Below are 51430 nucleotides of genomic sequence, written 5' to 3'. Positions count from 1 at the left end.
CCACCTGGTACGGCACCTCCTGCGTGGTGGCACCGGCCGGCCGGCGCAGGGTCAACGAGGCGATCTCGGCGACCGGTGCGCCCGACTGGTCGGCGAGGCCGATCGCGCAGGTGTCCTGGCCTGTCATGGTCAGCCGGACCCTGGCGTGCTCGGCGCCGCGCCACCAGGAGATCCCGGCGAAGGAGAACGGCATCTTCGCCCGGTCGTCGGCGACGGTCACGATCTGGATCGCGGCGTCGAGCAGGGCGGGGTGCAGGGCGAACCGGGTGTCGCCGGAGGGTACGGCCACCTCCGCGTAGAGGGTGTCGCCGTCGCGCCAGGCCGCTCGCAGGCCTTGGAAGGCCGTGCCGTAGGCGAATCCGGCGTCGGCCAGGTTGTCGTAGAAGGCGTCGAGGTCGACGGCTTCGGCCTGCGGCGGCCACTGCCGTGCCCAGGGCTCCGGTGGTGCGGCGGGTACGGCGGGTACGGCGCCCAGGGTGCCGGTGGCGTGCCGTACCCACTCGCCGTCCGCGCGCGAGTGGATCGAGACGCTGCGCCGGCCCGCCCGGTCGGGGCCGACGGTCACGGACACCTGCACACCGTCCGCGACCACCAGCGGTGTCTCCAGCGTCAGGTCCTCGACCGCCGGGCGGCCGACGTGTTCGCCGGCCCGGAGCGCCAGGTCCACGAACGCCGCGGCGGGCAGCAGGGGCGAGCCGGAGATGACGTGTTCGGTGAGCCACGGCTGCGCACCGGTGGCGAGGTGTCCCGTCAGCACCACGCCGTTGTCGTCGGGGAGTTCCATGGCGTCCCGCAGCAGCGGGTGGTCGATCCGGCCGTCGCCGGTCGGTGCCGGGGTGGTGGGGTGGAGCCAGTAGTGCTGGTGCTGGAAGGCGTACGAAGGCACGCGCACGTCCGACGTGCCCGCCGTCGTGGTCGCGGTCGTAGTCACCGGCGGCGTCCAGCGCACCGCGCCGTCCGCCCACAACCGCCCCAGCCCCGCGAACAGCCGCTCCGGAGAATCACCATCACGCCGCATCAACCCGGTCCCCACCAGCAGCGGATGCGGACCCACCTCCACGAATCCGGTCACACCCTGGCCCGTCAGCCATTCCACGGCATCGGCGAACCGGACCGGTTCCCGCACCTGACGCACCCAGTACCCGGGCTCGCCCATGTCCACCGGACGCCCCGCCACCGTCGAGACCACCGGGATCACCGGCTCACCGAACGACAGGCCCGCCGCCACCCGGCCCAGCTCCTCCAGCACCGGATCCATCCGCGCCGAATGGAACGCGTGACTGACCTCCAACCGCCGCACCCGGCGCCCGCGGCCACGCCACACCTCAGCGACCGCCTCGACCGCGGCCTCGTCCCCCGACACCACCACGCTGTCCGCCGAGTTGACCGCCGCCACCTCGGCCCCCGGCACCAGCGACCCCAGCACCTCCTCCGCCGACGCCCGGAGCGACACCATCACCCCACCACCGGGCAACTCCTGCATCAACCGGCCGCGTGCCCCCACCAGCACACACGCGTCCTCCAGCCCCAGGACCCCCGCCACATGGGCCGCCGCCACCTCACCGACCGAGTGCCCCACCACGAAGTCCGGCCGCACCCCCAGCCACTCCACCAACCGGAACAGCGCCACCTCCAGCGCGAACACCCCGGCCTGCGTGAACTCCGTCTCCCCGAGTACGCCTTCCTCGTCCTCGAACAGCACCTCCACCGGCAGGCCCAGCAACCCGCACACCTCGTCCAGCGCCCGGGCGAACACCGGGAACTCCCGGTACAGACCCCGCCCCATCCCCGCCCACTGACCACCCTGACCCGAGAACACGAACGCCGACCGGCCCTGGGAGGCAGTGCCCGTGACGATTCCGGGCTGTCCGTCGATCAGCGCGTCCAGGCCGGCCGGGTCCGTCAGCACGGCACGGTGCGGGAACCGGGCCCGCGCGGCCAGGTCCGCGGCCACCTCGGCCGGCGTGACCTCGGGGTGCTCGGCGAGGAACCCGCGCAGCCTGCGGGCCTGGTCGCGCAGGGCCTGCTCGGACTTGGCCGACAGCAGCCACGGCACCGGCACGACGGCTGCGGGCACGGAAGCGGCGGGGGACTCGGGCGACGTCTCCTCGGCCGGTTCCGGGGCCGGTGCCTCCAGGATCACGTGCGCGTTCGTACCGCTGATGCCGAACGCCGAGATGCCCGCGCGGCGCGGGTGGCCACTGTCGGGCCAGGGCCGGGCCTCGGTGAGCAGCCGGATGTTGCCGGACTCCCAGTCGACGTGCGAGGTCGGCGCGTCGACGTGCAGCGTCGGCGGCAGTTGACCGTGCCGCATCGCCATGACCATCTTGATCACGCCCGCCACACCGGCGGCGGCCTGGGTGTGGCCGATGTTCGACTTCACCGACCCCAGCCACAACGGCTCCACCCGGTCCTGACCGTAGGTCGCCAGCAGCGCCTGCGCCTCGATGGGGTCACCGAGCGTCGTCCCCGTTCCGTGCGCCTCCACCGCATTCACCTCGGACGGCTCCAACCCGGCATTGGCGAGGGCCTGACGGATCACCCGCTCCTGCGACGGACCGTTCGGCGCGGTCAGCCCGTTCGACGCCCCGTCCTGGTTCACCGCCGAACCCCGCACCACCGCCAGCACCCGGTGCCCGTTGCGGCGGGCGTCCGACAACCGCTCCAGCAGCACGACACCCGCACCCTCACCCCACGCCGTACCGTCAGCGGCCTCGGCGAACGCCTTCACCCGGCCGTCGGCCGCGAGCCCCCGCTGCCGCGAGAACTCGACGAACCCCGCCGGCGTCGCCATCACCGTCACACCGCCGGCCAGGGCCAGCGAGCACTCCCCCGAGCGCAGCGCCTGCGCCGCCAGATGGATCGCCACCAGCGACGACGAGCAAGCCGTGTCCACCGACACCGCCGGACCCTCCAGCCCCAGCAGGTACGACACCCGCCCGGAGGTCACACTCGTCGCCGTGCCCGTCGAGAGGTAGCCCTCCAGGTCGGGCGGCTGTGCCCCGGCGCCGTAGCCGGAGGCCCAGATGCCGGTGAAGACGCCGGTCCGGCTGCCCCGCAACGACGTCGGATCGATCCCCGCGTCCTCGAACGTCTCCCAGACCGTCTCCAGCAGCACCCGCTGCTGCGGATCCATCGCCAGCGCCTCACGCGGCGAGATCCCGAAGAACGCCGCGTCGAAGTCGCCGGCGGCGTCGAGGAAGCCGCCCCACCGCGTGTACGACCTCCCCGGACCACCGGCCGGGTCGTAGAGACGACCCACGTCCCACCCACGGTCCGACGGGAACTCACCCACCGCGTCCACGCCACCCGACACCAGGCGCCACAGCTCCTGCGCCGAGCCCACCCCGCCCGGATACCGGGCCCCCAACCCCACGACCACGACGGGGTCGTCCGACACCGGAACCCCGACCGGCACGGACACGGCAGGGGCCTGGCGCCGGGCACCGACCAGGAGGTCGCGCAGGTGGCCGGCCAGAGCGTCGGGGGTCGGGTGGTCGAAGACCATCGTCGCGGGCAGCCGTACCCCGGCGACCGCGGACAGCCGGTTGCGCAGTTCCACCGCGGTGAGCGAATCGAAGCCCAGGTCCTTGAAGGCCCGCTCGGCGCCGACGGCCGCGGTGTCGGGGTGGCCGAGGACCGCGGCCGTCTGGCCGGTGACCAGTGCCAGGACGCGGCTGTGCTGCTCGGTCTCGGGCAGGGCCGCCAGTTCCCTGCCCAGGCCCGGCCGGTCCGTGCGCCGGGCGGGCCGGGTACGGGCGAGGCGGCTGAGCAGGGGGCGGGTGGACGCCGCCGACAGGTCGAGGTGTGCGGGGACCAGCGCGGGATCGGCGGCGCCCAGGGCCAGGTCGAACAGTGCCAGCGCCTGGTCCGTGGGCATCGGCAGCACGCCGGCGCGGGCGAGGCGCCTGCGGTCGGTGTCGCTGAGGTGTTCGGTCAGCCCGCTGGCCTCGGCCCACTGTCCCCAGGCCAGCGACACGCCCGGCAGACCCAGGGCACGCCGGTGCACGGCGAGGGCGTCCAGGAAGGCGTTCGCGGCTGCGTAGTTCGCCTGGCCCGGGCCGCCCAGCACACCGGCGGCGGACGAGAAGAGCACGAATGCGCTCAGGCCGAGGTCCTTCGTCAGCTCGTGCAGGTGCCAGGCGGCGTCGGCCTTGGGCCGCAGCACCCGGTCGATCCGGCCGGGCGTCAGGGATTCGACGACGCCGTCGTCGAGCACACCGGCGGCGTGGACGACCGCGGTCAGCGGGTGCGCGGCCGGGATCGAGTCCAGTACGGCCGCCAGCGCGTCCCGGTCGGCCACGTCGCAGGCCACCACCTCGGCGTCGAAGTCCACCTCCGCCGCGGTCCTGCCGAGCAGGATCAGGTGCCGGATGCCGTGCCGGTCGCGCAGGTGCCGGGCGACGAGGCGGCCCAGCGTTCCGGTGCCTCCGGTGATCAGCACGGTGCCGTTCGGGTCGAGCGGGCTGGACGCCGCGGCCGCTTCGGCCCGTACCAGGCGGGCGGCACGGGCGGCGCCGTCGCGGACGACGAGCTGCGGTTCGTCCCCCGCGACGAGGACGCGGTCGTCGGTGTCGACGAGCACGAACCGGTCGGGGTGTTCCGCCTGGGCCGCGCGGACCAGGCCCCAGACGATGCTGGACGGCAGGTCGACGGGGTCCGGCCCGACCGCCCCGCGGGTCACTACGGCCAGCCGGCCGTCCCCGTCGCGCAGGAAGTCCTGGAGCACGCCCAGCGTCTCGGCGGCGACGGTGTGCGCGGCCGCCACGGGGTCTCCCGCCGGGGGCGTGACGTGGTGGACGGCCGGGGGTTCGCCAGTGCTCTCGACGGGCACCCAGTCGAGGCGGAAGAGCTGGTCGGTCCCGGCGACCGGCATGCCCGGCGGCCGGTGGCGCACGGTCAGCGCGTCGATCACCGCCAGCGGCCCGGATTCGTCGGCGAGCGCGACCCGGAAGGTGTCGGGGCCGGTGGGTGTGAGGCGGACCCGGGCCGTGGAGCCGGCTTTCCGCATCGACACCCCGGCGAAGGAGAACGGCAGCCGGCCGGCCGCCAGCAGGGTCAGCGGCTGGAGTGCGGCGTCGAGCAGCGCGGGGTGGAGACCGAAGCGGTCGCGGGTGTCGGCGGGCAGCGCCACCTCGGCATAGAGCTCGTCGCCCTGCCGCCGGATCTCGCGTACGCCCGCGAACACCGGCCCGTACTCGTAGCCCTGGGCGGCGAGGGTGTCGTAGAAGTCGGTCAGGTCGACGGGCTCACCGGCCGGCTGCCAGGGCTCGCCGGTGTCGTACGGGTGGGGGCGGCCGCCGGTCGCCAGCATGCCGGTGGCGTGCCGCAGCCAGGTGCCGCCCGTCCGGGAGTGCACGGTGACGGGGCGTCGGCCCGTCCCGTCCGGTGCGCCGACGACGACCTGGACCGGCACGGAACCGTCGTCCGGCAGGATCATGGGGGCTTCCAGCACCAGTTCGTCCAGGACGTCGCAGCCGGCCTGCCGGCCTGCGTGCATGGCGAGTTCGACGAACACGGTGCCGGGCAGCAGCACGGAGCCCAGGACGACGTGGTCGGCCAGCCAGGGCCGGGTGGCCGTCGAGAGCCGCCCCGTGAGCAGCACGCTCTGGTCCCCGGCCAGTTCGACGACGGCCCCGAGCAGCGGGTGGCCGGCCGATTCCAGTCCCGCCGCCGACACGTCGCCCTTCGCGGCGGCGGGGTCCAACCAGTACGGCCGGTGCTGGAAGGCGTACGTCGGCAGCGGGACGTGGTGGGGCTCGCCGGGGAGGACCGGCGTCCAGTCGACGGCCACGCCTTGCGTGTGCAGGCGCGCCAGGGCGAGGTGGAACTCCTGCCTGCCGCCGCCGCGGCGCAGCGTGCCGGTCGCCACGCCGTCCATCACCGGCACCAGTACGGGGTGCGGGCTGACCTCCACGAACACGCCGTGCCGGTCCCGCGCAAGGGCCTCGACGGCGAGGTCGAAGCGTACGGGTTCGCGGAGGTTGCGGTACCAGTAATCGGCGTCGAGGGCGGAGGTGTCGACCGGCTCGCCAGTGACGGTGGAGTAGAAGGGGACGTCCGCGGTCCTCGGCTCGATCCCGGCGAGGTCGGTGAGCAGTTGCTCGCGGATCGCCTCGACCTGGACGGAGTGGGCGGCGTAGTCGACGGGCAGGCGGCGGGCGCGGATGCCGTCGGCCTCACAGGCCGTCAGCAGTTCGTCCAGCGCGTCCAGGTCGCCCGATACCACCACGCTGTCCGCCGAGTTGACCACCGCCACCGTCAGCCGGCCGTCCCAGCGGGCCACGAACCCGGCGGCCCGCTCATGCCCGAGGCCTATGGAAACCATGCCGCCCTGGTCGGCCAGCACCGCCAGCGCCTTGCTGCGCAGGGCGACCACCTTCGCGGCGTCGTCCAGGGACAACGCCCCGGCCACGTACGCCGCCGCGATCTCCCCCTGCGAATGCCCCACGACGGCATCCGGTTCCACACCATGGGCACGCCACAACTCCGCCAGCGCCACCATCACCGCGAACAGCGCGGGCTGCACGACGTCGACCCGCTCCAGCGACCCACCACCGACCAGCACCTCCACCAACGACCAATCCGTGTACGGCGCCAACGCCGCCCCACACGCATCGATCGCCTCCCGGAACACCGGCTCCGAGCCGTACAACTCCCCACCCATACCCACCCACTGCGCCCCCTGCCCCGGGAACACGAACACCGACCGACCCGGCGAACCGGCCACCCCCGTGATGACGCGGGGGTCTCCGTCGGCGAGGGCGGCCAGTTCCGCCATGAGGTCGGTCCGGGTGCTGCCCACCAGGGCCGCCCGGTGGGCGAGCATGGTGCGGGTGGTGGCGAGGGCCCGGCCTATCGCGGCCGACCGGAGTCCGGGGTGGGCGGTGAGGTGGTCCGCGAGCCGTCGGGCCTGGGCGCGGAGGGCGTCGTCCGTCTTGCCGGACAGCAGCCATACGGTGGGCTCCGCGGAGTCGTCCGCGGCGGGTTGTTCGGGGGTTTCTTCCAGGAACTGTTCGATGACGACGTGGGCGTTGGTGCCGCTGGCCCCGAAGGCCGAGATGCCCGCGCGGCGGGGCCGCCCCGTCTCCGGCCACGGCCGGGCCTCGGTCAGCAGCCGGATGTCACCGGTGTCCCACTCGACGTGCGGCGTGGGCTCCTGGACGTGCAGCGTCGGCGGCAGTTCGGCGTGCCGCATCGCCATGACCATCTTGATCAGGCCGGCCGCGCCGGCCGCCGCCTGGGTGTGCCCGATGTTCGACTTCACCGACCCCAGCCACAACGGCTCCACCCGGTCCCGGCCGTAGGTCGCCAGCAGCGCCTGCGCCTCGATGGGGTCACCGAGCGTCGTCCCCGTACCGTGCGCCTCCACCGCGTCCACCTCGGACGGCTCCAACCCGGCATTGGCGAGAGCCTGCCGGATCACCCGCTCCTGGGAGAGGCCGTTGGGCGCGGTCAGGCCGTTGGACGCCCCGTCCTGGTTCACCGCCGAACCCCGCACCACCGCCAGCACCCGGTGCCCGTTGCGACGGGCGTCCGACAACCGCTCCAGCAGCACCAGCCCCGCACCCTCACCCCACGCCGTACCGTCGGCCGTCGACGAGAAGGGCTTGCACCGGCCATCAGGGGCCAGGGCACGCTGGCGGGAGAACTCCGTGAACTGCAGGGGCGTCACGCTCACGGTCACCCCGCCGGCCAGGGCGAGTGTGCACTCCCCCGAGCGCAGTGCCTGCGCGGCGAGGTGGATCGCCATCAGTGACGAGGAGCAGGCGGAGTCGACGGACACGGCCTGGCCCTGGAGGCCCAGCAGGTAGGAGACCCGGCCGGAGGTGATGCTCGGCGAGATGCCGGTGGCGAGGTAGCCCTCGGTGTCGGGCGGTGCCTGGTCGGGGCTGCCGACGTAGCCGGAGGACCAGATGCCGGTGAACACACCCGTCCGGCTGCCCCGCAACGACGTCGGATCGATCCCCGCGTCCTCGAACGTCTCCCACGCGGTCTCCAGCAGCACCCGCTGCTGCGGATCCATCGCCAACGCCTCACGCGGCGAGATCCCGAAGAAATCCGCGTCGAACCCCGCCGCGTCCGCGAGAAAACCACCCGACCGCGTGTACGACGTCCCGGGATGATCCGCGTCCGGATGGAACAACCCCTCGACGTCCCACCCGCGATCCGACGGGAACGCCCCGATCGCGTCCACCCCACCCGACACCAGGCGCCACAGCTCCTCGGGCGACCCCACCCCACCCGGCAACCGGCACCCCATGCCCACGATCACCACCGGATCGGCCTCACCACCCGCCGACACCTCCGGCGCCACCGGCACCACACTCTTTGCCGCACCGGAGAGTTCGGCCGTGAGGTGGTCGGCGAGGTCGGCGGGGGTGGGGTGGTCGAAGACGAGGGTCGCGGGCAGCCGCAGGCCGGTGGCGCCGGCAAGGCGGTTGCGCAGTTCGACGGAGGTCAGGGAATCGAAGCCGAGGTCGCGGAAGGCGAGTCCGGGGCTGATCGCGGCGGCGTCGGAGTGGCCGAGGACGGTGGCGGTGTGGGCGGCGACCAGGGACAGCAGGTCCGACGCGGGGGCCTTCGGCGTCGGCAGGGTCTGCGGCATCGAGAGGTCGGCCGTGGTCAGCGCGGGACGTCCGGAAGCCAGCGCGGTGTCGAACATGGCCAGGGCGCGTTCGGTGCTGATGGGGCGGATGCCCTGGCGGGCGAGGCGTTGGCGGTCGGCCGCGGTGAGGTGGGCGGTCATGCCGCTCTCCTGCTCCCAATAGCCCCAGGCCATCGACACGGCGGGCAGTCCGAGGGTCTGCCGGTGTGCGGCGAACGCGTCGAGGTAGGAGTTCGCGGCCGCGTAGCCGGCCTGGCCGGCGTTGCCGAGTACACCCGCGGCCGCGGAGAACAGCACGAAGGCGGCGAGGTGGTGCTCGCGGGTCAGCTCGTGCAGGTTCCAGGCGCCGTCGACCTTGGGACGCAGCACCCGGTCGAGCTGCTCTGCGGTCAGCCGTTCCACCACGGTGTCGTCGAGCACGCCGGCCGCGTGGACGACGGCGGTGAGCGGGTGCGCGGCCGGGATCGAGTCCAGTACGGCCGCCAGCGCGTCCCGGTCCGCGACGTCACAGGCCACGACCCGCACGTCGACGTCCCCTTGCGGCTCCAGGTGCGGCACCGCGCCGCCGCCGCGGCTGACGAGCAGCAGGTGCCGTACCCCGTAGCGGGACACCAGGTGCCGGGCGACGGCCCGGCCGAGGGTGCCGGTGCCGCCGGTGATCAGCACGGTGCCGTCGGGGTCGATCGGCCGGGGGACGGTGAGGACGATCTTGCCGGTGTGGCGGGCCTGGCTCATCAGCCGGAAGGAGGCGACGGCCTGGCGGAGGTCCGCGGCGGTGACCGGCAGCGGCTCCAGTGTCCCGTCGGCGACCATCGCCACGACCTTGGAGAGGATGTCGCCCTGCCGCGCGGGGTCGACGTCGTTGAGGTCGAAGGCCCGGTAGATCAGGCCCTCGGGTGAGCGGACGTCCGTCCTGCCCAGCTCGACGAACCGTCCGCCGTCGGCGAGCAGCCGCAGGGAGGCGTCGGTGAGTTCTCCCGCGAGCGAGTTGAGGACGACGTCCATGGCCGGGAACCGCTCGGCGAACCGGGTGTCGCGGGACGAACCGATGTGGTCGTCCGCCAGTCCGAGGCGCCGCAGGGTGTCCCACTTGGCGGGGCTCGCGGTGGCGAAGACCTCCGCGCCGCTGTTCAGGGCCAACCGGATGGCGGCCATGCCCACACCGCCCGCGCCGGAGTGGACCAGGACCCGGTCGCCGGGGCGCAGTTCGCCGAGGTCGAACAGCCCGTACCAGGCGGTGGTGAACGCGATGGGCACCGACGCCGCCTCGGTGAAGCTCCAGCCCTCGGGGATCGCCGTCAGGAGCCGGTGGTCGGCGACCGCGCGCGGCCCGAAGGCGCCGGGCATCATTCCCGTGACGCGGTCGCCGGGCCGCCAGGCCGTGACGCCGGGGCCGACCTCGATGACGGTGCCGGCCCCTTCGCCGCCCAACGGGGGCCGGTCCGGGTACATGCCGAGGGTGATGAGCACGTCGCGGAAGTTCAGGCCGGCCGCGCGTACGGCGACCCGTACCTGTCCGGGTTCCAGCGCGGCCTCCTGCCGGGGCAGCAGGGCCAGGTCGTCCAGTTGCCCGCTGCCGGCCTCGCTCAGCCGGTACGCGCCGTCGGGGGCGGTCGGTTCCGGCGCGTACCTGGCCTGCCGCGGCACCAGGACGCCTTCCCGGCGCAGGGCCAGTTCGGGTTCGTCGCCGGCCGTCATGGCGGCCAGGACCGCGTCCTCCTCGGACGCGTCGCCCATGTCGACCAGGACGAACCGGCCGGGGTGCTCGGCGGCGGCGCTGCGGATCAGGCCGCGTACGGCCGCGCCGGCCACGCCGCGGGTCAGGACGGCCAGGCGTGCGGCCGCCCGCTCCGGCTGCCCGGCCAGGAAGTCCTGGACGAGCGCGCGGGCCCGCTGGACGAGGGCGTGCACGGAGTCCGCGTCGGCTTCCGCGGCGAGTACCGGGCTCGGCACCACCTCGGTCGGTGGGCCCGCGATGAGGGGTACCCACCGGGTGTGCAGCACCGTGGCCCGGGCCTCGGCGGCCGGACGGACGGTCAGCGCGGTGATGTCCGCGACCGGGTTGCCGGACAGGTCGGTCAGGGTCGCGCGGTAGGTGCCGGTGCCCGTGCGGGCCAGGTGGACCCGGGCGGACGACACACCGGTGGTGTGCACGGCGACGCCGGAGAAGGAGAACGGCAGCCGGACCCGGGTGTCGGGGCTGAGCAGGATCAGCGGCTGGAGTGCGGCGTCCAGGAGCGCGGGGTGGATGCCGAAGCGGGCGCCGTCGGGGACGGACACCTCGGCGTACAGTTCGTCCTCGCCCCGCCACAACTCCCGCACGCCCCGGAACGCGGGTCCGTACTGGTATCCGAGTCCGGCGAGGTGGGCGTAGAACCCTTCGGGGTCCACGGGTTCGGCGTTCCTCGCGGGCCGGTCGGGGCGACCGGCCGTCACCTGGCCGCCGAGGGTTCCGGACGCGTGGCGGACCCAGCCGTCGCCGCCCTTGGCGTGCACGGTGACCGGTCGGCGGCCGGCGTCGTCCGGGGCGCCGACCGAGACCTGGATGTCCGTGGGTCTGTCCGAGAGCGCGAGGGGCAGGTGCAGGACGAAGTCGTCGAGGGTCCCGCCGGCCAGGGTGGCGAGTTCGAGGAAGGCGGTGCCCGGCAGCAGGACGGTGCCGTCGACGGCGTGGTCGGCCAGCCAGGGGTGGGTGCGGGTGGAGACGCGCCCACTGTGCACGGTGCTCCCGTCGGGCAGTTCGACCGTGGTGCCCGCCAGCGGGTGCCCGGTGCCGTGGTCGTCGGCCGCGGGGGTGAGCCAGTAGGTGCTGCGCTGGAAGGGGTAGCGCGGCAGCCTGACGCCGTGCGGGCGCTCGTGCGGCCAGGTCACGGCGACGCCCTGGACGTGGAGGCGGGCCAGGGCGGTGTGGAATTCCCCGATGGCGCCGTGGTCGCGGCGCAGGGTGCCGGTCGCCACGCCGTCCAGGTCCTGCACCAGCACCGGGTGCGGGCTGACTTCCACGAGCACCTCGTGGCCGTCGGCGGTGAGCCGGGCGGTGGCCAGGTCGAACCGTACGGGTTCGCGGAGGTTGCGGTACCAGTAATCGGCGTCGAGGGCTGAGGTGTCGACCGGCTCGCCGGTGACCGTGGAGTAGAACGGGATCGCCGCCGAGCGGGGCGTGATGTCGGCCAGTTCGGTGAGCAGTTGCTCGCGGATCGCCTCGACCTGCGCCGAGTGGGCGGCGTAGTCGACGGGGATGGCGCGGGCGCGTATGCCGTCCCTGGCGCAGGCTGCCAGCAGTTCGTCCAGGGCCCCGGGTTCGCCGGACACGACGACGGTCGAGGCGGAGTTGACCACCGCGACGGTGATCCGGTCGTCCCAGGGGCTCAGGTAGCCGGCGGCGTCGTCCGCGGACAGCGCGACCGAGACCATGCCGCCGTGTCCGGCCAGGGCGACCAGGGCCTTGCTGCGCAGGGCGACCACCCTGGCGGCGTCGTCCAACGACAACGCCCCCGCCACGTACGCCGCCGCGATCTCCCCCTGCGAATGCCCGACGACGGCATCAGGCTCCACACCATGGGCACGCCACAACTCCGCCAGCGCCACCATCACCGCGAACAGGGCGGGCTGCACCACATCCACCCGCTCCAGCGAACCACCGCCGGTCAGCACCTCCACCAACGACCAATCCGTGTACGGCGCCAACGCCGCGTCACACGCATCGATCGCCTCCCGGAACACCGGCTCCGAGCCGTACAACTCCCCACCCATACCCACCCACTGCGCACCCTGACCCGGAAACACGAACACCGACCGACCCACCGGGCGGGCGGTCCCGGTGACCAGACCCGGCGCCGTGCCGCCCTCGGCCAGGGCGTCCAGGGCCGCGGCGGTGCCCACCACCACGGCCCGGTGCTCGAACACGGTGCGGGCGGCCAGAGCGCCCCCGACCGCCGCCGGGCTCACCTCGGGATGCGAAGCGGTGAAGGCGCCCAGCCGGCGCGCCTGCTCCCGCAACGCCGCCTCGGACCGGGCCGACAGCGGCCAGAGGACCTGGTCGTCCGCGCGGCCCCGGGGGGAGGGTGCGGCGGAGTCGGCCTCGGCGGGCTGTTCGGGGATGCTCTGCTCGATAATGACGTGGGCGTTGGTGCCGCTGATGCCGAAGGCGGAGACGGCGGCCCGCCGTGGCCGCCCGGTCCCGGGCCAGACGACCGGTTCGGTGAGCAGGCGGACCGCGCCGGAGGCCCAGTCGACGTGCGGGGTGGGCGCGTCCACGTGGAGGGTCCGAGGCAGTTCGCCGTGCCGCATCGCCATGACCATCTTGATCAGGCCGGCCGCGCCGGCCGCCGCCTGGGTGTGGCCGATGTTCGACTTCACCGACCCCAGCCACAACGGCTCGTCCCGGTCCCGGCCGTACGTCGCCAGCAGCGCCTGCGCCTCGATGGGATCGCCGAGAGTCGTCCCCGTACCGTGGGCCTCCACCGCGTCCACCTCGGACGGCTCCAACCCGGCATTGGCGAGGGCCTGACGGATCACCCGCTCCTGGGAGGGGCCGTTCGGCGCGGTCAGGCCGTTGGAGGCGCCGTCCTGGTTGGTGGCAGAGCCCCGGACGACCGCCAGCACCTCGTGGCCGTTGCGGCGGGCGTCGGACAGGCGTTCCAGCAGCAGCAGGCCCGCGCCCTCGGCCCAGCCCGCCCCGTCGGCCGCGGCGGCGAAGGACTTGCTGCGGCCGTCGGGCGCGCTCGCCCCCTGCCGGGACATCTCGGTGAACAGCGTGGGTGCCGCGTTGACGGTGACGCCGCCGGCCAGGGCCAAGGAGCATTCTCCCGAGCGCAGCGCCTGGGCGGCCAGGTGCAGGGCCACCAGGGACGACGAGCAGCCGGTGTCCAGGGACAGTGCCGGGCCGAGCAGGCCCAGCTGGTACGCCAGCCGGCCGGACCCCACGCTCGACGCGGTGCCGGTGACCTGGTAGCCCTCCAGGTCGTCGGGGACCGGCCCGGCGGCGTAGCCGGTGGACCACATGCCGGTGAACACGCCGGTGGGTGTGCCCTCCAGCGCGGTCGGGTCGATACCGGCGTACTCGATGGTCTCCCACGCGGTCTCCAGCAGGATGCGCTGCTGCGGGTCCATGGCGAGCGCCTCGCGGGGCGATATCCCGAAGAACGCCGTGTCGAAGTCTCCGGCGGCGTCGAGGAAGCCGCCCTGGGACGTGCTCGACGTGCGGGGGCGGCTTCCCGTCGGGTCGTACAGGCGGTCGATGTCCCATCCCCGGTCGGCCGGGAAGTCGCCGACCGCGTCCACGCCGTCCGCGACCAGCCGCCACAGGTCCTCGGGGGTACCGACGCCTCCGGGGTAGCGGCAGCCCATGCCGATGACCGCGATCGGCTCGTCCGTCGCGGCCGGGGCCGGGGCCCGCGGCGCGTCCTGCTCGCCGGACCCGCCGGACAGGTGGGCGGCCAGCCGCGCCGGGGTGGGGTGGTCGAAGACGAGGGTGGCGGGCAGCTGCGTCCCGAGCGCGGCGGTCAGGCGGTTGCGCAGTTCCACCGCGGTCAGTGAGTCGAAGCCCAGGTCCTTGAACGCCCGCCGGGGGTCGAGCCGCTCGGGGGTGGCGTGTCCCAGCACCCCGGCGACGTGGGTGGTGATCAGCTCCAGCAGGTCGGTGCCGCCAGCGGGGGGCACGGGTCGGGGGGCCTGCGGCCGGCTGTGGGCCTCGGGCAGGTCCCGCAGCAGCCGGCTCGGCCGCGCGTGGGTGTAGGCGCGGGCGAACTGTGCCCAGTCGGCCTCGGTGACGACCGCGAGGGCCTCGTCGTGGTCGAGGACGTCCTGCAGCGCGTCGAGTGCCCGGCCCGGGTCCAGTTCGCCGAGGCCGAGCAGGGCGCGCTGGTGCCGCACGGGCTCCAGGTCCGCCATGCCGCCTTCGGCCCAGATGCCCCACGCGACGGAGGTCGTGGCGCGGCCCTGGGCCCGGTGCTGTGCGGCCAGGGCGTCGAGGAAGGCGTTGCCGGCGGCGTAGGCCGCGCCGTGGCCGTCGCCCCACACGCCCGCGGTGGAGGAGAACAGGACGAAGGCGTCGAGGTCGGGCAGGAGTTCCGCCAGGTTCGCCGCCCCGGCGACCTTGGCCGTGACGACCTCGGCGAACTCCGCCGGTGTCGTGTCGGCCAGCCTGGTCGCCCTGATCACGCCGGCGGTGTGGAAGACCGCGCGGATGCCGCCGACGCGCGCGACGAGGTCCCGCAGGGCGTCCCGGTCGGCCACGTCGCACGCCGCCACGGTCACCCGCGCCCCGGCTGCCTCCAGTTCGTCGCGCAGGCCGGCCGCGCCGGGTGCGTCGGGGCCGCGGCGGGAGGCCAGCACGATGTGCTCCGCGCCCTGCCGCGCGAGGCGGCGGGCCAGATGACCGCCGAGCGCGCCGGTGCCGCCGGTGACCAGCATCGTGCCCCGCGGCCGCCAGGGCCGCGCGGCCGGGCCCGATGAGGCCTTGCGGCGCAGCCGCTTGGCGAAGCGCCGGGTGCCGCGGATCGCCACCTGGTCCTCGCCCGTGCCGGCGAGCACGACGAGCAGCGCGTTCACGCTCTCCTCGTCGGGCACGGCGGGAAGGTCGACCAGGCCGCCCCAGCCGTGCGGGAACTCCAGCGCCGCGGACGCGCCGGTGCCCCACGCCAGGGCCTGGGCCGGGCTGGTGACCGGGTCGGTGCCCGAGGTGCTCACGGCGCCGCTGGTCGCGCACCACAGCGGGACGGCCGCCGTCCTCACCGGGTCCGGGCTGCGCACCGGACCCAGGGTGCGGACCAGGTCCAGGGTGCGGACCAGGCCCGCCGGGAGCACCGGGTGGTCGGGGTGCGGCTCCTCGTCCAGCGCCAGCAGCGACAGCACACCGTCCGGCCCGGGCCGGGCGTCCCCGGTGCCGGCCGCGTCCCAGGTGTCGGCCGCATCCCAGGTGTCGGCCACCGCGAAGCCCCGTTCGCGCAGGGCCTCGGCCCACGGGTGCCCGGTCGTGGCCAGGACGAGCCAGCGATCCGGGTCCACCGGGGCCGCGGTACCGCTCGTCGGCGTCCATGCCACCTCGTACCGCCAGTCGTCACGGGGCACCGGCGGGGTCGCGGTCACCCAGTAGGGCTCGCGCTGGAAGGCGTACGTGGGCAGGTCCGCCCCGGGTGCGGTGCGGGGCAGCACCGGCTTCCAGTCGACGTCGGCTCCGGCGGCGTAGAGGCGTCCCGCCGCGGCGAGGAACTCGGTGAGGCCGCCGTGGTCGCGGCGCAGTGTTCCGGTGGCGGCGACATCCAGCGCGGGCAACAGCACGGGGTGCGGGCTGACCTCCAGGAACAGGTCGTGGCCGTCGGCGGTGAGCCGGGCGGTGGCCAGGTCGAACCGTACGGGTTCGCGGAGGTTGCGGTACCAGTAGCCGGCGTCGAGGGCGGAGGTGTCGACCGGTTCCGCGGTGACGGTGGAGTAGAAGGGGACGTCCGCGGTTCTCGGCTCGATCCCGGCCAGTTCGGTGAGCAGTTGCTCGCGGATCGCCTCGACCTGGACGGAGTGGGCGGCGTAGTCGACGGGCAGGCGGCGGGCGCGGATACCGTCGGCCTCGCAGGCGGCCAGCAGTTCGTCCAGCACGTCGAGGCCGCCGGACACCACGACCGCCGCGGGTCCGTTCACCACGGCGGTGGTCAGCCGCTCGCCCCAGCGGGCCAGGTAGCCGGCGGCCTGTTCGACGGACAGCGCGAGGGACACCATGCCGCCCCGGCCGGCGATGACGGCCAGCGCCCTGGACCGCAACGCCACGACCTTGGCGGCGTCGCCCAGCGACAGCGCGCCGGCGACGTACGCGGCGGCGATCTCCGCCTGGGAGTGGCCGACCACGGCGTCCGGCTGCACGCCGTAGGACCGCCACAGGTCGGCCAGCGCCACCATGACGGCGAACAGGGCCGGCTGCACCACGTCGACGCGGTCCAGCGAGCCGTGGCGCAGTTCGTCGACCAGCGACCAGTCGGTGTACGGGGCCAGGGCGGCGGCGCAGGCGTCGATGCCGGCGCGGAAGACCTCGGACTGCTCGTACAGGTCACGGCCCATGCCCGCCCACTGCGCCCCCTGTCCGGGGAAGACGAACACGGTCCCGCCGGTACGGGCAGGCAGGCCAGGCACGCCCAGCAGTCCCGGCAGTCCCGGCGGGAGCGCGGCCAGGCCGGACAGCAGGTCGTCCCGGTCGGCGCCGACCACCGCGGCCCGGTGCTCGAACCGGGTGCGGGCGGCCAGCGCGCGGCTGATCGCGGCGGCCGGGACGTCGGGGTGGGCGGTCGCGTACGCGTACAGCCGCTCGGCCTGGGCGCGCAGCGCGGCGTCGGTCTTCGCGGACAGCAGCCAGGCGGTGGGGGCGGCCCGGTCGGCGGCTTCGGGAAGGGGGCCGGGGTCCGGGTCGGAGGACTGCTCGATGCTGCTCTGCTCGACAATGAGGTGGGCGTTGGTGCCGCTGATGCCGAAGGCCGAGATGCCCGCGCGGCGCGGGTGCTCGTGCTCCGGCCACGGCCGGGCCTCGGTCAGCAGCCGGACGCCGCCGGAGGCCCAGTCGACGTGCGGGGAGGGGGCGTCCACGTGCAGGGTCCGAGGCAGTTCGCCGTGCCGCATCGCCATGACCATCTTGATCAGGCCCGCGACGCCGGCGGCGGCCTGGGTGTGGCCGATGTTCGACTTCACCGACCCCAGCCACAACGGCTCCACCCGCCCCTGACCGTACGTCGCCAGCAGCGCCTGCGCCTCGATGGGATCGCCGAGGGCGGTGCCGGTGCCGTGGGCCTCCACCGCGTCCACCTCGGAGGGCTCCAACCCGGCGTTCGCCAACGCCTGACGGATCACCCGCTCCTGCGACGGACCGTTCGGCGCGGTCAACCCGTTGGACGCGCCGTCCTGGTTCACCGCCGAGCCCCGGACGACCGCCAGCACCCGGTGGCCGTTGCGGCGGGCGTCCGACAGACGTTCCAGCAGCACGACACCCGCGCCCTCGGCCCAGCTGGTGCCGTCGGCCGCGGCGGCGAAGGGCTTGCTGCGGCCGTCCGCCGCGAGGCCGTGCTGGCGGGAGAACTCGGTGAAGCCCAGCGGTGTCGCCATGATCGTGACGCCGCCGGCGAGCGCCAGCGAGCACTCGCCCGCGCGCAGGGCCTGGGCGGCCAGGTGGACGGCGACCAGGGAGGACGAGCAGGCGGTGTCCACGGACAGCGCCGGACCGCGCAGCCCGAGGTGGTAGGCGACCCGGCCGGACGTGACGCTGGTCGCGACGCCGGTGAACAGGTAGCCCTCCAGGTCCTCCGGCAGGCCCGGCCCGGTCGCGTAGCCGGACGACCAGACGCCGGTGAACACGCCGGTGTGGCCGCCGCGCAGCGAGGCCGGGTCGATTCCGGCGTGCTCGAACGTCTCCCAGGCCGTCTCCAGCACGAGCCGCTGCTGCGGGTCCATGGCGAGCGCCTCGCGGGGCGAGATGCCGAAGAACGGAGCGTCGAAGCCGGCCACCGCGTCCAGGAACCCGCCCCGGTTGGTGTACGTGGTGCCCGGGCCGCGCAGGTCCGGGTCGTACAGGCCGCCCAGGTCCCAGCCGCGGTCGTCCGGGAAGTCGCCGATCGCGTCCACGCCCTCAGCGACGAGCCGCCACAGGTCGTCCGGCGAGGCCACCCCGCCGGGGAGGCGGCAGCCCATCCCCACGATGACGACCGGGTCGTCGTGGGCGGCCGCGGCAGCGGGGGCGGCTTGGGCGGCGGAGGCCGGCCGGTCGCCGGGGCCGGTGCGCAGCCAGTCGATCAGCTCCGCGGGCGTCGGGTGGTCGAAGACGAGACCGGAGGGCAGTTGCCGGTCCAGGGCGCCGGCCAGGCGGTTGCGCAGTTCGAGCCCGGTGACCGAGTCGAAGCCGAGGTCCTTGAAGGTGAGCGCGGGATCGATGTCCGCGGGGTTCTCGTGGCCCAGCACGAGCGCGATCTGCTCGGTGACCACGGCGGCCGCGTCGACCGTGCTGCCCGACTCGGGGTCGCCGGTGTCCGTGCCGCCCGTGTCCCTGCCGCCCGCGTCGGTGTCGCGGGTCTCCGGGCCGCCGTCCGGCCGGCCGGGCGCGGCGGTCTCCGCGGCGTGCGTCCCCGGGGCGGCCGGGGTCCGTCCGCTCTGCCCGGCTGTCGCTTCGGGCAGCCAGTACGAACGGCGTTGGAAGGCGTACGTGGGCAGGTCGACCGGCGCGGCCCCGGCGACGGCCGGGGACCAGTCGACCGGCACGCCGGCCACGAACAGCCGGGACAGCGCGGTCAGGAAGACGTCCGGCCCGCCCCGGTCACGGCCCAGCGTGCCGGTGGCGACGCCGGGCACGCCGGTCCGCTCGCGGGCCTGTTCCAGGGTCTGTTCGAGGGCGGGCAGCAGCACCGGGTGCGGGCTGACCTCGACCACGACGTCGTGCCCGTCCGCCAGCAGTGCGGCGGTGGCCAGGTCGAAGCGGACCGGCTCGCGCACGTTGCGGTACCAGTAGCCGGCGTCGAGCTCCGTGGTGTCGTCGAGGAGGCCACCGGTGACCGCGGAGTAGTACGGGATGGTGCCCTGCCGCGGCCGCACACCGTCCAGTTCGGTGAGCAGCCGCTCGCGGATCGCCTCGACGTGCGCGGAATGGGAGGCGTAGTCCACCGGGACGACGCGTGCGCGGACACCGTCCGCCGCGCAGGACTCGACCAGTTCGGACAGGGCCTGCGGGTCGCCGGACACCACGACCGAGCCGGTGGCGTTGACCACGGCGACCGTCAGCGCGCCGCCCCAGCGCGACACGTGGTCCTCGGCCCGCTCGGCGGACAGGGCCACGGACACCATGCCGCCCCGGCCGGTCAGCGCCACCAGCGCGCGGCTGCGCAGTGCCACGATCCGGGCCGCGTCGGACAGCGACAGCGCGCCCGCGACGTATGCCGCGGCGATCTCGCCCTGCGAGTGCCCGACCACCGCGTCGGGCTCGACGCCGAAGGAGCGCCACAGTGCCGCCAGGGACACCATCACCGCGAACAGGGCGGGCTGCACGACGTCCACCCGGTCGAGCGGAGCGCCGTCCAGGACATCGGCCAGGGACCAGTCGGTGTACGGGGCCAGGGCCTGGGCGCACTCGTCCATGGCGGCCCGGAAGACGGGGTACGCGGCGTACAGCTCCCGGCCCATGCCGACCCACTGCGCACCCTGGCCGGGGAACACGAAGACGGTACGGCCCGGGGTGCCGGCCCGGCCGGCGGCGGCCTGGACGGAGTCGAGCAGGACCGCGCGGTGCGCGAAGCGGGTTCTGGTGGTGGCCAGCGCGTGCGCGACCTCGGCGCCGGTCAGGTCCGGGTGGCTGCGCACGTGCTCGCGCAGGCGCTCGATCTGCGCTCGCAGCGCCTGCTTGGTCCGCGCCGTGACGATCCACGGCGCCGGCCGGGCCTCGGGGGCGGGCCGCCGGGCCGGCGGCCCGGCCGCATCGGGCGCCTGCTCGACGATCACGTGCGCGTTGGTGCCGCCCATACCGAACGACGACACGCCGGCGAGCAGGGGCGCGTCCGGCCGCGGCCAGGGGGTCAGAGCGGTCTGGACCCGCAGCGCCAGTGCGTCGAGAGGGATGCCGGGATTGGGGGTTTCGTGATTCAGGCTCGGCGGCAGTGCGCGGTGGTACACGCTGAGGACGGCCTTGAGCAGACCGACGATGCCCGCGGCGCCTTCCAGATGGCCGACGTTCGTCTTGGCGGATCCGACCCGCAGGGCGCCGTCGGCGTCGCCGGACCCGGCCGGGTCGCGGTAGGCCGCCGCGAGGGCGGCGGCCTCGACGGGGTCGCCGACAGCGGTGCCGGTGCCGTGCAGCTCCACGTACTGCACATCCGCGGGACGCACGCCGGCGCGGGCCAGTGCCTCGCGGATGACCTGTTCCTGGGCCTGCGCGCTGGGCACGGTCAGGCTCCGTGTGGCGCCGTCGTTGTTGACCGCGCTGCCCCGGACGACACCGTAGACGCGGTCCCCGTCGGCCAGGGCCCGACCCAGCGGTTTCAGGACGAGGAAGGCGCCGCCCTCGCCGCGGACGAAGCCGTTGGCCCGGGCGTCGAAGGTGAAGCAGCGGTCGTCCGGGGACAGACCGCCGAACTCCGCCGCTCCCTCCTCTCGGGCGGCGGTCAGGTTGAGGTTCACCCCGCCGGCCAGGGCGAGCGCCGACTCGCCGCGGCGCAGGCTCTCGACCGCCAGATGCACCGCGACCAGCGCCGACGACTGGGCCGTGTCGACCGTCATGCTCGGTCCGCGCACACCGAGGAAGTGCGAGACGCGGTTGGCGATGACGCCCCGGCTGGTGCCGGTCAGCGTGTGCGGCGTGATGTGACCGGGGTAGGCCAGCGACGTGTAGTCCTCCCACATCGAGCCGACGAACACCCCCGTCGGACTGCCCGTCAGCGTGCCCGGCACGATCCGGGCGTCCTCCAGGGCCTCCCAGGCGAGTTCGAGCATGAGCCGCTGCTGCGGGTCCATGCCGGCGGCCTCACGGGGGGACACACCGAAGAACGCGGCGTCGAAGCCGTCCACCCGGTCCAGGTAGCCGCCGTGCCGTACGCCCTGTCGGCCCGCGGGCGGCGCGGTGATCGCGTCGGACCCGTCGCACAGCAGTCGCCAGAACGCCTCCGGATCCGGGGCTTTCGGCAGCCTGCCCGCCATTCCGATGACAGCGACACGATCAGCGTCCGAATCCAAGGGGAAACGCATCACATCGACACCTCGTGAGCCGTGGAATGAAGGAAGGCAGGGGGGGTGTTTCCGTAGCAGTCCCGATGGTGCGGCTCCGGCCGCGCCGGCGGCCGGAGCATCGAGCGAGCGGGCAGCCCGGCGGCCCGGTGGTATCCGAACCCGGACTCGACGGCGCTTCGGGCGCCTGGATCAGTGGAGCGGTCCCTCGAAAGCGACAGCGCCGGCGACGCTCTCCGAGGAAGATGCACTGGTGAGCTGAGCGTGGGGGCCGAGGCGATGATCGCCCCGCCGCGCAGACGAGCATGGCAGCAACATCACGCCGTCGCCATAGGCCATGCGGAGGCTGTCTCAAACGAGGCACATCACAACGTCATATGCCTGCACGACCAAGGCGCCGTGGCGAAATCCGTCCCGTGCCCCAGGAAACGCGCCGATTCCTGACGACGGCCCGCCACAGTGTCCGCCGGCGGACCCGCCGGCGAATCTGCCGGTGAACCTGCCGGTTCGGTCACAGTAGTTCGTCCACACCCCGAACCGCCACGACCGGGCCGGGTTCACGGGCACCGTCGACGCCGCCGGTGACAACGCCCTAGAATCCCCTTCGCACTCGCGTAGAAGAACGTCCTCGACCGCCATCCGCCCACGCGGGAAGACCTCCGCACGGCGATCACCACCCGGATCGAGCGAACCGACCACCGGCGCCACCGACGGCTCCGACCGAACCGTTCGACCCCCTCGACGTCGAGACGATCGCGAAGCGCCACCGCCCCCCGGCGGCACACAACCCAGCTGTCACCGATCCGTGCATCGGCCCCGGCCGTTCGCGCCCGGCACCCGGCGCCCGGACCTGGTGACATCCAGTCAGGAGGCAGCGATGCGAGCCACGTTTCCCCTCACCACACCGCACCACCTCGACAACGAGCCCGAAGCCGAGGCCCTGCTCGCGAAGGCTCCGGTCGTCCTCGCGTCGATGGGTACGGCGGACGTCTGGCTCGCCCTTTCCTACAAGGCGGTGCGCCAGGTTCTGAGCGACAGCCGGTTCAGCCGGGAGGCGGCCACACTTCCGGGCAGCCCGCTGAAACTGTCCGTCGCCGCCGACCCGCTACTGGTCTCCAGCCTGGACGGCGAGCGCCACGCCCGCCTGCGCAAACTGATGTCGCAGGCGTTCAGCCCGCGCATGGTCGATCAGCTCGAACCACGCGTGCAGTCCATCGCGGACTCCCTGCTCGACTCCCTCGATCCAACCGCGGATCTTGTGGCAGGCCTCTGCGCTCCACTGCCGTTGATGGTCATCTGCGAGCTGCTCGGCGTGCCCTACTCCGAGGCGGAGGCCATCCGCAGGTGGACCAGGCGGCTGTTCGTCACGAACATCACTCCGGACGAACTGCGGGCCGCACAGGGCGAGATGCAGGACTGGCTCGCCGATCTGGTGCGTCAGAAGCGGGCGCAGCCGGACAACGGGCTGATCTCGGCGATGGTCGCCGCCAACGACGAGGGCGACCACCTCACCGAACCCGAGCTGCTGGCCAACCTCGAAGGCCTGCTGATCGCCGGCCACGAGACGACCGTCAACCAGCTGGGCAACTCGTTCCTGACCCTGCTGCGCCACCCGGACCAACTCGCGCTGCTGCGGTCGTCACCGGACCTGATCGGACCGGCGGTCGACGAACTACTGCGCTACAGCAGGCTCTTCACCTCGGCCGAGGTCCGCGTCACGACCGAGCCCGTCGATCTGGAGGGCGTCGAACTGGGGGCGGGCGCACCGGTGTTGCCGGTCATCGTCGCGGCCAACCGCGACCCCGGCGTGTACCCGGATCCCGGCCGCTTCGACATCACGCGCGAAGGACCGGCAGCGCACCTCGCCTTCGGGCACGGGCCGCACTTCTGCCTCGGCGCGATACTGGCCCGCCGGGAGATGCGGGTGGCGATCGGCTCCGTGGTGAAACGGTATCCGGGACTGCGCCTCGCCGTTGACGAGTCCGAGCTCGCCTACGTGCCGGAACTGGTCTTCCGCGGCCTGCAGGCGTTGCCGGTCACCTGGTGATCCACGGACTCTCGTACCGCAGGCGCGGGAACCGGTCGGGGCACGGCAGACCCGACAGCGCTTCCACCACCACCGCACCGCGTCCGCGCCCGTCATCCGCGGCCGGCTCAGCGGTGCTCGGGGTTCTCGAAGTCGAAGCGGCGGCCATCGTCTCGGTTGAGCCGGGGCCGGGTGGGTGAGGCCCCGGCGGGCAGCAGTAGGGTGCGGCGCTGACGGATTGATCATGTGTCGGCGGACGGGCACAGCGCGCGTGAGGAACTCGGCGTGAGGTACGGAGATCAGGAGCACCTGCGGCGGGCCCCCTACCGGGAGGGGTCCCACCAACCGCAGCAGCCGGGTGGTGTCCCGCTGTGGCAGCGGTTCCGGGGCGAGGAGTGGCCGACCCTGCGGGAGGTGCTGGCGCCCGTGCGGCGGACGGTCGGGGGCTGGGTCCTGGTGCCGCTGATGTTCTGCCTGTGGCCGTTGCTGGTGCTCCTGGGGCTCTACCCGATGGCCAGGACGGCGCGGCGGCAGGCGCGGCGGGTGTTCGCGGTGCCGGGGCCGCCGGGGATCACCGACGAGGCGGTGCTGCGGGTGCAGCGGATCCGGGGGTGGCTGGCGCTCGCGGCGGCGTTCTGGGTCCTCGTGGTGTACGGGTCGGCGGACGACTGGGGCCGGCTCGACGAGCAGTTCGAGGTCCGGCTGGCGGTCACGCCGGTGCTGGTGCTGGTGACCACGCCGGTGGTGGTCGGGGTCCTGTTCCGGCTCGCCGGGCCGGCCGCCCGACCGGCCATGCGGGCGCAGGTGCGGCCTGCGGTGCTGATGGCCCTGAAGTACGTTGGCGCGTGCACGGCGGTTCCGGCTCTGCTGTGGCTGGCCTCGCAGGCGCGGGGGTCGGTCCAGGGCCTGTTCCTCGGGCCGCTGTTCGACCTGCTGGTCATGACGGCGCCGATCTGGGTGCTGATGTTCGTGGCCTTCGCCTCACCGACGGTGGCCCGTACGGCATTCACCATGGACCGGGTGCACGCGACGTTCCCGCCCATCCTCACCGGCATCGTGGTCTGGGAGCTCGCCGGGATCGGGCTGCTGTTCGGCGGCCTGCCGCCCGGCCCGCCGCCCGTCCAGCTGTGCGCCGTGGTCGGCGGACCCGCGACGGTGACGGCGGTGGCCTGGTGGGAGGTGCACCGGCTCCGTACACGCTTCGGGGTCTCCTTGCGCGGGCGGGCGACGGCCGCGAACGGACGGTAGTCCGACCCCGTTCGGGAGGCGTGCCCCTGCCCCAGCCGGCCTCCTCTGCCCGGTAAGCGATCACCGGTCTCCTGCCACGCTCCCTCCCGGTCTCCTCCCCTCCCGTTGACGGCCCTTCGGGAAAGCGCTTACCGTCGTCCCGCCCGGCCCCCACCTCCAGGGAGGACCTCCCCTCGTGCCCGCCGCACCGAACCCCGCCCTGCTCTCCCGCCGCCGCCTGCTGCAACTCGCCGCCATCGGTACCACCGCCCTCACGCTCGGCGCCCTCCCCACCCCCGCCACGGCCGCGGCCGACGCCTACGACACCCTCCGCCTCCGCTGGCGCGACCTGCTCACCGGCACCGGCTTCGACCCGGCAACCGCCCCCTACGCCACCACCCTCGCCGCCCTGGGCGACCGGGCCCGCACCCAGCTCCAGGCCATGGCCCCGGCCTCCGCCTCCCTCTGGCCGGACCTCCCCCTGGGCACCAACTCGGCGAACGTCACCGCCTCCCACACCCGCCTGCGCACCATGGCCATGGCCTGGGCGCAGCCCGGCACCGGTCTGACCGGTGACCAGACCCTCGCCACCGCGATCACTACCGGCCTGAACCACCTCAACACCACCACCGGCGCCTACACCCCCACGGCCACCGCCTACGGCAACTGGTGGGACTGGCAGATCGGCACCCCGCAGGCCCTCCTCGACATCTGCGTCCTGGTCCACGACCTCCTGACGCCCACCCGGCTCTCCGCCCTGCTCGCCGCCGTGGACCGCCAGGTCCCCGACTCCCAGGTGTCGAGCTACACCGGCACCAGCACGGGCGGCAACCGGGTGGACCTCTGCCGCGTCCTGGCCCTGCGCGGCGTGCTGGGTCGCACCTCCGCCAAGCTCACCACCGCCACCACCGCGCTCTCCCCGGTCTTCCCGTACGTACTGACCGGCGACGGCCTGTACGCCGACGGCTCCTTCGTGCAGCACACCTGGGTGCCGTACACCGGTTCCTACGGCGAGGTGCTGCTCGGCGGCCTGAGCAGGCTCTTCGCCCTGTTGGCCGGTTCCGCCTGGCAGATCTCCGACCCGTCCCGGCAGAACGTCTTCGACGCCGTCACCGACGCCTACGCGCCCTTCCTCTACAACGGCCTGGTGATGGACTCCGTCAGCGGGCGGGCCGTCAGCCGGGGCCGCCAGAGCGGCGACCAGTTCCAGCTCCAGCAGGACGACCACACCCGGGGCCACACCCTGATCGGCCACATCCTCCGCCTCGCCGACTCCGGTGCCGCCCCGGCCGCCCAGTCCGCCGCCTGGCGCTCCGCCGTGAAGGGCTGGCTCACCCGTGACTACTACCTCCCCTACCTCTCCAACGCCTACCTCGACGTCCCCGAGCTCGCCCGCGCCCAGGCGCTCCTGAACTCCGCCACCGCCGCCTCCCCCGAGCCGCTCGGCGCCCGGGTGTTCGCGATGGACCGCGCCGTGGTCCGCCGCTCCGGCTGGGCCGCCTCGCTCAGCCTCTGCTCCGCCCGCACCACCTTCTACGAGACCGGCAACGGCGAGCACCTGCGCGGCTGGCACACCAACAACGGCATGCTCTCCTGGTGGGGTGCCACCTCCGGCAACGGCCAGTACTCGGACGCCTTCTGGCCCACCGTGGACCCGTACCGCCTGCCCGGCACCACCGTCTCCGCCAAGCCGCTCGCCGACGCTGCCGGCGGCGCCTGGGGCGCACCCCGCCCGGACTCCACCTGGGCCGGCGGCGCCACCGACGGCACCTACGCCGCCGTCGGCCAGGACCTGCGCGGCCTCTCCTCCACCCTGACCGGACGCAAGTCCTGGTTCCTGCTGGACGATTCGGTGGTCTGTCTCGGCGCGGGCATCGGCTGCACCGACGGCACCCCGGTGGAGACCGTCGTCGACAACCGCAACCTCGGCCCCGCAGGCACCCACGCCCTCACCGTGGACGGCGCCGCCCAGCCCACCACCCTCGGCTGGTCCCAGCGCTTCGACGGCGCCCGCGCCGTCGCCGTCGCGGGCTTCGGCGGCTACGTCCTGCCCGCCGGCACCACCCTCCAGGCGAAGCGCGAGGCCCGCACCGGCAGCTGGCACGACATCAACACCAACGGCTCCAAGGAGCAGCTCACCCGCCGCTACCTCACCCTCTGGTTCGACCACGGCACCGACCCCACCGACGCCGGGTACGAGTACCAGCTGCTGCCCGGCGCGACCGCCGCGGCCACCGCGGCCCGGGCGGCCGCCCCCACAGTCACCACCCTCGCCAACTCCCGTACGGTCCAGGCGATATCCGACTCCGCCTCGGGTGTGACGGCCGCCAACTTCTTCGCCGCCGGCACGGCCGGGCCGCTCACCGCCTCCGCCCCCTGCTCGGTGCTGGTCCGCGACACCGGCAGCACCCGCACCGTCACCGTCGCCGACCCGTCCCGCCGGGCCGCCACCGTCACGGTCACCCTCGCCGGCACGGGCCGCCCCACCGCGGCCGCCGAAGGCGTCAGCGTGCTCTCCACCGAGGGCACGATCACCCTCCTGGTGGAACTCGGCGGCACCCGGGGCGCCGGCCGCACCATCACCCTCACCACCGCCTCCGGTGCCCCGGCGACCGCCACCGCGAGCCTGCTCGACCCCACTCAGGACAGCTTCGTCCGCGACGGCTCCTACGCCACCACCAACTACGGCACCGCCACCACCCTGACGGTCAAGAACACCGGCACCACCGACAGCGGCTTCAGCCGCCGCGCCCTCTTCACCTTCGACACCACCGCCGTCCCCGGCACCGTCCGCCGCGCCGTCCTCTGGGTCCACGGCGCGGTCGCCGACTCCGGCGGCACCCTCGCCACCCTCCAGGCCTTCACCACCGCCCCCACCGCCTGGACCGAACTCGCCGTCACCTGGGCCAACGCCCCCGCCCTGGCCCAACCCCTCGGCACCGGCCGGATCTCCACCACTCCCGACTGGATCCCCCTCGACGTCACCTCCGCCGTCACCCCGGGCAACCCCTCCCTCGCCCTGGCCCTCTTCCAGCCCCTCGCCACCGTCGGCCTCGCCGTCAACCTCGACGCCCGCAGCCACACCGCCTTCCATCCCGTCCTGGAGGTGATCAGCTCCTGACCGGCCACCGCCGCACCACGGGGTGTCATGACTTCGGTGGCCGCCCCGATCAGGGGAGACACTGAGGAGTTCGCTGCCGGATCACCTGATCGAGCCGGTTCCTGACGGATCGGTCTCGTCGGGGCCGGGATCGGCCGATGCCCCGGACATGGGTCCGAGGGCGATCCGCGAGAGAGGGCCTGGCGGCAGGCCGGCCCGCAAGTGCGAAGCGGGCGCGGTGCAGGGCGGCCGGTGGTGGCCTGATCGTTCGCCGGTTTCACCGCCGGGACCTCCGGGCCGGTGCGGGCCTCGGCCCGGCCGTCGCCGGGGGTGCCGGTCGGCGGAGCCGGCGCCGGCGCCACCTACCGTCCGTGCCCCCGGCGCGACCGGCTGCGGGGCCGGTTCCCGGGCCGGTCGACCGGCCCGGGAAAGGGGTCAGCTCTCGTTGCCCCGTTCGTCCTCGGGCGAGAACCGCAGGCTGGTGGCGGCCGCCGCGCCGAGGGCCGGCAGCACGACGGAGATCCACAGGCCGGCCAGGTGGTTGCCGGTGCTCTCCTCGGCCCAGCCCATGTCGTAGGAGCCGACGAAGCCACCGGTCATGCCGGGCAGGAAGTGGACGACGGAGTAGAGCGCCACCTGATGCATCCAGTCGGCGAAGATCGCGATGGGCATCTGCTTGTCGCGCAGCACCGTCAGCAGGGAACCGCAGCTGGTCCCGGCGGCCTTGGCACCGTCCTGCTGCTCGCGAGTCGCCGCCTCGCCGACCAGCGCCGCCTCCTTGGCGGTCGGCCACGGGCCGTGGCCGGGCCGTCCGGGAGGTACTTGAGGACGACGAAGGCCAGGAGAACGCAGGGAAGGCCCTCGATGACGAACATCCACTGCCGGCCGTGCCAGCCCCCTCACGCGGACGGCCGACGGCTCAGCGGTGCTCGGGGTTCTCGAAGTCGAAGCGGCAGCCGGCGTCCCACTCGGAGCGCTGGTTGCCGTGGGCGGGGATGCCGCCGGCGTCCTTGAGGATGCGGGCCAGGTGGAGCTGGTTCCAGGTCATGAAGGTGGTGTTGCGGTTGGTGAAGTCGTTCTCCGGGCCACCGGAGCCCTCGTCCAGGTAGGACGGGCCGGGGCCCGCCTCGCCGACCCAGCCGGCGTCGGCCTGGGGCGGGACGGTGTAGCCCAGGTGCTGGAGGCTGTAGAGGACGTTCATCGCGCAGTGCTTGGCGCCGTCCTCGTTGCCGGTGATCAGGCAGCCGCCGACCCGGCCGTAGTAGGCGTACTGGCCCTCGGAGTTGAGGATCGACGAGCAGGCGTAGAGCCGCTCGATCACCTTCTTCATGACGGAGGAGTTGTCGCCCAGCCAGACGGGCCCGGCCAGCGTGAGGATGTCGGCGGCCATCACCTGGGAGTAGATCACCGGCCACTCGTCGGTCTCCCAGCCGTGCTCGGTCATGTCCGGCCAGACGCCCGTGGCGATGTCGATGTCCACCGCCCGCAGGACGTCGACCGCGACGCCCTGGCGTTCCAGGATGCCGGTGCTGACGTCGATCAGGCCCTGGGTGTGGCTGCGCTCCGGGGAGCGCTTGAGCGTGCAGTTGATCACCAGGGCGCGCAGGTCGGCGTACGACGTCGGCGTGTCCGGCACGGGGTCCTCCCTCGGTCCGTCGGGGAGGCCGGTCGGGTCGCGGACTCCCGGCACAGCTCACCAGGTCGGCCGGGCGGACGCGCGCGCGGTTGGGCCGGTCGCCTGACGACACGCCGCCCGGCCGCTGGAACGGGCGGGTGCGCCGAGGTGGTGGACGGGGGCGGCTGCGGCGGAGGGGCCGCTGCCGCCTACGGTCCCCCAGCGGGCCCCGGAGGCTCGGCTCAGGACCGGGCGGCGCGGCGGATGATGAGCATGTCCTGGGTGTGGCCGATGGCGAAGCCGCCGGCGGGGAGGGCGAAGTGGTCCTGGACGTAGGCGGCCAGGGCCGTGCGGGAGGGGCGGGGGTCGAGGGTGGCCAGGTCGGCGACGTTGACCATGAACTCGGCGACGTCCACGGCCGCGGTGAGGTCGGGCGCGCGGTAGTGGAGGTCGAGGGTTTCGAGGGCGTAGCCGTGCTCGGGGTGGAGCTCGCGCAGGCGGTCGGCGAGCGGGCGGAGGTCGTAGCGGGCACCGGTGAAGTGCGCGGCCATCCGCATGCAGGGGCTCTCCGGGTTCTGCAGCACGACCAGGAGGGTGCCGCCGGGGGCCGTCCAGTCCAGGGCGCGGTTGAGGGTACGGAGCCAGTCCGCCTCGGGCACGTAGTAGAGCACGTGGGAGAGGTGGACGAGGTCGGCCCGCTCGGGCGGGTCGGCCCGGTCGAGCGGGTCCGGGAGGACCAGGGCGTCGGGGCAGGCCACGGCGAGCTTCTCGCGCATCGCGGCGCTGGGTTCCACCGCGATCGTGCGGTCGAAGGAGCGGCTCAGGTAGGCGGTGGTGCGGCCGTCGCCCGCGCCGAGGTCGAGCAGGACCCGGCGGTGCGGCAGGGTGGCCACGATCTCGCCCAGCCGGTCGTGGGTGATCGGCTTCTCGTCCGTTCCGGCGAGGAACAGTTCGAACGCCCGGCGGTAGTCGGCGCTCGTCACGTCCAGCACCCGGACCGGGTCCTCGTCCTTCGTCCTCGTCTCCACCGCTCGGCCTCCCCTGTTGACGTTGTGTCGGATCGCGTCATTGGACCCCGGTGGCGCGGTCCGGTGGTGCAGGGACGTTCCTGCCCGCGTGTCGGCCCAGGTCCTTCGGCACCCGGGGACCGCCGTTTAATCGGTGGCCCGGGCTCGGCGGCGGCTCCTACAGTGTCGGCCGGATCAAGAACGCCCAGGGAGCAGGACATGCGTGTGCACTACCCCCGGACGCCGCATCTGCCCTGGTCACCGGGCGCCGCGGCGGACGACGTACGGACCGGGGACCTGTCCGCGCTGGCCGGCGCCGAGATCGTCGTCACCGAGAAGCTCGACGGCGAGAACACCACGCTCTACCGCGACGGCCTGCACGCCCGCTCGCTGGACTCCGCGCACCACCCCTCCCGCGCCTGGGTGAAGGGCCTCCAGGGCCGGATCGCCCCGCGCATCCCGGAGGGCTGGCGGATCTGCGGCGAGAACCTGTTCGCCCGGCATTCGATCCCGTACACCGACCTGGAGAGCTGGTTCTACGGCTTCTCGGTCTGGACGGGCGGCGAACGCGACGGCAGGAACGACAGCCACGACGACGGCCGGAACGACAGCCGGGACGACGGCCGCGACCACTGCCTGGACTGGGACGACACCGTCCGCTTCCTGCGCCGCCTCGGCGTCCCCGCCCCGCGGGTGCTGTGGCGCGGCCGCTACGACGAACGGGCCCTGCGCGCCCTGCGGTTGGACCTCGACCGGCAGGAGGGGTACGTGGTGCGGACGGTCCGGGGCTTCTCCCGGGCCGAGTTCGGCGAGCGGGTCGCCAAGTGGGTCCGCCCGCGGCACGTGCGCACCGACACCCACTGGATGCACGCCGCCGTGGTGGAGAACGGGCTCGGCCCGGGTGCCGCGCTCTGGGCCGTGCGCTCCGGCGCGCTGCCCGAACCGACCGCCCTCGCGGCCGCCCTGGACCTTCCCGAACTCACCTGCCCGCCCGAGGAGTTGGCCGATGTTTCGGCCCGACTGGACGAACTGGGCCGGGGCGGGGACGCCCGGCTGGCCGGTGTTCTCGCCACCGCGCTGCGCACCGCCCGCCGGCAGTCGCTGGCGCCGCGGCTCGCCGGGCCGCTCGGCCTGCCGCTGGCCCGGCGGGTCGCCGACCTGGTCGGGCTGCACCCGGCCCTCCACCAGCCGTACCCGGACGGGGAGCGCCGCGCCGGGCTGGTCCGGCTCTCGGCCGCCGCCGACCTCGGGGTGCTGCACGCCGTCGCCGCGACCGCCGCCCCCGGACGGGCGGAGCGCGAGCAGGTCGCCTGGTCCGCGCTGCACGCCGAGGACGCCGGGCTGCTCGACGGGGCGCCGCTCGCCCGGTTGCGGGCCGGGCTGCGCGAGGCGCTGGCCGGTCTGGACCGCGACGCCGCCGACCGCTGCTGGGCCCAGGCCCGCGAGGCGTACGCCCTCGGCCGGATCGCCACCGCCGAGGAGGCCGTGGCGGCCACCTGGCGCTGGCGCGACGGCCGCTTCCCCCGGCTGGTCCACCTGTGCGGCCCCTCCGGCAGCGGCAAGAGCAGCTTCGCCGCCGGGCTCACCGGCGTGACCGCCCGGATCTCGCTGGACGACCTGCGCGCCGCCCGGGGCTCGCGCGCCGACCAGCGCGACAACGCCGAGGTGCTGCGCGAGGGGCTGGCCCGGCTGGACGCCGCCCTGTGCGCCCCGGGCGACGGCGAGGCGGCCACCGCGGTCTGGGACGCCACCTCGCTCAACCGCCAGCAGCGCTCCCACGTCCACGCCGTCGCCCAGCGCCGCGACGCCCTGATCACCCAGGTGGTCCTGGCGGTCGGCGAGGACGAGCTGGTGCGCCGCAACGCCGTCCGCCCGCACCCGGTGCCCGAAGCGGTGCTCACCGCGCAGCTGCACCGCTTCGGACCGCCCTACCCCGGCCAGGCGCACCGCACCTGGTACGTGGGCCCCGGTGGCATCGTGGAGGACACGGCGGGCACCCTCGACGAGGAGGAGGAGTGATGCGCCCCATCGAACAGGTCTGCCAGCGCATCCGCTGGGACGCCCGCTTCGACCCGGCCCGGTTCACGCTGGGCGTGCGCCAGCGCGACAACCGCACGAAGCGCGTCCCGCTGGAGGCCTTCGCCGCCTCGGGCGAGATCCCCTGGCACCGGGTGCACTGGGTCGAGGCCGACGGCGTACGGGTCTGGGACCGCGCCTCGGGCGTGGACCTGCTCGACTCCACCGAGGCCGGGCACCGCACCGACCCGCCCCTGCTGCCCTCGCCCTTCTTCACCGCGACCGTCCCGCACGCCTGGCATCCGGGCGGCGGCTGGCGGCCCACCGAGGCCGGCCCGGGCACCCGGGTGGCCACCGGCGTCCCGGCGGCCACGGACGTCCCGGCGGCCACCGGCCTGCGCGTGGCCACCTGGAACACCCTGTGGGACCGCTACGACGCCGACCGGATCGCCACCGCCCGCCGCCGCCCCCTGCTGCTCGCCGCCCTGGAGGCCGCCGACGCCGACGTCATCGCCCTCCAGGAGGTCGAGCCCGCCCTGGTCGCCCTGCTGCTGGCCGCCCCCTGGATCCGCGCCGGGTACACCCTGGGCGCCGACCCGCTCGGGCCCGACGTCGACGACCACGGCCTGCTGCTGCTCAGCCGGCTGCCGGTGGCCACGGCCGGGCGGCACGCGCTGGGCCCGCACAAGGCCGTCGCCGCCCTCTCGGTACGGACCGGCGGCACGCCGCTGACCGTCGCCGCCGTCCACCTCAGCAGCGACCACTCGCCGGACGGCGCCGCCCGCCGCCAGGCCGAACTCTCCCGACTGGCCGAGGGATTGGCCGGCGTCGAGGGCGAACTGCTGCTGCTCGGGGACTTCAACGACGGCCGCTCCGGCCCGGCCGGCCCCGCCGCCGCGCTCGGCCTGCTGGACGCCTGGACCCAGGTGCACGGACCGGCCGACGACACCCCCACCTTCGACCCGACGGCCAACCCGCTCGCCGCGGTCTCCTCGCTGACCGGCCGCCCGGGCCGCCTGGACCGCGTCCTGCACCGCGCCGACGGCACCCGCGCCACCGCGGCCGTCCTGCTCGGCGACCGTCCGGCCGGGGACGGGCTCCTCCCCTCCGACCACTACGGCGTGGCCGTGGACCTCGCGCTCGACGGCGAGGACCGGGACGACGGCCCGCCGGACGTCCTCGACGCCGCACCCACCGCCCGCACCGCCGTCGCCTGGCTGCCGCCCGAGGAGCTGTGGCCGCCGATCCAGCGCCTGCGCGAGGCCTACGACCCGCAGCTGCGCCGCTGGCCCCCGCACGTCAACCTGCTGTTCGGCTTCGTCCCGGAGTCCGAGTTCGACCGCGCCCTGCCGCTGCTCGGTGCGGCCGCCGCCGAGACGGCACCGTTCACCGCGCGACTGGAGGGCGTGCACACCTTCGGGCACCGCGAGGACGCCACCGTCTGGCTGGACCCGGCCGCCGGCTCCCCCGCGCCCTGGGCGGCACTGCGGCACGCGCTGGAGCGGCGCTTCCCGCGGTGCCGCGGCCGGGCGGAGGGCTTCACCCCGCACCTGACCCTCGGGCGCAGCGACGACCCCCAGCCGGTGGCCGCCGACTGCGCGGCCCGGCTCCCCGGGGCCTCCGCCCGGGTCGGCGAGCTGGTGGTGCTCTCCCGCCGGGGCGCCGAGCCGATGCGGCCGCGCGCGGTGGTCTCGCTGGGGACGGGCGAGGTGCGGCCGGTGCCCGAGCAGCCGATCGCCTCACCGTCCCCGGAGCCGCCTCAACGCACCTCCACCGCCCGGGCGTTGGCCCGGCGCATCGCGGCGGCCCTGCCCGAGGGCGTGGTGCACACCGTCGGCTCCCGGCGGCTCGGCTGCCAGCTGGACGGGGCCGACCTGGACCTGGTGGCGGCGCTGCCCGGCCCCGCCGATCTGCCCGCCGTCCGCGCCCGGGTGGCGGCCGCGCTGCCGGGGGCCCGCGGGCTGCGCGAGGTGCGCGGCGCCCGGGTGCCGGGGCTGCGGCTGACCGCCGACGGCCTGGCGGTGGACCTCGTGGTGGTCTTCACCGGCGATCTCGACCCGGCCCGGGCCGTCGAGCGCCGTGCGGAGCTGGGCGAGGCCGAGGCCGTCGCGCTGAGCGCGGTCACGGACGCCGAGGCGATCCTGACGGCGCTCGGCGACCGGCACGGCCGCTTCGTCCGGCTGGCCCGCCAGGTCAAGGCCTGGGCCCGGGCGCGCGGCCTGGACTCCGCGCCGTTCGGCCAACTCCCCTCGCTCGCCTGGTCGGTGCTGGCCGCCCGGACGGTCCTGGAGGCCACCGGCAGTCCCGAGGAGGAGCTCTTCCGGCGCTTCACCGGGACCTGGGCGGGCTGGGACTGGCGCCGGCCCGTCGCCCTCACCGGCGACCCGCTGCCGGCCTCCCCGGGCCCGCTCACCGTCCTCACCCCCTCCGCCCCGGTCCGCAGCTGCACCACCCAGGTCGGCGCCGACACCCGCGATCTGCTCAGCGAGGAGCTCTACCGCGCCTGGGAACTGGCCACCGAGGCCGCTGAGACCGGGGAAGCCACCGACGCCGGGGAAGCCGCCAAGGCCCGGGAAGCCAGCGAGGCCGGGGAAGCCGCCGATCAGACCTGGACGGCCGCCGGAAACCCGTGGCCCGCCCTGCTCGCCGCTCCCCCGCTGCACCGCCGGCACGCCGCCTGGGCCGTGGTCGGCACCGACGAGGAGTCACTCGGCCTCGTCCGGGGCCGCATCCGCGCCCTGCTGGCCGCCCTGGAGGACGCGGGGGCCACCCGGCTGCACGCCTGGCCCCACCCGTACCGGACGGCCGACGGCCGCGCCCACCTCCCGATCGGCCTCGGCCCCGCGCCGCTCTCCGCCGCCCGGCTCGCCCCGCTCGCCAGGGCGTGGTCCCGCACCCTGCCCGGCGTCCGGGTCGAGTACCTCGACGGCGGCGCCGTCCCCACCCCGGTCCGCCGACCGCCCGCCTGACCCGCCCGACCCGCCTGACCTGCTAACCGCCCGCCCGACTGAACCGCCCGACCCGCCGAAGCGTCCCGATCGACCCGACCACGCCCTCCCACCGGACGACCCCCACCCGCGAAACGACACCGATCTGCCGAACCACCCCTGCCCATCGGGCTCTTCTGGACAATCGCCCCCGAAATTTGCCACGGTGAGCACCAGCGGCCCAGCCATCGATCATGCGGCCGAAGCCCCATGGGAGCTCCCCGTGCCCTCCGCCGACTTCCCCGCGTTCTACCTCGGACAGAGCGTCTTCTCCGACCCCGGCGCCCACCTCCCCCGCTACGCCGATCTCCCCAAGGACCCCCGCCGACTCGCCCGGATCGCCAGGAACCTGATCATCCATCGCCTCGAAGGCTGGCTGTTCCACCACCCCATCCCGGCGAACCGGCTCCACCACGACGCCGAGACCCGCTACCTCGACGACATCCTGCACCTGATCACCGACCGCGACCCGGCCCCGCTCAGCCATCCCCGGGCGCCCGCCGACCGCTTCGTCGGCGTCTGCCGGGACCTGGCGCTGCTGCACTGCTCCTTCCTGCGCCACGTCGGCATCCCGGCCCGGTTGCGCTGCGGCTTCGCCGGCTACCTCGGCCCGGACGGCTTCCACTGCGACCACGTGGCCACCGAGTACTGGGACGACCGGCGGGGCTGGCTGCTCGCCGACCCGCAGCTGGCCGACCCGAAGGTCGCCGCCGCCTGGCGGGTGGACTTCGACCCGATGGACGTCCCGCGCGACCGCTTCCTGGTCGCCGGCCGGGCCTGGCGCACGATCCGCTCCGACCGGGCGGCCGCCGGTTCCTTCGGCGTCCACCCGCCCGAGGAGGGCCCGCTCAACGGCGCGTGGTTCGTCGCCCACTCCACCCGGCTCGACCTCGCGGCCCTGAACAAGGTCGAGACGCTGCTCTGGGACACCTGGGGCACCGACTCCACCAACACGCCCCACGCCCCGTACGACGAGGTGGCCCATCTGACCGTCGGTCCGGTCGACGTCCACGCCGTCCGCCGCCTCTTCGCCGAGCACGACGCCCTGCGCACCCCGAAGACGGTCCTGTCCCTGGCCCCGTTCAACGGCCCCCGCGAGGTCACCCTGCGCTGACCGCCCCCGGCCCCCTCGACCCTCCTGGCGGAGCAGGCCGCCCCTACGCCCCGACCTGCTGGTAGAGCGTCACCAGGAGGCCGTACACCGGCTCGCCCTCCGCGTCCTCCTCCGTCTCGTCGACCAGTCCGGCCAGCGCCTCGACGAGCCGCGCCGCCTTGGCCGGGCTGAGCCGGAGGTGGCGCAGTGCCAGGAGGTGGTCGACGGGCGAGCGGTCCAACTCCTGGGCGACGGCGCCGAACAGCGCGGCCGTACCCTCTGCCTGCGGTTCGGCGACGAAGAAGCGATCGGCGGTCCGCCGGTAGTACTTCTCGGTGCCGCCGCGCACCCGTCGCGTTCCCGCGTCCTGGACCAGCCCCGCCTCGCCCAGCACCCTGAGGTGGTGCGAGACGCTGCCCTTGTTCACCCCGAGCTGCGCGGCGAGCCGGCTGATCGTCGACGGACGGCTGCTCAGGGCGAAGAGCAGGCGTTGGCGCAGGGGGTGGGCGAGCGCGGCGTGCTGCAGCGGCGCACTGATCCGCTGGACGGTCTCGTCCGGTCGGTGACTCACCTGATCAAGCGTTAAGTACGTTTGACGCTTTGGCAAGTCGCTGGTCTACTGCCTCTCCATGACCTCCACCACATCGCCGTCCGCCCTGGACACCTTCACCGTCGTCGAGTCGATAGCCGACCTGGTCTGCGAGAACTACGTCTTCCCCGACGTCGCCCGGCAACTGGCGGACCTGCTGAGGCGACGGAGCGCCGAGGGCGCCTACCGGACCGAATCCGCCCAGGAGTTGTCCGAAGCGGTCACCGCGGACCTGCGGTCCGTCAACGGCGACCTGCACCTGGGCCTCAAGTACCACGCCGTGCCGGTGCCGCCGGAGCCGGGTGCGGCGGTACTCGCCATGGTGCGCAGGGAGTTCGACACCTTCCTGAACGGCGTTCCCCGCGTGGAACTCCTCGACCACGGCGTCGCGGTCCTGGAGATCGGACCCAAGCTGTTCCCGCTGGACTGGGCGGCACCGCCGCTGACCGCGGCGCTCTCCCTGGTGGCCCCCGCCCGCGCCCTCATCCTGGACCTGCGCCGCAACACCGGTGGCGACCCGAACACGGTCGCCTTCGTCTGCGCCTACCTGCTCGACGGCCGCACCCACCTGAACACCATGTTCTCGCGGAAGGACGAGGTGGGCGCACAGTCCTGGACGCCCCCCTTCGTCCCCGGCACCCGCTTCGGCGGCAGCAAGCCGATCTACGTGCTGACGAGCGCGGACACCTTCTCCGGGGGCGAGGAGCTCGCCTACGACCTGCAGCAGCTCGGGCGCGCCGAGGTCGTCGGGGAGGTCACCCGCGGCGGCGCCCACCCGCGCGAGGGCTGGACGGTGCACCCGCACCTGGAGCTGAGCGTGCCCTTCGCCCGCGCGGTCAACCCGGTCTCGGGCACCAACTGGGAGGGCATCGGCGTCCAGCCCGACGTCCCCTGCGACGCCGAGGCGGCGCTCGACCGCGCCCTCTCCCTGGCCGCGGCGCGCCTGGCGTAGCCCTGGGCCAGTCGGTAGCCACGCAGCGAGTCCTGTGGCCGGCAAGCGTGTCCGGCCGCAGGCGTCCTGACGATCCGACATGAAGATCTGAAATTTTTATTGCGCAATTTTTCCTTCAGATCTATCGTCGACGCATGCCTGAGAAGCCCCGGCCCGACCGGATCACCGACCTGTCCCGCCTGAAGGCCTTCACCAACCCGCTGCGGATGCAGCTCTACCGCCTGCTCTTCGCCGCCGGGAGCGCGACCGCCTCGCAGCTCGCCGAGCAGGTCGACCAGGCTCCGTCGCTGGTCAGCTACCACCTGCGCAAGCTCGCCGAGCAGGGCTTCGTCACCGCGGCGAGCGCCCGCAGCGCCGACGGCCGGGAGCGGTGGTGGGAGGTCGCCTCCGAGGAGGGCTGGGGCTTCCGCGAGTCCGACCTCGCCGGCACGCCCGAGGGCGCGGCCGTCGTCAACGCGGTGACCAAGGGCCTGGTCGACTCCCGCTCCGCCCAGTACCGCGCTTACCTCGACCAGAGCGCCGCCTGGGGCAAGGAGTGGACCGATGCGGCCTTCACCTCTGAGTGGCTGCTCGACCTCACGGCCGCCGAACTCGCCGAGATGGAAGAGGAGTTGCAGGCCATCGCGCGGCGCTGGCGGGAACGCGGCAAGGCCGCCGGGGCGGCCGGCGACACCGCGGGCCGCGAGCACGTGTCCGTCCACCTGTACGGGTTCCCCTTCCGCCCCGGACACCTTCCGCCCCGGACACCTTCCGCCCCCGACACCGGCGCCGCCGTGTCCCCGACCGCCGGAGTCCCCGATGGTCCTCGCTGAACCGACCCTCCCGAACCGGATCGCCGCGCCGCCCGCCCACCGCGACGGCAACGTGCTGCGCTGGCTCGCCGCCTACACCGCCTCCCTGATCGGCGACAGCGTCTACTTCGCGGCCCTCGCCTGGTCCGCCCAGCGCTCCGCCGGCCCCACCGAGATCGGCCTGGTCATGGCCGCGGGCGCCGCCCCGCGCGCCCTGCTCATGCTCGGCGGCGGGGTCCTGGCCGACCGGCTCGACCCGCGCCGGGTGGTCCTCGGCAGCGACGCCGTGCGCTGCCTGCTCATCCTCGCGGTGGCCGCCGGCATCGCCCTGACCGCGCCCGCGCTCTGGCTGCTGGTCGCGGTGGCGCTCGTCTTCGGCGCCGTGGACGCCCTGTTTGTCCCCGCCGTCGGCGCCCTCCCGCCCCGGATCACCGGCCCGGACCAGCTGGCCCGGGTCACCGGCCTGCGCTCGCTGTCGATGCGCCTCGCCCAGATCGCCGGACCGCCGCTCGGCGGCCTGGCCATGGGCCTGGGCGGCCCGGCCGCCGCCTTCGCCGTCGCCGGTCTGCTCTTCGCGCTCTCCCTGCCGCTCCTGCTCTCCGTCCGGATCAGTCCGCTCGAAGCCCCTCCGGGTGACACCCCGTCCGGGGCCGGCACACCGCCCCGGCCCGGCACCGCACGCGTCGAACTCCTCGACGGGCTGCGCTACATCCGCCGCCACCGCCTGATCGGCCCGCTGGTCCTGGCCGGGGCGGTCTGCGAACTCGGCCTCGCCGGCACCCTCAACGTCGGCATGGTGCTGCTCAACGCCGAGCGCGGCTGGGGCCCGTCCGGCTACGGCTGGATCGTCGGCTGCTTCGGTGCCGGGGCCGCCGCCAGTGCCGCGCTGCTTGCCGTCGCCGGTCGGCTCCCCCGGGCCGGCCTGACCATGGCGGGCACCCTGCTGGCGGGCAGCACCGGTGCGGCGGCCATGGCGCTCGTGCCGCAGCTGTGGGCCGCCGCCGTCCTCGCCGCCCTGGTCGGTCTGAGCGCGGGCGTCTTCGGGAGCCTGGACAGCACCCTCATCCAGACGTCCGCCGACCCCGCCTACCTGGGCCGGGTCACTTCCGTCACCATGCTCACGATGGTCGGCCTCGCCCCGCTCGCCTACCCGCTGGTCGGCGCCGCCGTCGGGGCCTGGGGCACCGCCCCGGTCCTCGTCGGCTGCGGGGCCCTCTCCTGCCTCGGCGCCGCGCTCGCCCTCGCCTCTCCCGCCGTCCGCCGCGCGGAGCTCCCCCGCGCGGGGCTCCCCCGCTGAAGGGCGCCGGCCCTGCGGGCCCCCGTCACCAGGTGACCGGGAGCGCCTCGACGCCGTAGACCGTCGACCCCTCGCGGAAGCGGAGCTCGGCCTCGGGGACGGCGAGCCGCAGGGTCGGGAAGCGCCGCAGCAGGGCCGGCAGGGCCACCTTCAGTTCCAGCCGGGCCAGTTGCTGGCCGAGGCACTGGTGGGCGCCGAAGCCGAAGGACAGCTGGGCGACCGGACGGCGGCGCAGGTCGAGGTCGTCCGGTCGCTCGGGGACGAGTTCGGGGTCGCGGTTCGCGGTCAGCGGGGAGAGCAGGACGTGCTCGCCCTCGGCGATCCGGTGGCCGTTGACCTCGACGCCGGTCACGGCGGTGCGCAGGAGCGGTGCGGGGATGGCGAGATGGCGCAGCAGTTCCTCCACCGCCGGGCCGGTCGCCCCGGGGTCGTCACGAAGGACGGCGAGCTGCTCCGGGTGGCGGAGCAGCGCCAGCACGCTCAGGGCGAGCTGGGTCGCGGTGGTCTCGTGTCCGCCGACCAGGAGGGTGGTGCCGAAGCCGATGAGCTCCTCGTCGGTGAGCTCCGCACCGTGCTGCCGCACCACCGCGCCCAGCACGCCGTCCCCGGGGGTGGCCCGGTTGCGGGCCACGATGTCCGCCATGGCCGCGTTCAACTCGGCCGAGGCGGCGATCAGTTGACCGGCGTCGGCGGTTCCGTCCATGATCACCCGGGAGCAGCGCTGGAACATCGCCCTGGTCCCGTACGGGACGTCGAGCAGTTCGCAGATCGCCAGCGAGGGGATGGGCAGGGCGAAGGCCTCGACCAGGTCGACGACCGGGCCCTGCTCCGCCATCGCGTCGAGGTGCTCGGAGACGATCGTCTCTATCGCGGGCCGCAGCCGCTCGACCCGGTGGACGGTGAAGCTGCCGGTGAGCATCCGGCGCAGACGGCTGTGCTCCTCGCCGCTGTAGGCGGGCAGGAAGCCCGGGTGGTTGAACAGGGTGCGCGGCAGCGACGGGTCGATGCCGTTGCCCGTCACCAGGCGCTCGTCCGCGAAGGCGGCCCGGACGTCGCCGTACCCGGTGATGACGACGGCGTCGATCTCGCCGCGCACCGGGTGGGTCACGCGCAGCCGCGGCAGGCCGTCCGCCTCGCGCATCCGGCGGAGGTCCGGCGACGGGTCGAACGGGCAGGTCCGGTCCCGTTCGGAGGCGACGAAGGACGCCGAGCGGTGGTCGGGCATGGTGCGGGCTCCTCAGCTGGATCGGTCCGGGGGCGCGGTCGTACGACGGGAGGCGAGCGGCGGGGAGGCGGGAGGCGGGAGGCGGCGGCCTACCCGTGGTACCGGGTGGAGGCGTGGTGCCAGTCGTACGCGCCGCGGATGGTGGTCTGCAGCGCCTCGGTGCAGTAGCGCTGCAGCAGGTCGCGTTCGGCCGGGTCGAGGTGGCCCGTCGCCGTGCTGCCGAGCAGGGCCCGGTGGGCGCCGGTGAACAGCTCCAGGGCTTCGGCGCGGCGGCGCAGCGCCCGGTCGACCGCCTGCGGCCGGGAGAGCCCGTGGTCCCGCTCCAGGCAGAGCACCAGGTTGTTCTGCTCCCCCAGGGCCGCGTCCTTCTCCAGGGAGACGATGTCGTTGTCGCAGATGATGAAGGTCTTCGTCATCTCGCGCATGACGGACAGGTGCGGCAGCGCGTACAGGTGGTCGGGCAGGACGCAGGAGGACAGCCGCTCGGCGAGGTCGATGACCGGTGCCACCCCGATGGTGTGGCGCCGGACCCGCAGGTAGGTGCTCAGCGGCATGGGCGCACCGGACTGCCGGCTGCTCGCCTCGTGGACGTGGTGGTCGAGGTAGGAGGACCAGTGGGCCGCCGAGCGCCGGATCCAGTCCTCGGGCATGCCGTGGCAGCTGCGTCGTCGCATGTCGGCGAAGGCAGCGGCCGGCGGCAGCGGGGACGCCTGGCCGGTGACGCCCTCCTGGACGAGTCCGACGAGGTGGCGGACCCGCTCGGGCGAGCCGCCCCACTGTTCGTCGAGCGCGTCGTCGAACAGGAAGTACCAGCTCTGCTGGTCGACGCCGATGTCCAGTTCGCTCCCGGTCGCGTTCGGATAGAACATGGCCGCGATCAGCGGGAACTGGCCCTTGAGGTGGTGGGCCCGCTCCGCTTCCGTGGACAGGAAGCCGAAGGAGCGCGGCCAGGCGAGGTGGCGGTCGTGGGCGGCCCGGAAGTCCGGGCTGATCCGGCGGGGGAAGGGGAGCTCGTCGAGGGCCGGGGCCTCCGGGTCCGGGGAGAGGATCTCTGCCGTGGTTGTCATGGTGTGGCGCACCTCCGGGGACGGGGCCGGTTCAGGGCCGTACGGGACGGGGCCGGGTCACGGCCGTACGGGACGGGGCCGGTTCAGTCGGCCGGCCAGGGTGAGACGCGCATGGGCAGCGCGTTGGGCCGGATCAGGGCGTGGACCACCGGCCGGACCCGGTGCCCCTCGACCGGGCGCGGCCGCCACCGGGAGACGATCGAGCGCAGGACGACCAGCATCTCGGTCATCGCGAAGTGGTCCCCGATGCACTTCCGGTTGCCGAGGGCGAAGGGGACGTAGGCGCCCGGCGGCAGGTCCTTCTCGGGGCGGTCGAGCCACCGGTCCGGGTGGAACCGCAGCGGGTCCGGGTAGTGGGCCGGGTCCCGGTGCATCGTCAGCGCGCTGTAGATCAGCTCGGCGCCCTGCGGGAGGTCGACCCCGCGGACCCGGACCGGTTCCAGGGCACGCCGCATCAGCAGCCAGCTGGGCTGGTGCAGCCGGAGCACCTCGCGGAGGAACCGCTCGGTGAACGGGAGCGTCGCCGCGCCGGGCAGGGCGCCGGCGGGCAGGGCGTCGCACTCGGCCCTGATCCGCTCGGTGAGCTCCGGGCGCCGTCCGATCTCGTGGAGCGCCCAGGCCAGGGTGGTGGACGTGGTCTCGGCGCCGGCCATGAGCAGGGACAGCAGCTCGTCGCGGGCCTCCACGTCGGTCATTCCCTGCGGGTTGCCCGGGGTTCCGGCGAACATGATCGAGAGCAGGTCGCCGCCGGCGGCCGGGTCCTGGCGAGCCTGCCGGACGGCGGTGTCCGCGAGTTCGCGCAGTGCCGCCGCCGCGGCCAGGTACCTGCGGTGCCCCAGCAGGCGTGAGGACGCGATCGGAGCGGGCAGGACGGTGCCCACGAAGACCCCGCGCATCACCGTGGTCAACTGCTCGGCGACGCGTTCCCCCAGCTCGGCCACGGCCGCGGCGCCGTCCGGGCGTTCGGTGCTGAACAGGGTCGACACGAGCATGACCGTCATCATCCGGCGCAGCACCAGGTCCATGGCGATCACCTGGCCCGGGCGCCAGGACGACACCTGCTCCTCGGCGATGTCGGTCATCGTGCCGACGCTCGCGGCGATGCTGTCCCGGTGGAAGGCCGGCTGGAGCGCGCGCCGTTGGCGGAGGTGGAAATCCCGATCGGAGGTGATGATGCCGTTCCCGATGAATGGCCGCGCGACGTCGAACAGCAGTCCTTTGCCGAACTTCCTGCTCTGCTTCAGGAGAACGTCGTGGACGGCCTCCGGTGAGTTCAGGACGAACACCGGACGATTCCCGAGGAATATCCTGACGATGTCGCCCCGGGCCCTGACCGACTGCAGGAACTCCACCCGCTGGACGGCCAGCTGCGGCAGGTGGCCAAGGAGTGGGAAGCGCCCCGGCGCCACGGGGGCCGTCACGGGAGCGGTGGTGGAACGCACAGCCCTGCACCTCCCTGAAGTCTCGGATCGAAAATCCGCCCGACATTGGAACGTTCACTCGCTCGCGGTGCACGGTGATCATCGTCCGCCGGATCGGGAGAGGTCAAGGGACCGGCCGAAAATGCACTGCCGGAGTGATTTTGAGCCGAACCGCGCGAATTCCCCCACCTCCCCGTGTGTTTCAGGCCACCCGTCCCGGATTGGACCGGGACGCCGTCCGCACCCCGCCGTTAGCCTCGGGCGCACCGCCCAGCCGATCAACGGAGAATCGTCATGCACCCCGAACTCGCCGCCGATCTCGGCCGGTTGCCGGAGCTCCTGGAGGAGACCCGGCAGCGTGCGCTCGCCTTCCTGGAGACCCTCGACGAACGGCCCGCGATCGGACGGTCCGGCGCGGAGAACGCCGGCGCGCCGCTCGCCGAGGAGGGCGGCGGAGTGCGGGCCGCCCTGGCGGAGTTCGCCGAGCGCTGGGAGCCGCGGCTGTCGGCGAGTGCCGGGCCGCGCTACTTCGGGTTCGTGACGGGCGGGGCGACGCCGGCGGCGCTCGCGGGCGACTGGCTGACCTCGGCCGTGGACCAGAACTCCAACTCCTCGCTGGATCCGGCCGGTCAGCAGCTGGAGCGGGAGACGGTCGGGTGGCTGCGCGAGCTGTTCGGGCTCTCGGCGGCGCACCGCGGCACCTTCGTGAGCGGCGCGACGATGTCGAACACGGTGGGGCTGGCGATCGCCCGCGAGTGGCTGGGCGAGCGGCTCGGCGTGGACGTCGCCGAGGACGGGGTCGGCGCGCTGGGCCCGGTCCGGGTGCTGTCGGGCAGTGCGCACTCCAGCGTCGCCAAGGCGCTGTCGGTGCTGGGCCTGGGCCGGACGGCGCTGCGGACGGTGCCTGTCCTGCCGGGCCGGGAGGCGGTGGACGTGGCCGCGCTGGAGCGGGCGCTGACCGGGACTCAGGGGCCGTGCGTCGTGGTGGCCAACGCCGGGACGGTCAACACCGTCGACTTCGACGACCTGCGCGCGATCGCCGCGCTGCGCGAGCGGTACGGGTTCTGGCTGCACGTGGACGCCGCGTTCGGCGCCTTCGCCGCGCTGTCGCCGGAGCACGCGGAGCTGGTGGCGGGGCTGGACCTCGCCGACTCGGTCTGCGTCGACCTGCACAAGTGGCTCAACGTGCCCTACGACAGCGCCGTGCAGTTCACCCGCCGCCCGGACCTCCAGGCCCGGGTCTTCCAGAACGCCGCCGCCTACCTCGGTCCTCTGAGCGAGCACCCGGACCTGGTCCACCTCACGCCGGAGAACTCCCACCGGCTGCGCGCCCTCGCCGCCTGGTTCACCCTGAGGGCGTACGGCCGCTCCGGGCACCGGGAGATCGTGGAGCGCTGCATCGCCGGTGCCCGGGCGCTCGGCGCGGAGGTGGCCCGGATCGAGGGCCTGGAACTGCTCGCCCCGGTGCGGCTGAACGTCGTCTGCTTCTCGCTGACGGCCGACCCGACCCCGGAGCGGCTGGCCGCACTCGCCGACGGGCTGGAGGGCGAGGCCTTCCTCACCCCCACCCGCTACGCGGGGCGGCCCGCCCTGCGCGCCGCGTTCAGCAACTGGCGCACCACCGAGGCGGACGTCCGGCGGACGGCGCGGGCGCTGGCCCGGGCCGTCCGCGGGCTGACGGCCTGAGCGCGAGCAGCGGACCGCGCCGGGACGGGCCGGGCGGAGTCCGGGGTCAGCTCCGGTTGTGGTCGCCCGTCCCCCCGTCGATCAGCTCGCGCAGGATGTCCATGTGCCCGGTGTGCCGGGCCGTCTCCGTGGTCATGTGGATCAGCACCCAGCGCAGCGAGACGGAGTTCCCCGACCAGGAGGTGCCGAGGTCGTCCAGTGCCAGCTCCCGGATCGCCTCGTCGGCGCCGGCCCGGGCCCGGGCGTAGAAGGCCAGGACGTCCGCCGTCGACTCGTGCGGCTCCACCCGCATGTCGGAGGAGTCGTCGGCGTCGATGTCGAACGGCAGCGGTCCGCTCTCCCGGCCGAACGTCTCCCGGAACCAGCCGAGTTCGGCCCCGCCGAGGTGCTTCACCAGCCCCAGCAGATTGGTCCCGGAGGGCGTCATCGGGCGGCGCAGCTGCTCGTCGTCCAGCCCCTCCAGCTTCCACAGCACCACATCGCGGTGCCGGTCCAGCGCCGCATGGAGGCTTTCCTTCTCCCCACCCGTGAAGGGCACACGATTGCTCATGCCGGGGACGGTACCAGCCGCCACCGACAGGCCGGCCCTGCGGCCACGGCCCCCGGCCGTCCGGGATCACGGGTGTGCGCCGTCCCCGTACACGCCGCCCGCCCGGTCGGTCAGGCCGGCCATGATCTCCGCGTGGGCGAGGTTCATGAAGTGCAGTGGCCGCCAGCGGGAGCGGTGGTCGGGGTGGTCGCGGAACCGGTCGGCCGTCTCGCACAGCCGCTCCCACCAGATCATGGCGTCCTGGCGCATCCGCTGCGTCCAGCCGGGCTCGTCGTTGCGGCCCTCCAGGACCACCTCCTCCCAGGCCACCAGGACGTCCGAGAGGAAGACGCAGTCGGCGGCGGTGATCTCCGCCAGCCGCTCGGCGGCGAACCGGGCGCCGGTGCCCTCGGGTTGGGCCCGGACCAGCTCGCGCATGCGGGCGGCCAGGAAGGCCTGCAGCGGGGTGACGTCGTCGGTGTGGAGGTCGTCGGAGAACTCCAGCAGTTCCACCGGCTTGCGTTCGCGTGCCATCGTGCGGTGTCCCCTCGACTCGGACGGTGCGCATCCACTGACGGACCGTCACCGTTTTCGCGACCGACCATAGCGGCTCACGCCGGACATCACGGCCGATTCCCGAACCTTCCGCACCGGCCCGCCGGTCCGTGCCATCATGCGCCGCCTCCCGCCCCACCTGCCCGGCGGGCCCCGCCCAGCACGCCCGGCGCACCGCACCCCGCCCACCCGGCGGACCTCGCCCAACACGCGTGGCGGACCTTGCCCAACACGCGTGGCGGACCTTGCCCTCACACCGGTGTGAAGGTCGATGATGCTGCCATGACCGCCACTGCTTTCGACCCGTACGCCCTGCTCGCGCAGAGCCGCCTCGGCGTCCTCGCCACCATCAAGGCGGACGGCCGCCCGCAGCTCTCCCCCGTCATGCCGTTCTACGACCGGGACGCGAACGCCATCCTGATCTCCACCCGGGACGGGCTGGCCAAGACGGCCAACCTGCGCCGGGACCCGCGGGCCAGTCTGGAGGTGACCGGGCCGGACGGCCGCTCCTGGGTCACCGCCGAGGGCGTGGCCGCCCTGACCGGGCCGGGCACCGACTCAGGGCCGCGGGAGAACTCCCGTCGGCAGCCGGGCGGTTCAGCGCAGTGTCGCGGTGACCACCGTGGCGTCCAGGTCCTCCTCCCGGCTCTCCGCCGCCGCCAGCCCGGCCGTCCGGGTCACCGCGAGGGCCGCCGGCGCCTGCCGCTCGCTGGTCTCGAACAGCAGCGACCCGCCGGGCGCCAGCCACCGCGGCGCCTCGGCGACCACCCGCCGCAGCACGTCCAGTCCGTCCGCCCCGCCGTCCAGCGCGGGCCGGGCCTCGTGCAGCCGCGCCTCGGGCGGCAGCAGGCCGAGGTCGCCGGTCGGGACGTAGGGGACGTTGGCGATCAGCACGTCCACCCGGCCGGCCAGTTCCGGGGGCACGGCGGCGAACAGGTCGCCCTCGAAGACCCCCGCCGCGGCGCCGGCCAGGTTGCGGCGGGCGCAGCGGACCGCGCCCGGATCGATGTCGGCCGCGTACAGCTCGACCGGGTGCGCGGTGGCCGCCGCCACCGCGGCACCCAGCGCGCCGCTGCCGCAGCACAGGTCGAGCACCACCGTGCCCGGGGCGGTCAACGCGGTGGCGGCGGAGACCAGGAACTCGCTGCGGCGGCGCGGGACGAAGACGCCCGGGTCGACGGCGATCCGCAGCCCGGCGAACTCGGCCCAGCCGACGACGTGTTCGAGCGGCCGCCCGTCGGCGCGGGAGCGGACCATGGCGGCCAGGTCGGCGGGCGAGGCGGCGGCGGAGAGCAGGATCCGCGCCTCGTCCTCGGCGAACACGCAACCGGCGGCGCGCAGCCGGGAGACCACGGAGGAACGGAGGGAGGCGGAGGAGAAAACCGGCAAGAGAACCCCTTTGGGGGAGGACGGGAGGACTGACGACTCCGTCAGGGCTCCCGCGAGGGCCGACACTGCGTCGGCGCGCCGGCCGCGCTATGCGCGCGGGGCGCCGACGCGGCCGCGCTCCGGGAGCACCCGCTCGGACATTCCGGTAATGGGTCTCACCTCCCTGAGTCACGGTCATACTCGGCGTCGGCCACCCTACCGCACCGCCGGGCAAGGATGATCGGAATGATTCCGAAGGCCCCTTCCACACCTCCGGCAATCCCCTCGACAGTCCACCCGTCGCCGACACTCCCATGACCCCTCGCTCGTCCGAGCGATTCGATAGGTCCACTGACAGTACTCGGCGATAACGGACCGTAGCGACCGCGCATAGTAACGCCATGACGAGACAATCCTGCGGACCGTCACGGCTTCGCGCCCGAACGGCCCGCCTCATCAGCGCCGCGGCCACCCTCGGTCTGCTCGGCGCCGGCCTCACCGCCCCGCTCGCCCAGGCCGTCGCCCCCGCCCACCACCGTGCCGCGCCGCTGCCGGAGCGGGTCCGGGCCGTCGGCACGCCCCTGCTCCAGGAGACCTTCACCGGCGCCACCGCCGACTCGCGCTTCATCGCCGTCGGCTCCGCCTGCCTCACCGGCGCGGCCCCCGCGACGCCCGGGCCGGGCGACCACCCGCTCGGCGGCTGCCCCACCGCCGAGACCGGCCCGGTGCCGCCGCTGAACTCCGCACCGCTCGGCTACCTGCGGATCACCGACGCCGGCAACGACCAGAGCGGCGCGGTGCTCTTCGACCAGGCCCTGCCGGCCGGCAACGGCCTGGACGTGACCTTCGACCAGTGGCAGTACGGCAGCACCACGCCGAACACCCCGGCCGACGGCATCTCCTTCTTCCTCGTGAACGGGGACGTCTCGCTCACCCACCCCGGCGCCTTCGGCGGCAGCCTCGGCTACGCGCAGAAGCTGCCCGACGACAACCCGAACCTCACCTTCCTTCCCGGCGTCGACCGCGGCTACCTGGGCGTCGGTCTCGACGTGCTCGGCAACTACTTCGGCGACTGGGAGCAGCGCGGCAACGGCTGCGCCCAGCGCTCCCCCGCCGGTACGAGCTTCCGCATCCCCGCGCCCGGCGCCAACATGGTCACCGTCCGCGGCCCCGGCGACGGCACCACCGGCTACTGCTTCCTGACCGCGACGACCAGCAACTTCACCACCAACGGCCCCTGGCCCTCCACACTGCCCGGTACGCTCCAGGGCCCGCTCACCGCCCTGCCGCCCGGAGTCACCCCGGACCAGGCGCAGACCCTGCTGGAGCCCTCGCGCCGCCGGGTCAACGTGCACCTGACCCCGGCGCCCTCCCCGGTGCTCACGGTCTCCGTCGACTTCAACGACGGCACCGGCTCGCACCAGGTGCTGCAGACCCCCGCACCCCAGCCGGTGCCCTCGACCTACAAGTTCGGCTTCGCCGGGTCCACCGGCCTGTTCACCGACGTGCACCTGATCCGCAACGTCGTGATCAACACCGACCAGCCGCTGCCCGAACTGAACCTGGTCAAGCAGGCGCACGAGCCGCTGCCCGGGCTGATCACGGTGGGCACCCCCATCCCGTACGACTTCGTGGTCACCAACTCCGGGAACGTGCCGATCACCAACCTGGCCGTCAACGACCCGAAGGTCGGACCGGTCAACTGCCCGGTGAGCACCCTGGCCCCCCGTGACACCGTGACCTGTACGGCGACGTACCTGGTCACCGCCGCCGACGCCGCCCAGGGCCACGTCGCCAACACGGCCCAGGCCACCGGGACCACCGACGGGGGACCGGTCACCTCGCCACCGGCCTCGGAGAACGTGCCGGTGATCGCGCCACCGGGGATCACCCTCGTCAAGCACGTCGACGCCGCCGAGCCCTTCCACGTCGGCGACACCGTCCCGTACACCTACGTGGTCACCAACACCGGCGGGAGCCAGGTGACCAACCTCGCGCTGACGGACGACAAGGTCACGGGGATCACCTGCGACTCCACCACCCTGGCTCCGGCCGGCAGCCCCGGGGACAGCACCCAGTGCCACGGCAGCTACGTCGTGACGGCCACCGACGCGCAGGCCGGGCAGGTCACCAACCACGCCCACGCCACCGGGACGTCGAACAGCCAGCCGGTCACCTCACCGGAGGCCGATGCCACCGTCACGGTGGTCGGCCCGTCCTCGATCGGTCTGACCAAGCAGGCGGACACCGCCGGCCCCGTCCACGTCGGGGACACCGTGCACTACACCTACACGGTCACCAACACCGGGACGACCACGCTGAACAACCTCGTCGTCGTCGACGACCACGCCCCGCAGGTGACCTGCGACCGGACGACCCTGAACGCCGGAGCGAGCACCCCCTGCCACGGCACCTACACCGTGACCGAGGCCGACCTGCAACTCGGCCACGTCACCAACACCGCCCAGGCGGAGGCCACCGGCCCGCAGGGGCAGACGGTGGTGAGTCCCATCGCCCAGGTCACGCTGCAGGTCGTCGGCGTCGCCAGGCTCGACCTGCGGAAGCAGGCCGACAGCGCCGGACCGTTCCACGTCGGCGACACCGTGCCGTACACCTACACGGTCACCAACACCGGGAACACCACGCTGAACAACCTGACCGTCAGCGACGACCACGTCCAGGCGGTGACCTGCGACCGGACCGGCCTGGACGCCGGCGAGAGCACCACCTGCCACGGCAGCTACACCGTGACGGCGGCCGACGCCCAGGCCGGGCACGTCACCAACACCGCCCACGCCAACGGCACCGACCCGCAGGGACAGAACGTCCAGAGCCCGCCGGCCCGGGCCACCGTCCAGGTGGTCACCGCCGGAGAGTCCTCACTGTCCATCACCAAGCACTCCGACGCCGACGGGACCGTACACCCGGGTGACACCATCACCTACCTGTACGCGGTGACCAACACCGGGTCGACCACGCTCACCGACGTCACCGTCAGCGACGACCGCGTCCAGGGGGTGATCTGCGAGCAGACCACCCTCGCCCCGTGGGAGAGCACCCTGTGCCACGGCACCTACACCGTGACCGAGGAGGACGCACGGGCGGGCAGCATCACCAACACCGCCCACGCCACCGGCCGCGACCCGGAGGGAGGGACCGTGCAGAGCCCACCGGCCGAGCTCTGCATCGCCGTCGCCCCCTGCCCGCCGAAGGGCCACGAGCACAAGGGCGGCGGGAGCCACGGCTGCCCGAGCCGCCCGGGCCACCACCCGGCGCCGCCGCAGAGTGACGGCGGATCCGGCGGGCTGCCCGACACCGGCGCTCCAGCGGCCTCCGTCATGAGCGCGGGCCTGGGCGGAGCCGGGCTGCTGAGCCTCGGCGGCCTGCTGTTCCTCCGGGCCCGCCACCGCACGGCCCCCCACCGCTCAGCGGTGTGACGGACGCCTGCGATCCGCCGTACGACGGCGGTCGGGGCGCCCCCCCTGTCTTCTTGTTTCGGGGGGGGGGCGGTTTTCTTGTGGGGCACCGCCCCTCCCCCCCGTCCCCCCGCCCCCCCCCCCCCCGCGCCCCCGCCCCTCTTCCCCCCCCCCTCCCCC

22 protein-coding genes and 1 pseudogene are annotated in these 51430 nt (G+C 74.2%); 12 read left to right on the top strand and 11 right to left on the bottom strand.

What is annotated here, in order from left to right:
• Positions 1-21256 (bottom strand): SDR family NAD(P)-dependent oxidoreductase (locus tag ACFVGO_RS28535; RefSeq protein ID WP_380634888.1); only part of this gene is annotated, 21256 nt, incomplete at its 3' end.
• A gap of 904 nt (positions 21257-22160) precedes the next feature.
• Between ACFVGO_RS28535 and ACFVGO_RS28530 the strand changes: the two genes are divergently transcribed.
• The 3 genes from ACFVGO_RS28530 to ACFVGO_RS28520 all read left to right on the top strand — a co-directional run bounded on the left by ACFVGO_RS28530 (position 22161) and on the right by ACFVGO_RS28520 (position 27657).
• The gene (locus ACFVGO_RS28530) at positions 22161-23330 is read left to right on the top strand and encodes a cytochrome P450 (RefSeq protein WP_380350927.1); all 1170 of its coding nucleotides are present in this window, start codon (positions 22161-22163) and stop codon (positions 23328-23330) included.
• Between the two features lie 264 nt (positions 23331-23594).
• Positions 23595-24557 carry a hypothetical protein gene (locus ACFVGO_RS28525; RefSeq protein ID WP_380634885.1) on the top strand — a complete coding sequence of 321 codons (963 nt, stop codon included), beginning with the start codon at positions 23595-23597 and terminating at the stop codon, positions 24555-24557.
• A gap of 175 nt (positions 24558-24732) precedes the next feature.
• Positions 24733-27657 (top strand): polysaccharide lyase family 8 super-sandwich domain-containing protein, encoded by a 2925-nt coding sequence (locus ACFVGO_RS28520; RefSeq protein ID WP_380634883.1) that lies wholly within the window; start codon positions 24733-24735, stop codon positions 27655-27657.
• Positions 27658-28071: 414 nt separating this feature from the next.
• Here ACFVGO_RS28520 and ACFVGO_RS28515 read toward each other — a convergent pair whose 3' ends face one another.
• The 3 genes from ACFVGO_RS28515 to ACFVGO_RS28505 form a co-directional block, all read right to left on the bottom strand.
• Positions 28072-28326 (bottom strand): hypothetical protein, encoded by a 255-nt coding sequence (locus ACFVGO_RS28515; protein ID WP_380634881.1) that lies wholly within the window; start codon positions 28324-28326, stop codon positions 28072-28074.
• A gap of 229 nt (positions 28327-28555) precedes the next feature.
• Entirely contained in the window at positions 28556-29272 is a 717-nt protein-coding gene (locus ACFVGO_RS28510; RefSeq protein WP_380634879.1) for a flavodoxin family protein, read from the bottom strand.
• Positions 29273-29493: 221 nt separating this feature from the next.
• The gene (locus ACFVGO_RS28505; RefSeq protein ID WP_380634877.1) at positions 29494-30279 is read right to left on the bottom strand and encodes a class I SAM-dependent methyltransferase; all 786 of its coding nucleotides are present in this window, start codon (positions 30277-30279) and stop codon (positions 29494-29496) included.
• 198 nt (positions 30280-30477) lie between these two features.
• On the opposite strand from ACFVGO_RS28505, the gene ACFVGO_RS28500 reads away from it, so the two are divergent.
• From ACFVGO_RS28500 to ACFVGO_RS28490, 3 genes are all read left to right on the top strand, one after another.
• Positions 30478-32277, top strand: coding sequence for an RNA ligase family protein (locus ACFVGO_RS28500; RefSeq protein ID WP_380634875.1), 1800 nt, complete (start codon positions 30478-30480; stop codon positions 32275-32277).
• Positions 32277-35243: an RNA repair domain-containing protein gene (locus tag ACFVGO_RS28495; protein ID WP_380634873.1), complete on the top strand. Its 2967-nt coding sequence runs from the start codon at positions 32277-32279 to the stop codon at positions 35241-35243. Before ACFVGO_RS28500 ends, ACFVGO_RS28495 begins: the two co-directional genes overlap by 1 nt.
• Positions 35244-35484: 241 nt before the next feature.
• Positions 35485-36375, top strand: coding sequence for a transglutaminase domain-containing protein (locus tag ACFVGO_RS28490; RefSeq protein WP_359897191.1), 891 nt, complete (start codon positions 35485-35487; stop codon positions 36373-36375).
• Positions 36376-36418: 43 nt separating this feature from the next.
• On the opposite strand, the gene ACFVGO_RS28485 is transcribed toward ACFVGO_RS28490, so the two are convergent.
• Positions 36419-36925: a winged helix-turn-helix domain-containing protein gene (locus tag ACFVGO_RS28485; RefSeq protein WP_359897190.1), complete on the bottom strand. Its 507-nt coding sequence runs from the start codon at positions 36923-36925 to the stop codon at positions 36419-36421.
• Between the two features lie 58 nt (positions 36926-36983).
• Between ACFVGO_RS28485 and ACFVGO_RS28480 the strand changes: the two genes are divergently transcribed.
• The 3 genes from ACFVGO_RS28480 to ACFVGO_RS28470 all read left to right on the top strand — a co-directional run bounded on the left by ACFVGO_RS28480 (position 36984) and on the right by ACFVGO_RS28470 (position 39983).
• Positions 36984-37895: a S41 family peptidase gene (locus ACFVGO_RS28480; protein WP_359897188.1), complete on the top strand. Its 912-nt coding sequence runs from the start codon at positions 36984-36986 to the stop codon at positions 37893-37895.
• A 134-nt stretch (positions 37896-38029) separates the two neighbouring features.
• Positions 38030-38707, top strand: coding sequence for an ArsR/SmtB family transcription factor (locus ACFVGO_RS28475; protein ID WP_380634870.1), 678 nt, complete (start codon positions 38030-38032; stop codon positions 38705-38707).
• Entirely contained in the window at positions 38694-39983 is a 1290-nt protein-coding gene (locus ACFVGO_RS28470; protein ID WP_380634868.1) for an MFS transporter, read from the top strand. Before ACFVGO_RS28475 ends, ACFVGO_RS28470 begins: the two co-directional genes overlap by 14 nt.
• Before the next feature lie 25 nt (positions 39984-40008).
• Here the strand turns inward: ACFVGO_RS28470 and ACFVGO_RS28465 are convergent, their stop codons facing one another.
• The 3 genes from ACFVGO_RS28465 to ACFVGO_RS28455 form a co-directional block, all read right to left on the bottom strand.
• Positions 40009-41208 (bottom strand): cytochrome P450, encoded by a 1200-nt coding sequence (locus ACFVGO_RS28465; protein ID WP_359897185.1) that lies wholly within the window; start codon positions 41206-41208, stop codon positions 40009-40011.
• A gap of 89 nt (positions 41209-41297) precedes the next feature.
• Complete coding sequence (locus ACFVGO_RS28460) at positions 41298-42275, bottom strand: pentalenene synthase (RefSeq protein ID WP_380634865.1); 978 nt, start codon at positions 42273-42275, stop codon at positions 41298-41300.
• An 83-nt stretch (positions 42276-42358) separates the two neighbouring features.
• Positions 42359-43717 (bottom strand): cytochrome P450, encoded by a 1359-nt coding sequence (locus tag ACFVGO_RS28455; RefSeq protein ID WP_380634863.1) that lies wholly within the window; start codon positions 43715-43717, stop codon positions 42359-42361.
• A gap of 273 nt (positions 43718-43990) precedes the next feature.
• Between ACFVGO_RS28455 and ACFVGO_RS28450 the strand changes: the two genes are divergently transcribed.
• Positions 43991-45382, top strand: coding sequence for a pyridoxal phosphate-dependent decarboxylase family protein (locus ACFVGO_RS28450; protein WP_380634861.1), 1392 nt, complete (start codon positions 43991-43993; stop codon positions 45380-45382).
• A 46-nt stretch (positions 45383-45428) separates the two neighbouring features.
• Here ACFVGO_RS28450 and ACFVGO_RS28445 read toward each other — a convergent pair whose 3' ends face one another.
• Positions 45429-45932, bottom strand: a complete 504-nt coding sequence (locus ACFVGO_RS28445; protein ID WP_380634859.1) for a DinB family protein — start codon at positions 45930-45932, stop codon at positions 45429-45431.
• 66 nt (positions 45933-45998) lie between these two features.
• Entirely contained in the window at positions 45999-46445 is a 447-nt protein-coding gene (locus tag ACFVGO_RS28440; protein WP_359897175.1) for a hypothetical protein, read from the bottom strand.
• 303 nt (positions 46446-46748) lie between these two features.
• On the opposite strand from ACFVGO_RS28440, the pseudogene ACFVGO_RS28435 reads away from it, so the two are divergent.
• Positions 46749-47024 (top strand): annotated as a pseudogene (locus ACFVGO_RS28435) (TIGR03618 family F420-dependent PPOX class oxidoreductase); the annotation flags it as partial.
• A gap of 39 nt (positions 47025-47063) precedes the next feature.
• Here the strand turns inward: ACFVGO_RS28435 and ACFVGO_RS28430 are convergent.
• Positions 47064-47855 (bottom strand): putative protein N(5)-glutamine methyltransferase, encoded by a 792-nt coding sequence (locus ACFVGO_RS28430; RefSeq protein WP_380634857.1) that lies wholly within the window; start codon positions 47853-47855, stop codon positions 47064-47066.
• Positions 47856-48235: 380 nt separating this feature from the next.
• On the opposite strand from ACFVGO_RS28430, the gene ACFVGO_RS28425 reads away from it, so the two are divergent.
• Positions 48236-51271: a hypothetical protein gene (locus ACFVGO_RS28425; RefSeq protein WP_380634855.1), complete on the top strand. Its 3036-nt coding sequence runs from the start codon at positions 48236-48238 to the stop codon at positions 51269-51271.
• Positions 51272-51430 lie beyond the last annotated feature (159 nt).

The sequence above is a fragment of the Kitasatospora sp. NPDC057738 genome, from assembly GCF_042798815.1.
GTDB lineage: Bacteria > Actinomycetota > Actinomycetes > Streptomycetales > Streptomycetaceae > Kitasatospora > Kitasatospora lactacystinica.
This window is presented reverse-complemented; position numbering and strand designations above follow the sequence as displayed.

Bases quoted from the DNA above. Each gene is read 5' to 3' on its own strand.
- ACFVGO_RS28500 (WP_380634875.1), top strand. From the start codon at position 30,478: ATGCGTGTGCACTACCCCCGGACGCCGCATCTGCCCTGGTCACCGGGC.
- ACFVGO_RS28450 (WP_380634861.1), top strand. From the start codon at position 43,991: ATGCACCCCGAACTCGCCGCCGATCTCGGCCGGTTGCCGGAGCTCCTG.
- ACFVGO_RS28480 (WP_359897188.1), top strand. From the start codon at position 36,984: ATGACCTCCACCACATCGCCGTCCGCCCTGGACACCTTCACCGTCGTC.
- ACFVGO_RS28475 (WP_380634870.1), top strand. From the start codon at position 38,030: ATGCCTGAGAAGCCCCGGCCCGACCGGATCACCGACCTGTCCCGCCTG.
- ACFVGO_RS28440 (WP_359897175.1), bottom strand. From the start codon at position 46,445: ATGGCACGCGAACGCAAGCCGGTGGAACTGCTGGAGTTCTCCGACGAC.
- ACFVGO_RS28470 (WP_380634868.1), top strand. From the start codon at position 38,694: ATGGTCCTCGCTGAACCGACCCTCCCGAACCGGATCGCCGCGCCGCCC.
- ACFVGO_RS28465 (WP_359897185.1), bottom strand. From the start codon at position 41,208: ATGCCCGACCACCGCTCGGCGTCCTTCGTCGCCTCCGAACGGGACCGG.
- ACFVGO_RS28445 (WP_380634859.1), bottom strand. From the start codon at position 45,932: ATGAGCAATCGTGTGCCCTTCACGGGTGGGGAGAAGGAAAGCCTCCAT.
- ACFVGO_RS28530 (WP_380350927.1), top strand. From the start codon at position 22,161: ATGCGAGCCACGTTTCCCCTCACCACACCGCACCACCTCGACAACGAG.
- ACFVGO_RS28425 (WP_380634855.1), top strand. From the start codon at position 48,236: ATGACGAGACAATCCTGCGGACCGTCACGGCTTCGCGCCCGAACGGCC.
- ACFVGO_RS28460 (WP_380634865.1), bottom strand. From the start codon at position 42,275: ATGACAACCACGGCAGAGATCCTCTCCCCGGACCCGGAGGCCCCGGCC.
- ACFVGO_RS28495 (WP_380634873.1), top strand. From the start codon at position 32,277: ATGCGCCCCATCGAACAGGTCTGCCAGCGCATCCGCTGGGACGCCCGC.